This window comes from Pacificoceanicola onchidii (assembly GCF_004804335.1).
In the GTDB taxonomy this organism is placed as follows: domain Bacteria; phylum Pseudomonadota; class Alphaproteobacteria; order Rhodobacterales; family Rhodobacteraceae; genus Pacificoceanicola; species Pacificoceanicola onchidii.
Map to the genome: position 1 here is coordinate 56948 of NZ_SRXY01000006.1, position 56915 is coordinate 113862.

Below are 56915 nucleotides of genomic sequence, written 5' to 3' on the forward strand. Positions count from 1 at the left end.
CCGGATCGCCAGCAATTGCCGCTGGTAATTCCACTCGTAAATCGCCTGCGCCGCGTCCAAACCCTCATAACATTGAAGCCGAATAAGACGCGTATCCTGCGCCGCCGCCAAAACCCGCGCCACTTCCGTCTTGCCAACGCCCGCCGCCCCTTCGAGCAACAAAGGCCGCTGCAATGTGAGCGCCAGATGCAACGCCACGGCCAGATCGTCCGAGGCCACATACCCCTCGGCCCGCAGCCTGTCCTGCAAGGATTGAAAGCCGTCCACACGCGCCTCCTGTTTCTTTGGGCCAAAAATACCTCGGGGGTGCGGGGGCAGCGCCCCCGCCCGGTCGGGTCACAACGTGACCCGAAACCCCTCAGCCATGCAGACCAAGCTGGTTCGCCGTCTTCCAGATCCGCCAGTGGTCATGCGGCATATGCGTGTGCCGCAGCCCAAAGGCCCGGAAGGCGTCGTTCACCGCATTGGAGAAACACGGCACGCCGCCAACATGCGGGCTCTCGCCCACACCCTTTGCGCCAATGGGGTGGTGCGGTGAGGGCGTGACCGTGTGGTCCGTCTCATAGTTCGGCACCTCCCAGGCGGTGGGCAGGAAGAAGTCCATGAGCGTCCCCGTCTTCACGTTCCCCATGTCGTCGTAGGCAATCTCCTGCCCCAGCGCGACGGCCAGCGCCTCGGTCAGACCGCCATGCACCTGCCCTTCGATGATCATCGGGTTGATGCGGGTGCCGCAGTCATCGAGCGCATAGAACCGCCGGATGTCGACCTCGCCGGTGTCCACGTCGATGTCCATGACACAGACATAGGCCCCAAACGGATAGGTCATGTTGGGCGGGTCATAGTAGCTCACCGCCTCAAGCCCCGGTTCGATCCCCGGAATGGCCTGATTATAGGCCGCAAAGGCGATCTCCTTCATGGTCTTGAACTTCTCCGGCGCGCCTTTGACCACAAAGCGGTCCACGTCGAACTCCACGTCATCATCATGCACTTCGAGCAGGTACGCCGCGATCATCTGCGCCTTGGCGCGGATTTTCCGCCCCGCCATGGCCGTCGCCGCCCCCGCCACCGGGGTTGAGCGCGAGCCATAGGTGCCCAGCCCATAAGGCGCGGTGTCCGTGTCGCCTTCTTCGATGGTGATGCTATCCGCCGGCAGACCGATCTCGGTGGCAAGGATTTGCGCAAAGGTTGTCGCGTGTCCCTGACCTTGTGAAATTGTGCCAAGCCGCGCGATCGCTGAGCCTGTCGGATGGATGCGAATTTCGCAGCTGTCAAACATGCCAAGGCCAAGAATATCGCAATTCTTCACCGGCCCGGCCCCCACGATCTCCGTGAAATGCGTCAGGCCAATGCCCATCAGCTTGCGCGTCTTGCCCGCCTTGAAATCCTCGACCCGCTGCGCCTGTTCCGCACGCAGCCCGTCATAGTCCACGGCCTTCAGCGCTTTGTCCCAGGCGGTGTGGTAATCGCCAGAGTCATATTCCCAGCCCAGCGCCGCCTTGTAGGGGAACTGATCCTTGCGGATGAAGTTGATCCGGCGCAGCTCGGCTGCATCCATATCCAGCTCAATCGCCAGAACCTCGATCATCCGCTCGATAAAGTAGACAGCCTCCGTCACCCGGAACGAGCAACGATACGAAACACCGCCCGGAGCCTTGTTGGTATAGACCCCATCCACCGCCAGATACGCCGTTGGAATATCATAGGAGCCGGTGCAGATGTTCATGAACCCCGCCGGGAATTTCGTCGGATCGGCGCAGGCGTCAAACCCGCCGTGATCAGCGGTCACATGGCAATCAAGTCCAGTGATTTTGCCGTCTTTGGTGGCGCTGATCTTGCCGGTCATCCAGTAATCGCGGGCAAAGGCCGTGGTCATCAGGTTTTCCATCCGGTCCTCGACCCATTTCACCGGAACACCAGTGACGATGGAGGCGACAACCGAGCAGACATAGCCCGGATAGGCCCCGACCTTGTTGCCAAACCCGCCGCCAATGTCGGGCGAGATCACCCGGATGTTGTGCTCCTCAATCCCTGAAATCAGGGACACCACGGTGCGGATCGCGTGGGGTGCCTGAAAGGTGCCCCAAAGCGTCAGCTTGCCATTGACCTTGTCCATCGACGCCACACAGCCGCAGGTCTCAAGCGGACAGGGGTGCGTGCGGTGGTAATACATGGTCTCCGTGGCCACCACGTCGGCGTTGTCGATCACCTGTTTGGTGGCCTCCTTTTCGCCCGCTTCCCACGTGAAGATGTGGTTGTGATGTTTGCGCGGCCCGTGTGCGCCGTCCGGCAGGCTGCCGTCTTCGCCCACGAGGTCTTCGCGCAGGACAACATCCGATTTCATCGCCTCAAACGGGTCCACAAGCACCGGCAGGTCTTCGTACTCGACCTCGACCAGTTCCACCGCATCGGCGGCGATATAGCGGTCCTTGGCGACCACATAGGCCACCTCCTGCCCTTGAAACAGCACCTTGCCATCGGCCAGAACCATCTGCTTGTCCCCGGCCAACGTCGGCATCCAGTGCAGACCAAGCGGGCGCAGATCGTCGGCGGTCAGAACCGCGATCACCCCGTCCAAAGCCAAGGCCGCAGAGGCGTCGATGGACTTGATCCGGGCGTGGGCATAAGGCGAGCGGACAAAATCGCCAAAGAGCATCCCCGGCAGTTTGATGTCGTCCACATAGTTGCCCTTGCCTTGGGTAAAGCGGGCGTCTTCCACGCGTTTGCGCTTGCAGCCCATGCCGCCCAGCGCGTCGACGCGTTCCTCGCGGGTTACTTCGTCCTTCATTGTGCCGCCTCCATTCTGATTTGGCCTACCACTTCGTTACTTGAGGCCGGTCGGCCGCTCCACGATCTGACGGTCATTGCGCAGCCTCCTTCGCAGAGTTCAGCTCCTCAGCCGCAGCGAGAATGGATTTCACGATGTTCTGATACCCGGTGCAGCGGCAGATGTTGCCCGCCATGCCAAAGCGCACCTCTTCCTCTGAAGGCGTCGGGTTCTCTTCGAGCAGCTTCGACGCGCGGGTGATCATCCCCGGCGTGCAGAAGCCGCATTGCAGCCCGTGGTGTTCCTTGAACGCCTCCTGCAGGACATGCAGGCTGTCCGGGTTGCCGAGGCCTTCGATGGTGGTCACCTCCGCGCCATTAGCCTGCGCGACGAACATGGTGCAGGATTTCACCGACTTGCCGTTGATCGTCACGGTGCAGGCGCCGCAGTGGGACGTCTCGCAACCAATGTGCGGGCCGGTGATGTTCAGCCGCTCGCGCAGCGTATGGATAAGCAACTCGCGCGGCTCGGCCAGGAATTCCTGCTCTTCGCCATTCACGGTCATCTGGATGTGCATTTTCTTGGACATCGGTTTCCTCCCCTTATGCCCGGTCCCAGGCGCGCGCGATGGCGCGGCTCAGGATCACGCCCGCTGCGTGGCGTTTGAATTCAATCGGGCCGCGGTTGTCTTCAGCCGGGTCAATGTCGCCCAGCATCGCCGCCACCGCCGCCTTGATCGCCGCCGCGTCAACGGCCGTGCCAATCAGCGCCGCCCCTGCCGCTTCGGACCAGATCGGCGTGTCGCTGAGATTGGTCATGGCGATGGAGGCCGCCGAACAGGTGCCACCCGATTTCTCAAGGATCACCGCCGCCGCCGCCGTGGCATAATCGCCAATCTTGCGTTTTTGCTTTTCGTAGGCCGAGCCGCCTTTGGGCGCGGCAAAGCTGACAGAGGTCAGAACCTCCTCATCATCGCGCGCGGTCATATAGGCCGCCTCGTAGAACTCCCGCGCCTTGACCGTGCGCTCGCCCTCTTCGCCCACAAGCGTGAAGGTGGCGTCAAGGCACTGCATCAGCCCCGGCATGTCGTTGCCCGGATCCCCGTTTGCGACGTTGCCGCCCACGGTGCCCATGTAACGCACCTGCGGGTCCGCGATCTGCAAAGAGGCCTCGCGCATGATCGGCGCGGCCTGCGCAAGCTGGTCGTTGGCGATGATCTCCGCTTGAGTGACCATGGCGCCGATGTGAACAGTGCCTGCGTCCATGCAAATGCCGCGCAGGGTCTCCACATCCTGAAGGTCGATCAGGTGCGGCACGTCGGCCATGCGCAGTTTCATCATGGGGATCAGGCTGTGCCCCCCGGCAAGGACGCGGGCGTCGTCTCCGTGCTCTTTCAGCACCGCAAGAACGCCCTCCATGTCCTTTGGCCGGTGGTATTCAAAGGCCGCTGGAATCATTGCTACTCCTCCCTGAGCAAGTTTTCTGGCTGGCCTCAGGGGGGCATGCGGTGGTGCACAAGGCACCCCAAAAGCATTTGTTTACGAGGGTTTTGCACGAGTTGCGCCGCTGGACGCACGAGTTGCGCTGCTATGCCTTTTTGAGCAACAGAGGTTTGCACCCGGCCTCGAGGGCGGGCCCCGGCATTGTCGCCGTCAACTCTTCAAAGCATCCACGTCGAAGCCCCTCCAAACGTTCCGCCACTTCGCACCCGCCGTCGAACCAGAGGTTCGCCAATCAGCAATGGTTCGCCTTCGGCGAAACGGGGGCGAGGTCAGGTGCGAACCGGATCGCAAGCGATCCGGGGGAAAGAATTGGCTAACCCGGATCCCGTTTGATCCACCTCGAAATCAGGAAGCCGTTACTCTCAAACGAAAGCCTCTTCGGCCTCCTTGAGGTGCGAGCGGCTCACCGGCACCGGCGGCAGGGTTTCTGTCCCGAAGGTGCAGCGCCCCTTGTCCTTGCTGCGCTCGAACCGGGTGACCTTGACCGGGTTGACCAGATAGCTGCGGTGCACCTTCACAAAGCCAAGAGGCGTGAGCCGCTTGGTCGCTTCGGTGATCGGCCATGCGCAGAAGTGCCGGTCTTCGGAGGTATAAACCTGGGTGTAATGGCCGTCGGCGCGCAGGAAGACCACCTCGCCCGCCGGCACAAACACCTTGCCGCCGTCGCGCTCGCAGGGAATGCGCAGCACGGGCTGTTCCGGCTCGGGGGTCGGCTCACGTGTCGGCTCGGCGGCTGGCGCAGGCGCGGCAGCCTGAGCCGTCCCCTCTTCGGGGATCAGCAAGGTCGCCCCGACCCAGAGAAACGCACCAAAGATCACGAAACTCGACAGGATCACCCCCATGGCCATGATCTCGTTGCTGATCAGCGGCCCGAACTCGCGCGCTTCGGGCAGCGCGATGAAATTCGTGCCCGCCATGGCGAGAAAATGCACCGCAAAGACCGCCGCCCCGAAACACAGCGTGCCCAGTGCGATGTTGCGGTTGGTGCGCCGCCCGTAGGCCACGCCAAAGGCCACGATGCACAGCCCGATGGCCAGCACCGACGAGCCGATCACGCCGCCCGGCGTATAGACCGGCTGGCACAGCTCCATCCCGGCCATGCCGACGTAATGCATGGCGAGGATTCCCGCCCCGACGATGCTGCCCGCCGCCACGATCACCCCGCGCGTGCGGTGGGTGAAATGCAGCAGGATCAGCGCAAGGCCGACCATCAGGATGGCGATCAGCGCCGAGACGAGCGTGATCGCCGCGTCATAATAGAACAGGATCGGCAGGCGCAGACCAAGCATGGCAATGAAATGCATCGACCAGATGCCACCGCCCAGCGCCACGGCGGCAATCGCCACGGCGAGCTTGCGCCGCGCGGGCGGGATCTGCGACAGGTCCTTGGTCAGGGTCAGCCCCGTCGCCCCGGCGACAAGCGCCACCACCAGCGAAATGGCGACCAGCCAGGGGTCATGTCCGAAGTCGAGAAATTGCATGGGGCGAAACATGCAACAGCGGACCTTTCATTGCAATTGTTCTCAAATCCGCCGCGTCAGCCGGGCTTGCTGAGCCGCGCGTGGATCGGTGTGTCCTTCCAGCTGAGCGCCGGATCGGAGACGCGGATGTCCAGCGACAGGGCAAAATGCGGCGCAGCAAGCCGCTCTGCCAGCACCGCCTGTGCGGCGGCAAAGATCAGGTCCCCGGCGGCGCGCAACGCTTCCTGCGAGCGCCCGGCCCCCACCGCCAACGTCATGGCGGCAAAGTCATTTTCCGGCAGGCCGTCCGCAACAACGGCATAATCGGCGCAATGCGCCCGCACCCGGATGCCCGCAAGCGGGAAAATCCCGGCCTGCACCATGGCCCCGTGCAGGGCGCGGCACAGATCCGGGATGGATACGTCCCGCTCCAGTCCGGCGGAGTATTCAATCGACAGATGTGGCATGGGACGTCCTCCTCATTTATTAACATGTTAATCAACGCTGCGATTGTCAACGATTAACCTGTAAAGTAGCGTCAGGTCAGAACCGGAGACCTTAGTCATGCCGCAGAACCGGAGCCGATCCGCTGCCCCCCTCGCCCATACACGGCGCGCCCTGCCGATTGCGCTTTTGCGTGCGCGCGAGACGTTGATGGAACGGTTTCGCCCGATGCTGCACCGGCTGGACGTGACCGAACAGCAATGGCGGGTGCTGCGGGTTCTGGACGAGAACGAGGCCGTGGACGCAACGGAACTGGCCGAAAGCGCCGCGATCCTTGCGCCGTCGCTGTCGCGCATTCTCAAGGCGATGGACGCGCGCGGCTTCATTCATCTGCGCAAGGCCCCCGATGACGGGCGCAAGACGCTGATCAGCCTGTCCAAGGCGGGCCGCGATTTTCTCGCCAAGGCCGCGCCGGAAAGCGCGGCGATCTCCGAAGAGATCGAAGCGCGGCTGGGGCGAGACAAGATTGACAGGCTGCTCGACGAAATTGACGACCTGATCTTTCAACTCTCCGAGAAGCGGTAGGCGACCGTTGGTCTTTGCGAAACAACGGTTCGCACCCGGCCTCGAGGGCGGCTTCTGAGTTTGGCGCAGCTGAGCGATCAAGCATCTACGTTACGACCACTCGAACCGTCCCGCAACTTCGCACCCGCCCTGGGGGGCGAGGTCGGGTGCGAACCGGATCGCAAGGCGATCCGGGAAAGGCCTCAACACGCACTACATTCTTTCCCCAGCCATCTCCCGCGCGTGCACACCCAACATCAGGAGCGCGGGCCAGAGCAGGTAGGCTTCGATCTCGATATTCTCGCCAAAGGACAACAGCACTAGCACCATGCAGATCCCCAAGGGGAGCCGTCCCCGGGGGCTGCGGGCGGCATCCTGCAAGGTCAGGGTGATCTGCCACAGAAGTGGGACAAGGAAGGCGAAGAAGCCGACCAACCCTTTGACAAACAAGAGACCATACCAGGTGTGATGAGAGCCGATGGGCATGTATTCCACCAGATGCGGGCCGGGCGCGACGCGGCCATGGCCAAACCAGACCGCCTCTTCGCGCCAGCGTTCTTCGGCGATGCGTTGCAGCGTGGCGCGCACCCGGGTGCTGTCGGCGCGGGCGGATTTGAAAGCCTGAATGCCCGCGCCAAGACTGCGGAACAGCCAGTCTCCGATCACCGCCATGGAGGCCGCAACTGCCGCCAGCCCGGCCCAGGCCCAACTGCGCAGGACCAGCGGCATCAGGCGCGGGCCCAACGTGCAGGCCACCAGCCCGACCAGCCCCATGCGCGATTTCGAGGCGAGGATCATCAAAACCCCCGCAGCCACGCCGGCCACCATCCAGCGCCGCTCGCGCTCTTCCAGCGCGAAGAGCACGGTGACGACGCCCAGCAGCGCGGCAAAGGGGGACCAGGGCGCAAAGAACTGCCAGCGCGGGGTCCAGGAAGACGGATCATAGGTGAAGAAATAGACCGAGAAGTATTCCGGCCCCGGACCGCCGACGGCCTTGAGCGGCGAGGTGAAGATGCGCTCCGGCAGGCCGGCAAACGGCGCGGCGAGCAGCACCGGCGCGAGGATCAGCGTCCAGAGCGCGAGGCGGCATTGTGCGCGGATCAGAATCTCGCGCCGGATCGGCAGCACCGCCCCCGCCAGCGGGAAGAGGGCCAGCAAGGCCCAGCCCTTGGCCCAGCCGATCGAGGATTTGATGGTCTGTTTCAGCCCCATGTCCCAATGCAGATGCCCGCCCCAGAGCGCGATCAGCATCACGCACATGCCCATCAGCCAGAGCCAGATCACGGCGGGCACCGGCCCGGTGGCCCGCAGGTCCGACCGGATGGCGGGCCCGAGGTAGAGCGAGAGCGCGGCGAGCGCTGCCAGCATCCAGCCCAGCACCGGCCCGACCACGTAGAGCGCGCCAACGGCGTAGAACGGCCATGTCCACAGGATTGCGCGCCAGACGATGCGTTCGGGCAGGGTCTGCGGGCTCATGACGTCTTCTTTTCCCGGGTCAGGGCCCCGATCAGCGCGCTGCGCATCCAGCCCAGCACGAGAGCGACGGTCAGCAGGACTGTCGCGGCCACCCCGGCGGCGAGCGCCAGTTTGCGGTTGGGCGACGAGGGCTTTTCCGGCAAGGTCGGATCTTCGAGCACCTGCACCAGCGGGTATGAGGCATAGACATCGGTGCGCTGCGACTGGGTGCGGGCGATGGCGGAAGCAAAGACCGCCTCGGCCACGTCAAAATCCCGTTGCAGGTCTTCGAGGCTGGCGGCCATGGGAGCGAGGCGCTCCAGCTCGGCAGACTGGCGCAGGCGCTGCGTCTCCAGCGTCTGCATCTGGGTATAGAGGCCCGCGCGTTCGGTTTCCTGCCGCACCAGTTCGGTGAGCAACGCGCCGCGCCCGGCCCCGCCCGCCCGTTCGGGCAGGCTGGCAGAGCCGGTGAGCGCCTCTGTGCGGGCAGCGGCGCGGGCGCGCGCGGTGGCGAGCGCGGCGGCGGCGGTCTCGACGTTGGGATGGCGGCGGCCATAGCGAGCCTCGGCCTCGGCCAGATCGGTGGCGGCGGCGGCTTCGGCCTCCATCAGCGACAGGTAGGTCTCATCACCGTTGAGCCGCAGGATCCGCGCCGCCGCCTGCGCGCTCACACCCAGCTTGCCTTCAAGCCGTTCCACAGCGCTGGCGGCGCGGGCATGGTCGGCGCGGGCCAGATCAATCCGCGCGCGCAGGGCGTCGGCCTCATCGAGAAGCCGCTCGTATTGCGCCGCCGAATGCAGGCCCGAGGTCTCGCGCAGGGCGGCGATGTCGGCACGGGTGCGGGTGACAGAGGCGCGGTAATCGGTGATTGCCTCCAGCCCGCCGGTCTGCCGCGTGTCCTGCTCATCGCCGCGCAGGCGGTCGATCTCGGCCATGAACTCGGCCAGCAAAGCGGCGTTGCGCGCGCGGGCGGCTTCGGCGTTTTCGCCGGTCATCTTGATATGGATAAAGGCGGTCTGATCAACCAGCTGCACCTGCGGCGCGCCAAACGCCTGCGGCGTCATGCCAAGGCGGGTGGCGGCGGCGCGTTTGATGCGGTCTGCGGAGAGCAGACGTTTGTAGGTCTCGGTCGGGCTGACCGCGCTGCTGGCAAAGGCGGAATTGGCGTGGGTCGAGGCCTGGCCGATGTTGGCAAGATTGACCGAGGAAGACGCCCCCGAACCGGGCAGGATCAGCGACATGTGGCTGGTAAAGCGCGGCGGGGCGGAGGCGAGATAGGTGCTGATCGGCCCCCAGATGCCGATCAGGCTGGCCAGTGTCAGCAGGAAATACCGGGGGAGCCGCCCCGCGTCCCGGAGCCGGCCGCCGCGCAAAACACGCGCCCATGAGGGGCGGGCGCGCCAGAGAGCAGGTTTGGAGAGAATAAGCGGCGGATCACTGGCAAGGGACATGGGACAACTCCTGTGTCCTTGCTTGTACCGCGGCGGGCGACACGGCGCTGCGGCGCGCCCGGCTGTGCGCGCGGGGCTTTTGGGGCGCGGCCTACCCAGTTGGATAGGTGAGCGCAGCCGCTCTGCCCGCCGCGGCGGGTTTGCCGGACGGGGTTTTGCCAGTTGGTGATGGTGAAAGCCTGAAAAAGGCGGCCGCCCAGTCACGGATCATCATGGCCGGGGCGTTTAATCCCGGCTTGCAAGTCTGATCAGATCGAACATCCCCCAGGTGGGGCTGCCCGCGTGGCAGGTGAGGGCCGCGCGGATCAATCCGAGTTTTCAGTTGGTACCGGGGAGAAGGGTGCCCTTGGTTTGTGAACAAGGGGTTAGGGCAGCGCGCGGTGGGCTGGAGGCCCCGGATCAAGTCCGGGGCGGGCAGGCTCAGTTTCGGGACGGGTGCGCTTCGGGTCCTTCAGAACATCCCCGCATCGCGGGCGATGATCGCGGCCTGGGTGCGGTTGTTGACCTCGAGCTTGCGGAACAGCGTTTTCATGTGCAGCTTCACCGTCGGCTCCGTCAGACCGATGTCGCGGGCGATTTCCTTGTTGGATTTGCCCGCTGTCAGCCCTTCGAGCACCTGCAACTCGCGCTCTGTCAGCTTTTCGGCAATCGGATGCGGCGCGGTCTCATCAGGGGCGGTCATGAAATCGATGGGGGCGTATTGCTCGCCCATGGCCATGAATTTCACCGCGTTCACAAGGGACTTCGCAGGCAAGGTCTTGGGCACGAAACCGGCCGCGCCCAGCGCGAGCGCCTGCTCGGCAATGTCCTTGGTCGCCATGCCGGAAATCAGCGCCACGCGCTGTCCGCCCTTCATGGCAAGCGCGGCCTCCAGCCCTTCGAGCCCGTTCATGCCGGGCATCTTGTAGTCCAGCAGCACCAGATTGTAGGGCTCGTCCTCTTCGATGCGCTGTGCCGCCTCGTCAAAGCTGGCGGCGCTGCCGAGCTCGATCCCTTCCTCTGCGCCAAGAAAGGCAATGAGGGTGTCTCGGAGCAAATCATGATCATCGGCAATCAGTACACGCATGGGGCAACATCTCGTATCAGGACAGTCGGCGCGAGGGCCGGTGGAGTATTGTATTCCCTGATCTGAGGAAATCACGGGGAATAGCGTTTAGAAGTCCTACCCGTCCGGATAGGCCGTGCCAACTCGGGATTGGTTAAAATGACCGTCAGTCCGCAATCTGGTCCGACTGGCCCGGTCCCATCGCCAATGCGCCCGAGGCCCATCCGGGCGCGGAATTGATCGGAGGGCGGGGGGCGTCGCAGGAATAAGGGCATGTTTTTGCTGCCTGAAAGGTTCCTTGCCATGATCCCCCATGCTCTCGAAGACTTCCGCTCTGCCCGCCCTGTGTCCGCCATGCCGCTGCGCCCGGTGCTGGCCCTGCCGCTGGTGGATACCAACACCGGATCCGCGATCCGGGACATTCTGAACGGCGCGCGGCGCACGGTGTATTTCCTCAACGCCCACTGCGCCAACCTCAGGGCGCGGGATCGGGCCTATGCCGCAGCTTTGGCGCGGGCGAGCCATGTTCTGCCCGACGGAATCGGCGTCGAACTGGCCGCGCGGATGACCGGGGGCGGGTTGACGGAGAACCTCAACGGCACCGATTTCACCCCGGCATTGCTGCGCGAAGCGGCGGCGGCGGGTCAGACGGTCTACCTGTTTGGCGCAACACCCGGCACGGCCGAAGACGCGGCAGAAAAGCTTATGCGCGACATACCGGGGCTGCGCATCGTCGGCACGCGCGATGGCTACCAAGGCGCGCAGGATGAAGCGGCGGCGGTCGAGGCGATTAACCGCTCCGGTGCGGATATCGTGATTGTCGCCATGGGCGTGCCGCTGCAGGAAATGTGGATTGACCGCAACCGCGCGGCGCTGAATGCGCCGGTGGTCCTTGGGGTTGGCGCGCTGTTCGACTTCCTCGCAGGCAAGGTGAGCCGCGCGCCGGAATGGGTGCGCAAGATGAACCTCGAATGGCTGTGGCGGCTGCTGCAGGAGCCGCGCCGGCTCGCCAAACGCTACCTGATCGGCAATGCCACCTTCCTTGCGCGCGCCGGGGCTTTTGCGCTGCGGCAGGTGCAGCCCGAAGCGGCGGCGAAGCGCGCGTTTGACATGGTCGGCAGCGCGCTGCTGACGATCCTGCTGGCCCCGCTTTTGCTGCTGATCGCCGGGTTGATCCGGCTGGAAAGCCCGGGCGCCGCCTTGTTCCGGCAGGAGCGCGTGGGCCAGGATGGCAAGCCGTTCACCATTTTCAAGTTCCGCAGCATGTATCAGGACGCCGAGGCGCGGCTGGAGGCGGTGCGGGGCAGTTCTGACCGGGATGGCCTGTGTTTCAAGGCGCGGCGGGATCCGCGGGTGACGCGTCTGGGGCGTATCCTGCGGCGGACCTCGCTTGATGAGCTGCCGCAGATCCTGAACGTTCTGCGCGGCGAGATGTCCCTTGTCGGGCCGCGCCCGGCGCTGCCGTCCGAAGTGGCGCAATACCCCGCCGCCGCGCGCGAGCGGCTGAAGGCCCGCCCCGGCATCACCGGACTGTGGCAGGTGGCGGGCCGGGCGGATATTGGCTTTGACAAGATGATCGACATGGATCTGGCCTACGTGCGCTCACGCAGCCTGATCATGGACCTGCTCATCCTGTCCATGACCGCCCGCGCGGTGATCGGCGGGCGCGGCGCATACTGATTAAGGTTGTGCAATTTAGGCTAGCCTATCCTTATGGGTAGGCGCGCAATCCCGATGTCCGATACCCTGTATTCAGTCTTTCATGTCAGGTTATGATCCATGTTCACAGGAGATCTGCGTATGTTCCGCCTCGTCCAATCCGCCGCTGCCCTGGGTTTGCTTGCCGTTTGCCTGATCGCAGTCAGCCCTGCCCGTGCAGAGCCTCTGACCGCGCCAACAGGGCCCGTGCTGCTCACCGTCTCGGGTGCCATCGCGCACACCAACACCGAAGACGGACAGGCCGCCTTCGATCTGGAGATGCTGCGCGCGCTGGGAGCGGCTGACATCGTGACGGAGACAATCTGGACCCCGGATGAGAACCGCTTTACCGGGGTGCCGCTGGCGGCGCTGCTTGACCATGTGGGGGCCACCGGGACGTTGATCCAGGCCACGGCAATCAATGATTACAGCGTCGAAATCCCTGTGAGCGATGCGGACGGGGACGTCCCGATCATCGCCTACGCGATGGACGGCAACCCGATGTCGCGCCGGGGAAAAGGGCCGCTTTGGGTGATCTATCCGTTTTCCTCCGGTCCCGACTTTCAGACCGAGGTGATCTATTCGCGCAGCATCTGGCAGCTGGACAGGCTCACCATCACCGAATGAAACAACCCACCTTCATACGCGGGACCACCCGCGCCACACGCATCACGCTTGCCGGGATCGCCCTCGCCTTTCTTCTGGCGGTGGCGTTTCTCGTTTCAGAAGTGGTGCGCGAGTTCCGCTCGCTGCGCAGCGCCAACTCCGACAACACCCATTGGACGCTGAGCCAGGCGGAGGTGGAGTTCCTCGAATATCGCGCGGCGCTTGTGGCGGCGGGACTGCCCGGCGCGGATGCGGCGGCGCTGGATCATGCGGTGATCGAGTTCGATCTGTTCTACAGCCGCATCATCACCCTGTCGCAGGGCCAACTCTATGACGCGTTACGCGCCGAACCGGATTTCGGCGGCTCCGTTGCCGCGATCCTTGAAAAGCTCGACGCGGTCATCCCGGTGATTGACGGGCCGCGCGACGCCCTGCGCACGGCCCTGCCGGAGCTGGTCCGGGACGCGGAAGAGATCCGCCCGCTCCTGCGGCTGACCGCGACAACCGGGCTGGGCTATTTCGCAAAGCGGTCTGACGTGAGCCGGGAGTCCGTGGCCGAAACGCTGCTGCGGCTGGCGGCGCTGACCATCGTGATGCTGCTGGCACTGCTCTTTGCCATTGCGCGGCTGCGGCGCATCAGCCTGCAGGCGGCACGGCGCGGAGAAGAGCTTGCGGATGCCTATGCGCGGCTCAACACGATCCTCGACACCTCGCTTGATGCGGTGATCGTCTCGGACATGGGCGGGCGCATCCAGAGCTTCAATCCGGCGGCGGAGAAGATCTTTGGCCACCGGTTCTCCGATGTCTACGGGCGCAAGCTGGGCGATGTGATCATCCCCGATCACCTGCGCGCCGCCCACGACGCAGGCATGGAACGGATGCGCACCACGCAGGAGGCCAAGGTTGTCGGCCATGGCCGGGTGCGGCTCGAAGGCAAGCGGAGCAATGGCGAGGTTTTCCCGGTGGAACTGGCGCTGCAACAGGCCCGCGCTGGGGATCAGGATCTGGTGATCGGCTTTCTGCGCGACATCTCGCACCGGGTGGCCTCCGAGAACGAATTGATGGAAGCGCGCGACAAGGCGCTGGCCGGGGAGAAGGCAAAGTCCGAGTTCCTCGCCATGATGACCCATGAAATCCGCACGCCGCTCAATGGTCTGCTGGGCAATCTGGCCCTGCTCAAGAAAACGCAGCTGGATTCGGCGCAGTCGCACAACGTGCGCAGCATGGACATTTCCGGTGCGCTCTTGATGCATCACGTGGATGCGGTTCTGGACGTGGCGCGCTTTGAGGCCGGGGCGTCCGAGACGACCGAGGAGGTCGTGCATCTTGGCCGGGTGCTGCAGGATATCGTGGACTCGCAGGCGGGCGCGGCGGAGAAACGGGGCAACTCCATTCACTGGAGCTGGAGCGGCCCGGCGCTGGCCTGGGTAGCGATTGACGCCTCGCGGCTGGAACAGATCCTGCTCAACCTCGTGGGCAATGCGATCAAGTTCACCGGCGATGGCCGAATCCTGATCGAGCTGGAACAGATCGGGGAAGGCGTCGAGGAGGACGCGGCGGCGCGGCTGGTCGAAATCCGGGTGATCGACACCGGGATCGGCATTTCCGAAGACGAACAGCCCCGCATCTTCGACGATTTTCACACCGGCGCGCATCCGGCGAGCGGCACGGTCGACGGCCCCGGCGGGACCGGGCTGGGCCTTGGCATCGCAAGGCGTTTCGTACAGGCGATGGGCGGCGAAATGGGGGTGGAAAGCACGCCCGGCGAAGGCAGCGTCTTCTGGCTGCGGGTGCCGATGCGCCCGACGGAGGCACCGGCGGAGGCCGATCAGGGGCACACCGACGCGGATGATGTCGCGGATCAGCCGCCACGGGATGTGCTTCTGGTGGAGGACAATGAGATCAACCGCGATCTGGCCCGGCACATGCTGCGCGATCTGGGCCACCGGGTGACGGAGGCGCGCGACGGCGTGGAGGCGGTGCAGGCCGCGGGCAGCCAACGCTTTGATCTGATCCTGATGGACATTCGCATGCCGCGGATGGACGGGCTGGAGGCGACGCGGCACATTCGCAGCGGGCAAGGCCCCAACAGCGCCGTGCCGATTGTGGCGGTGTCGGCCAATGTTCTGCCCGAAGCGCGGGACAGGTTCCTTGCCGAAGGCATGTCCGGCTTTCTGCCCAAACCGCTGGAGCAGGACGATCTTGCCCGTGTCATTGCCCGGTTCACCGGCGATGCCCCCGTAGAGGACGCCCCGGCTGCCCCGCCGCCACCCGCAAAGCCGCCCCATCGAACAGGCAGCCCGACAGAGGTGCTGACAGCGCGCTATGTCGCGGAAGTGGAAACCTTTTTCGAGGCGGCAGAGACCGGGCATCTGCCCCTGCGCGAAATGGCCGAAGAGGCGCACAGGATTGCCGGGAGCGCAGCGGTGTTTGGCCAGAGCGTTCTGCGTACCGCCCTTGTCGAGGTAGAGGAGGCGGCGGAGCAGGGCGATCCGGAGGCGCTGGCCACCGCCATGGGCCGCGCCCGCGCCGCCTGGCGGGCGGCGCCGGCACCGACTCTGGACTGATCACCGCAGCAGCAGCCCTGCCCCCACAACGGTGCCAACCATGCGGCCAATCTCGGTCAGGTTGGTCATGCGGCTGTCGTAGCAGGCGATGGAATCGCCGGGCAGCACGTAGGGGTCATAGTCGTCGCGGTCCGGGCGGCGCAGCTGGTCTTCGATCTTGCGCTCGATCACAATCGACACGCCGGTCATCGGATCGCGGGTGAACAGGACGGCAGAGCGATGGGCGCTGCTGGCGCGGGCGCCGCCAACGCAGTTGGTGTCGACCACCGCCTGCATGAAGCGCGTGCCATAGGGCACCTCGCGCACCTCGCGCCCGATGGCTGACAGTGCGTTGCCCGTGGCCGGTTGCGTCAGGTTCGACATGTAGAGCGATACGCCCGGCGGGCTGATCGGGCCGGGGCGCATCAGGTCGTCCTGGAAGCACATGCGCGTGGGCACGACAATCTCGTCGCCCGCAAGCAGAACGATATCAACCGCGTGACGCCCTTCGAAGACGCCGCGCACGTCGAGCACATGGCGGTGGCCCGCGCGGTGCAACTCGATGCGCGTCAGATCCGCGTCCGGGCGCACGCCGCCCGCAGCACGCAGGGCGGTCGACAGGTTGCGGCCTTCGGTGGATGCCCCGAGCGCGCCCTGACGGGCCCGGTCGATGTCACTTCCCGAACGCAGGCCCACCTCCACCGCGTGCGGCTCGAACACCGCGCCGGAGACGGCGACATTGACGCTGGCCATGTCCACAAGCCGGACGGAGATGCGCGGCTCGGCATCATAAAACCCCCCGTCCCGCAGCAGCCGCGAGAGATCCCGTTCGATATCGGCAGTGCGGCGGCCCTGCGCCTTGATCGGCGGCAGGAAAGGCAGTTTCAGAAAGCCATCGCGGGAAATGACATATTCGGCGTTGAAGGTCTCGTCCTGCCCGACGCGCACATCCAGAAGATCGTCGCGTGTGAGGCGCTCGCCCTGCAGCGCGGAAGGGATCAGCCCGCCGCCCTTGCCATCCTCGGCGCGCAAGCCCCCGCCACCCTGGCAGGCTTCGGCGTTGATGCGCGGGGCGACCAGGTGCGCGGTGTCGGCGCGGCGGGGCGGATCGCGGTACTGCGCCTGATAGCCGCCGCCGGTGGCCACCGGTGCGATGTTTTTCGGATTGGGCGCGTGGCCGCATCCGGCCATGAGCGACAGACAAAGCACGGCAGGCAGGGCGCGGGCGGGTTTGGATCGGGACATACAGACACCTTTCATGAACATAGATCCTTGATAACGCAGCGCGATTTGCGGGGCATCTGCGGGGGCGGATGGGTGACCTACCCGGTCGGATAGGCGATGGGACAAAGGCGGCGCGGGCCGCTCCGGCCGCGTGCATGACAGGCCGGGGCGGCGGAGATTAGCAATGAAGGCACACAACAAGGACTGTTTTACCCGTGCCCCAATCGCCGCAAAGATCCCCCTCTTTCCTGAGCCACCTGCTCGCCTATGGCGCGTCCGAGGCCGCGACCAAGCTGTCGCGTCTCGGCGTTGTGCTGGTGGTGGCCCGGACTCTGGATCTTGCGGAAATCGGCCTCGCTGCAGCGGCGCTGGCCACCGGGGACCTCTTGAAATCACTCACGGAAAACGGCGTTGGCCAGCGCCTTGTTGCGGCCCCGAAGGCCAGCCTCCCCCAAGCCTGCAACCGCGCGCATCGCATCAATTGGATCTGGTGCCTTGGACTTTTCGCGGTGCAGGCCGCGCTGGCCTTCGGGATTTTCCTGACAACCGGGAAGAGCACGCTGGCGCTGCTGATCCTCGTGCTGGCGGGGGAATACCTGTTTATGCCCGGCGGGCTGGTCTCCTGCGGGCTGGCGCTTCGGGCGGGCAAGCTGAAACAGACCGCCGCCATCGCAGGCACACAGGCAGTTTCGGCTAATATGCTGTCGATTGCGCTGGCCTTTGTCTGGCCCTCTGCCCTTGTGCTGGTGCTGCCGCGCCTGCTGACCGCGCCGATCTGGCTCATTGCCATGCGCCGCCTGCATCCGTGGCGGCCCGATCCGGCAGCGGGTCATGCGCCTGTGCAGGATTTCACCCGGTTTGGCGGGCCTGTTCTGGGCACCGAGGTGGTCAAGACCGCGCGGCTGCACGGCGACAAGCTGATTGTTGGCGCGCTGCTCGGGCCGGAGATGCTCGGCGCGTATTTCATGGCCTTCAATGCCGGGCTGAGCCTTGCCACGTCGTTTTCCATGGCCTTTGCCGCCGTGCTTTTCCCGCATCTGTGCACGGCTGAGAGCCGCTCGGATGCGCTGCGCCAGAGCATGACGCTCTCGCTCGCCATCATCACGCCGGTTGTTGTGCTGCAGGCGCTGCTCGCGCCGTGGTATGTGCCGCTGCTTCTGGGCGCGGATCATGCGGGGCTGGCAGAGCCGGTGGCGATCCTGTGCCTCGTGGCGATCCCGACGATGCTCTGGACGGCCACGGCGGGCTGGCTCCGGGCCGAGGGGCGCACCGGGCGCGAGCTGATCAGCACGGTCTGGCTGACCGCCGCTCTGATGCTTTCGACCACGCTGGCCGCACCGCTGGGGCTGACCGCGCTGGCCTGGGCCTATCTTGCCACGGCCTGCGTGATGATGCCCGTCCTGTCGCGCCCAGCCCTGCGCCTGTCCTTTCCCAATGTGTTCAAGGGAGCCTGACCCATGGCCCTGATTTCCGTCGTCATCCCGGTTTATAACGCGGGCAAGACCCTGCCCGACACGATCCGCGCGCTGCAGGCGCAGAGCTGGACGCGGTGGGAGGCGTTTCTGGTCGATGATGGCTCCATTGATGCCAGCGTCTCTACCGCGATTGCCTTCGCCGCGCAGGACAACCGGATCAAGGCGGTGGCCAATCCCGGCAAAGGCCCGAGCGCGGCGCGCAATCATGGCGCGATGGCGCTGGCGCGCGGCGATGTGGTCAGCTTTTGCGATGCGGATGACCTGTGGTGCCCGGACAAGCTCAAGGAGGTGGCCGAGGCCATCCTCGGCGGCGACGCAGATGCGGTGTTCGGGCGCGTCGGTTTCTTTTCCGGCGATCCGCGCCAGATCACCAGCCGATCCAGCGTGCCGGACGGGCCGGTGACAATCCCGATGCTGCTGGCGGAAAACCCGGTGTGCACCATGTCGAACCTGTCCTTGCGGCGCGATGTGTTTGCCGGACTTGGCGGGCTGCGGGCGGATATGGTTCACAACGAAGACCTTGATTTCCTAGTCACTCTCGTGGGGTCCGGCGCGCGGCTCGAAGGCTTGCAAAGCGATCACGTGCTCTACCGGCAAAGCCCGGAAGGGCTGTCCTCGGATCTGGGCGCGATGCGTCAAAGCCGGGCCGAGGTGATCCGCACCGCGCAGCGCTTTGCCCACGATCCGACCTCGGAAGCGGAGGCGCGCTATCTGCGCTATCTCGCCCGCCGCGCCATGCGGTTGAACCACGACACGCAGGAAGTGCAGGCGCTGGTGCGCGAAGGGCTGCGCGAGGATGCGCAGAGCTTTCTCACGCCGGTCCGGCGCGGCGTGCCCACGGCTCTCGGCGGGCTGGCCTATCCCTTTTTGCCGCGCGCGCTGCGCCGGTTCTTCTTCAAACGGTAAAGGAGTGTTCCCATGCCCTATGCATCCATCGTTGTCCCGGCCTTCAATGCCAGCGCCACCCTGCCCGACACGCTGCTGTCGCTGCGCTCGCAGACGTTCCGGGACATGGAGATCGTTGTGGTTGATGACGGCTCCACCGATGAAACCGCCGCTTTGGTTACACAGCTGGCCCGCGAGGACGGGCGGATCCGACTGGTCTCTCAGGGCAATCGCGGGCTTGCGGGCGCGCGCAACTCCGGCATTCACGCGGCCCTCGGCGAGATCGTCGGGTTTTGCGACGCGGATGATCTGTGGATGCCGGAAAAGCTGGCCGCGCATGTGGAGCACCTCGCCCGTGCGCCGCATGTCGGGCTGAGCTATTCGGGCTCGGCACTGATCAATGACGCGGGCGACCGCATCGGCCACGCGCAGCGCCCGCGCCTGCGCCGGGTGCGCGCGCGGCATGTGCTCACACGCAATCCGGTGGGCAACGGGTCGGCCCCGGTGCTGCGGCGGGCGGCGCTGGAGGCGCTGCGCTACCGGCCGCATTACGAGACGGAGCGGGACTGGGTATTCGACGAAACCTTTCGCCAGTCCGAGGACATCGAGTGCTGGCTGCGGCTCTGCGTGACCACCGATTGGAGCCTTGAGGGCGTGCCGGGGCTGCTGACCGAATACCGGCTGAGCGCGGGCGGGCTGTCGGCGCGCACCGAGGCGCAGCTGGCATCCTGGGAGCGTATGGTCGAGAAACTTCGGCCCGAGGCCCCGGCGCTTTTCGCGGCTCATGAAGAGGCCGCGCGCGCCTATCAGCTGCGCTACCTCGCCCGCCGGGCCATCACCGGCGGCGACGGCGCGGCGGCGCAGGATTATCTGCGGCGGGCCTTTGCCTGCTCGTCCCGGCCCCTGTTCGAAGAACCGCTGCGCACCGGTGTGACCGCCGCCGCAGCCCTGCTCATTGCCCGCTTTGGCACCGCCCCACTCGACATGGCGCGCAGCCTGCGCCGTCTGTGATTTGTTTCTGAGGAGACCTGTTATGCCCCTTCCCCTTGTTCTGCACCTGATTGACGACACCACGCCCGGCGGCGTGATGCGGGTGATCGACTTTCTGACCACCAGCCCCGCCATGAGCGCCTTTGCCCGCCATCAGGTGATGCGGGTGAGCCGAGGCGCGGCCCTGCCCGCCTGCCGTGCCGATGTGATCGTCTCGCATCTGACGGTGAACTGGCGCGCGCTGCCCCGGCTGATCGCCTTTCGCGCGCGCCACGCGCATCTGCCGCTGGTCCATGTGGAGCACAGCTATACCGAAAGCTTCACGGCGCAGAATGTTCCGGGCAAAGGGCGGTTCTTTGCCCTGCTGCGCACGGCTTATGCGCTGTTTGACCGGGTGGTCGCGGTGAGCGACGCGCAGGGCGACTGGCTGCGGAGCCGGGGGCTGGTGCGCGCATCCGCGCTGCGGGTCATCTCTTCGACGGTGGATTTGTCAGGGTTCCATGCACTGCCTGCGCCGCGTGGCCGGGCGCGGGTGATCGGCGGGATCGGACGGCTGCACCGGCAGAAAGGCTTTGACGTGCTGATCAACGCCTTCCGGGCGCTGCCCGGCGCGGAACTGGAGCTGCATCTCTATGGCGAAGGACCGGAAAAGGCTGCCTTGCAAGCGCTCGCCGGGGACGATCCGCGCATCTTCTTTGCCGGGCATACCGACGATCCCGAAACCGCGATGCGGGCGGTGGATGTGGTGGCCATGCCCTCGCGTTGGGAAGCTTTCGGGCTGGTCGCCCTGGAGACACGGGCCGCCGGGCGCAGGCTGATTTGCGCACAGGTGGACGGGCTGCGGGACAGCGGCGATGGCGGGCTTTTTGTGCGCGGGCACCGGACAGAGGACTGGACGGCGGCGCTTCTGGCCACGCTGGCCTCTGCCCCGCCTCCGCGTCTTGCCCCCGGTGCGGACAGCGCCGCAGCGGACTGGCAGGCCATGATCGCCGAGCTAAACTGCGCTGAGGCCGCGGCGGCCTGAAATCAAGGTTTGCGGGCTACAGGCTCAGGCGAATGGCGCAGACAAAAGCCAGTTGGTCGAGATAAGAGCCCGCCACCCAGATCGTGTTTTTATGCGCCATTTCAAGACCTTTCATGGACCGGACGGGGAAGATACCCCCGCCCGGGAAACCCGTTACGCCGCACCGAGGCCAAGCTGGGCCTTGAGACCGCCGATGAAGGTGGCGTCGTCCAGCGCCTTGCGGTTGCTCAGCAACTCCTCCGCATCGGCCCCCGCGCGGTAGCGCAGCGTGTCGGTGCCATCGGTCACGGCGGACCAGATCACTTCCCCCACCACGATCGGCTCGGAGGCCTGCACGTTCTGACCCCACGCGCCAAAGAGCGCCTGAACCACCGGCTGGTATTCGGTCATGCTTTCGTCATTGGTGAAATCGAACGAGCGCCCGCCAAAGTCCGTTGCGATCATGCCCGGCTCGACAATCTTGGTCCTGATGCCGGCGGCGGCCAGTTCGAAGTGCATCGATTCCGAAATGCCTTCGACGGCAAATTTGGTGCCATGATAGAGCGCGCCGAGCGGGAAGGTCATCTGCCCGCCAATGGACGAGATATTGACGATTGTCCCCGTTCCGTTGCCGCGCATATGCGGCAGCACGGCCTTGGTTGTGGCGATCAGGCCAATCACATTGGTCTCGAACTGACGGCGGATCTTGTCCATCGGGAAGGCTTCAAGCGGGCCATAGGCGCCATAGCCTGCGTTGTTGAGCAGCGCGTCGATGCGGCCAAACCGGTCGAGCCCGGCGGCAACGGCGGCAGCGATGGACGCCTCGTCCGTGACGTCGAGCCGGGTGACAAGCACGTTGTCCAGCGCGGTCAGTTCGGTCTCTTTTTCCGGGCTGCGCATGGTGGCGATGACGTTCCAGCCGCGCTCCTGAAAGAGTTTGGCGGTGACTTTGCCGATGCCCGAAGAGGCGCCGGTGATGAGGATGGTCTGTGCCATGAAATGTCCTTTCTCGGTTACCTTTGAAAGTTAAGGAAGCGGTCCGGCGCGCTCAATTTCGAGACGCGCCAAACGTGTCGCGGATCGTGCCAAAACGGCGATCAGAAGTCCTTGCCGCGCAGCCCGTCGAGCACCATCTGCCCCGCCAGCTTTGCAAACTTGCCCCAGCTTTGATCAACCGAGAAGCGCGAGGCGGCGCAGGCCCATCCACGTGGTGCCCATGGCGTTGACCGTGGTTGCGATGCCCTCGGCCCGGGAGACGGCCTCGGCCCCGGCGAGCCCGTTCTTCATCGCCGCATCGGTGCGGCCCAGCTCTTCGGCGTGGGTCAGCAGATTGTCCTGCAGCGTCTTGATCAGGGCGAGCCGCTCTGCCGCGCCGGTTGCGGCCCAGGCTTGCGGGTCAAGGGAGTCGTATGCTGTCTGCGCATCCATCGCGGTATCCTCTCGTGCATCTGTGTTGCTTTGAGAGGTGTGCGCTTTGCCCCGCGCGGTTAATCGCGAGGCGCGCCAATGGAGTTGCAAAGCGCGCCAATCCCCATGGCGGCGTCAGTTGAGGCGCGGCGGCGTGGCGTCCGAGCCTGTGGCGCGGTACTCGCCCGGCGTTGTGCCGGTCCAGCCCTGAAAGGCGCGGAAGAAAGACGACGTTTCGCGAAACCCGAGCAGGTAGGAGATTTCCGGCAGGCTCAGGCCGCTGTCCTTGAGGTAACGGTCCGACATCTCGAAGCGGGTTTCGTTCAGAAGCTCCTGAAAACTCGTGCCTTCTTCGCTCAGTCGCCGTTGCAGGCTGCGTTTGGAGACGTTGAGCCGCCGGGCCATGTCATCCACGGAGGTTGCCCCGCCGGGCAGAGCCTCTGTCAGCACCCGCTTGATGCGGCCTGCCATGGTGGCGGTGCCGGTGCGCTCTTCGAGTTGCTGGGCGAACCCCGGCTCCAGCGTCTCCCAAAGCGAGGGGCTGCGGGTGATCAGCGGCCGGTCCGCATCCTCCGGCGCAATGGTCAGGCTGACCACACCGGCGGTTTTTGGGGGCCGGCCAAGATAGGCGAGGCTCTGAGCATCCAGCGCAAGCGGCGCGGCCAGCGTGGTGGCGATGGGCGTGACGCTTGAGCCGGTAAAGGTGCGCGCGCATTCGGTGATGTAGAGCAGTTCGAACAACCCCATGCTGGGCGCCATGGACAGGCCCGGCTCCGATGGGCGCATCGAGAGCGTCAGCCCCGCTTCGCCGCGCGTGACCTCCATTTTCAAAGGGCCAATCAACGGCTTGAAGTCAGCCAGACGCGCCAGCCCCAGCGCCAGCGTCTCGGCGCAGGAAAAGGCAAAGATCGGCGGGATGAACGGCCCGTGTGCATAGGCCATGGCCAGTGTCATCGCGATGTCCGGGCGGTCCGCCTCGGCGCACATGGCGTCCCAGAAGCGGAAGAACTGCTCGGCCCCGACGGTGATCTCGGGCTCGGACAGCAAGGCCGGGGACAGACCAACCCGGCGCAGAACCTTCTCCGGGTCCACCCCAAGCAAGGCGCCCATCTGTTTGAGATAGTCGCCGACCGGATACCGCGTTGCCATGCTGTGTCTCCTGTGTGTTGCGCCCCTCTGATATGCGCCGGACCGCGCCGGGCTTTCCAGACAAAGGCGCGGCATTGGCACGATTTGCCAGCAGATTGGCACGCCCCGACAATATCGCGGCCCGCCGGTTTTGATAGCCTGTTCCGACAGCGAACAGAGAGGCAGCGGAATGCGACTGACTGTGAATGGAACCGAACATGAGGTGGATGTCGAGCCGGACATGCCCTTGCTCTGGGTTCTTCGGGACGAGTTGAACATCACCGGTCCGAAATACGGCTGCGGCATCGCGCAATGCGGGGCCTGCACGGTGCATGTGGACGGGCTTGCGGTGCGCGCCTGCCAATTGGCCGTGGGCGATCTGGCGGACGGCGCGGTCACGACGATCGAAGGGCTTGCGCAGCCGGACAGCCTGCATGTGGTGCAGCAGGCCTGGATAGACCATCAGGTGGCGCAATGCGGCTACTGCCAGTCCGGTCAGATCATGCAGGCGGCGGCCTTTCTGGATCTGAACCCGGAGCCGACGGACGAAGAGATTGACGCGGCCATGTCCGCCATCCTGTGCCGCTGTGGCACCTATCCCCGCATTCGCGCGGCTGTTCATGCCGCCGCCGCCAAGCTGCAGGAGGGCTGATCCATGGCCAGTGTTGGAAAAATTGCGCGCCGGACGTTCCTGATCGGCTCTGCGGCCATTGCAGGCGGCGTGGCCTTTGGGGCCTATATGGTGAACCGCCCGATTGCGAACCCGCTGCTGGAGGATCTGGCCGAAGGTGAGGCGGCGATCACGCCTTTCGTCAAGATCACGCGGGACGGCGTGACCCTGATCACCCCGCGCGCGGACAAGGGGCAAGGGTCTTATTCAATTCAGGCTTACCTGATTGCCGAAGAGCTGGACATGGATCCCAAGGATACGATCCGCGACCCCGGCCTGCCCGGCCCGGCCTACTACAACGCCGAGGTCATGGCCGAGGGCTCGCCCCTGCCCGCCTATGACGACAGCGCCACGGCGGAAACCATCCGCTCGGTTCTGCGCGTGGTGCCAAAGCTCTTTGCGCTGCAGATGACCGGCGGCTCCTCCACCGTACCGGACATGTACGAAAAGCTGCGCCATGCGGGCGCGGTGGCGCGCGAGACGCTCAAACAGGCCGCGGCGAACCGGACCGGCACGCCGCGCAGCGCGCTCCGGACCGAAGACGGCCACGTGATCACAGCGGACGGCACGGCGATTGCCTATACCGAACTGGCGGCAGAGGCGGCGGCGCTGGAGCCGATCACCGACGTCACCCTGCGCGATCCGAAGGACTGGCGTTATCTGGGCAAGCCGGGGCTGACGCGCATCGACATGGAGCCGAAGTGCACCGGAGCGGAGAAATACGGCATTGATCTTGCCTTTGACGGGATGCTCTTTGCCTCGATCTGCGCCAATCCCGGCATTGGCGGCGCGCTGGAGCGCTATGATGCCTCTGCCGCCGAGACCATGCCCGGTGTGCGCAAGATCATGGCGGTCAAGGCCGGGAACGCCGGAGTGGCGGTCATTGCGACCAACACATGGTACGCCATACAGGCGGTCAATGCGATTGACTGCACATGGGTCGCACCGGCCTATCCGGCCAGCAGCGCTGAGATCTTTGACGCGCTGGAAGCGGCGGTGGACGATCCCGAAACGCTTGACCACCGGCAGCGCGACGAGGGTGACGTGGAGGCGGCGCTGGCCGAAGGCGCGGTCTTTGAGGCGCAATACCGCATTCCCTATCTGGCCCATGCGCCGATGGAGCCGATGAACGCCATCGTGCGCGTCACGGACGCGCGCGTGGACATCTGGACCGGCACGCAGATCCCGCTGTTCATCAAGACCCGCGCGGCGGCAATGTCGGGGATGGAAGCCGAGCGCGTCTTTGTGCACGTCCAGCCCATGGGCGGCAGCTTTGGCCACAAGCTGGAGATGACCCATGTCGAACAGGCGGTGGAGATTGCACTGTCGATGAAAGGCACGCCGATCAAGCTGACCTGGAGCCGCGAAGAGGACATGACCCACGACTACCCCCGCCCGGCCTCGGTGATGCATGGGCGCGGCAAGGTGAAGGACGGCAAGGTCGACACTTTTGACATATCGGTCTCGCAATCGGCCATGGCGCCGGGATGGTTTGGCCGCCTGTCGGGGCTGACGATCCCCGGCCCGGATGCGACGATCACAACCGGGTCGTGGGACCAGCCTTTTGCGATCCCGAACTACCGGGTGACGGGCTACCGCGCGCCGGACATGGTGCCGGTGTCGTCGTGGCGCTCCGTCGGGGCGTCGGGGAACGGGTTCTACCATGACACCTTCCTTGATGAGCTGATCCATCAGGCCGGGGCCGATCCGCTCGAAGAGCGTCTGCGCCTGTGCATGCACGCGCCATCGCGCAAGGTGCTCGAAACGGTCGGGGCGCTCTCGAACTGGGACGGCCCGTCCATGGGCGAGAACCGGGGCCGCGGCGTGGCTTTCTGCATGTCCTTCGGCGTGCCGACCGCGCAGGTGATCGAGGTGACAAACACGGAGCTCGGCATAAGGCTCGACAAGGCCTATATCGTGGCGGACATCGGCCGGGTGCTGGACCCCAGAAACGTCGAGGCGCAGCTGTTTGGCGGGCTGATCTACGCGCTCAGCCACGCGATCAACTCCGAGCTGACCTACGAGGATTACGGCCCGGTTCAGACCAACTACCACGCCTACGAGGGGCTGCGGCTCTACCAGACCCCGCAGATCGAGGTGCAGGTTCTGGAGGAGATGCCCGGCATTCGCGGTGTCGGGGAGCCGGGCGTGCCGCCTGCGGCACCGGCGCTTGGCAATGCGATCTTTGCCGCCACCGGACAGCGCATCCGCGAGATGCCGTTCAACAAGCATATCGATTTCGTGTGAGGGCTTTTCACCATGAAACTCAAGGTTTTGGCGGCCTGTCTTCTTGCCGCATCCAGCCCGGTCCTTGCCGAGGTTGACATCACCCCGCCGACCTCGGCCACGCCAGCCGAAGGGCTGGAGGCCTGGTCGCGGATTTATGAAGTTGCCAGCCACCCGCGCTGCGCCAACTGCCACACCGGCGCGAGCGACCGGCCCATGTGGTCGGGGCCGTCCTACGGCAAGACGCGCCCGCACGGCATGAACATCCGCGCCGGGGAGAGCCGGATCGGGGCGGAGCATGTGCTCTGCTCGACCTGCCACACCACCAAGAGCGACGATTGGGCCAAGGCCAACACCACGTCCCATGCCGCACCGCGCGTCGCCATGGACTGGCAGCTGGCCCCGGTCGAGGCCGATTGGTTCGGACGCACATCGGTGGAAATCTGCGAGCAGCTCCGCGATCCGGAGCGCAACGGCGACCGGGACATGCTGGCGCTGGCCGAACATCTCGATCACGACCTGATCCTGCATTGGGCGTGGAAACCCGGCGGCGGGCGCGAACCGGCGCCCTATAGCCTGCAGGCGCATGTAAACGACATTCTGATCTGGGGCACCGCCGGGTTCCCCTGTCCCGAAAACTGAGGAGCGCGCCATGTACACAGGATTGGCAGGGGCTTTGCTCGTCTTCACCGGGGTCTGGCACGCCACCGAATGGCTCATGGACGGGCGCCGAAGAGACACGATGGCGCTGGTGCCAGTGGGGTTGGTCTACCTTGTGCAGGGCTATCTTCTGGTCACCGCAACGGGCGGCGTGCTCACGCAAGGGCTTACCTTGATGGCCGTGGCAACCGGGGGCAGCGTGGCCTTTTTGCGGCGGGACCAGTTCGACATCCGCAGATGGGTGACATGGACTTTCATCGTGATTGATGGGGTCATTGTTCTGGCGCTTCTGGCGGGCTTGCTTGGGTAACGCGCACAGGCCCGGGCTTTGTCAGCCGAGCTCAAGGCTCGCGACGGCAAAGACCGGAGGCTGCGGCGCGTCAAACGGGCCGCGATACATGCGCGCGGTCCGAAAACCTGCGCCAAGGCCAAGGGTTTGGCACAGGGCATCGAGGGCCTGCGCCGATTGCGGCACATCGAGGATGATCGGCCCGGAGTAAAGGCAAGCGGCGTGTCCGATCAGACGCTCCGCATCCGCAGCATTTGCCGCAATCAGAGGGCCGATCTTGGCCCCCGTGCGGCAGGCGCGGACGGTGCAGAACCCGGTGACCCTGCCCGTTTGGCTCAAGGCCAATGTGCGCCGGTTCGGCGACGCCGTGAGCCAGACGCGCAGATAGTCCGGTTTCTCGGAGCCGGAGGCCGCCGCCTCCATCGCGATCAGGGCCGGGATGTCCTCTGCATTTATCTCGCAAATCTCCGTATCGGACCGCGCGGCAATCTCCCCCGAATAGCGCGTTGTTCCGCCCGCATGGGCAAAGCCGGAGGCGCGGTAATTGTCCTGCTGCGCCTCCACCCCGTCCAGACCGACGGTGCGCGGCCCCGCGTGTTTCAGCGCATGGGTCCAGAGCGCCAGCCCGATACCCTGCCCGCGATACGCGGGACGGACAATGTACAGCCCGAGGAAGGCAAAATCGGCACTGTGGTTGACCACGGATATGGCCGCCACAGGCTGATCATCCGGCCCCACGGCCACAAAGAACCCCTCAGGATCCGCGGCAAAAAACGCAGGCGCGTCGTCAAGGCCGGGGTTCCAGCCCTCTTCGGCGGCCCAGTCCAGAATCTGCTCCAGCTCTGGCAGGGTGGCGGTGCGGCAGTGAAAACTCATCGTTTGAGCGCATCCTTGAGCGACGTGGTGCCTTCGTCCCGGTCCCGCAGGTCCAGCTGGGAGAAAATATCCATGAGATGGCCTTTCATCAATTCTTCGGCGCTGTCCCCGTCGCCGCCCCGAAGCGCGTCCACCAGCGCGTGATGCGCGTTGCTCTCGCACAGCGCGTTGCGCCGCCGCCAGTACAGCGCGATGACCAGCGAGGAGCGTGCCACCAACTGGCGTAAGAACTGCTCGATTGTGTGCTGATCCGCGATGCGGGCGATCTCCAGATGGAAATCCCCGGAAAGCTTCAGCGCCCTGCCCGCTTCATCGCGGTGCAGCGCCGCGTGCTCCTCTTCGATATGCTGTTCGAGCAGTGCAATGTCCGCGTCCGTCGTGCGCTCCGCCGCGGCCCGCGCCGTTGTGGGCTCCAGCAAGGCGCGGGCCTGAAACACCTCGCGCGCTTCCTTGAGAGTCGGTTTGGCGACAAAGGCGCCGCGGTTCTTTTCGATGGTCAGTAGGCCCTCATAGGCCATGGCGCGCAGCGCCTGCCGGACAAGGGTGCGGCTGACACCAAAGATCTCGCCTACCTCGTCCTCGCGCAGCTTGGCACCCGGTTGCAGACGGTGTTCGAGCACCGCTTCGGTCAGTTGCGCCGCGATGTCTTCGACCGCTGGCGGCTTTGCGCTGGTTACACTTGCCATGCCTGTACTCCTGTCCCGAGACTGCACGGGTTCGCCGCCAGCCTCAACAGTTCACACAAAGCCACAGTGGATCGTATACAATTTGCGCTCATTTTCTGAACAATGCTCAATTCAATTGATCGTTTTGACCCCGCTTTGCGGTCTCGCCCCGTCAAAAATCTGGAATCAGCTTGGGAAAGTGCCGCCCCTTCAGCCAGCGTTGAGGCAACACGATGGGGGTGTCATGAGCCAGAAACTGGACCTTGAGCTGATCAACCTGACGAAACGCTACGGCGAAACCGTTGCGGTGGACGAGATCAACTATCACTTCAGCAGCGGCACCTATGCCTGCCTTCTGGGGCCTTCGGGCTGCGGGAAGTCTTCGACCCTGCGGATGATTGCCGGGCATGAAAGCATTTCGGATGGGGCCATCACGCTGGCGGGGCGCGATATTTCCCACCTGCCCCCGGCCCGGCGCGGCACGGCGATGATGTTCCAGAACTACGCGCTGTTCCCGCATCTGAGCATTCTCGACAATGTGGCATTCAGCCTGAAAATGCAGGGCATCGAGACAGCGGCGCGTCATGCGCAGGCGGGCGAGATGCTGGAACTGGTGGACATGTCGGCCCTGGCGGACCGTCTGCCCGCACAGCTCTCTGGCGGGCAGCAGCAGCGCGCGGCGCTGGCGCGCGCCTTGATCACCAAGCCGGAGGTGCTGCTCCTGGACGAGCCGCTGTCGGCGCTGGATCCGTTCCTGCGCATCCGGATGCGGGCGGAGCTTAAGAAGCTGCAGCGCGAGCTGGGCATCACCTTTGTGCATGTGACCCACGGGCAGGACGAGGCGCTGGCACTGGCCGATGAGATCGTGGTGATGAATGACGCGCGGATCGAACAGGCGGGCAAGACACGCGCAGTGTTCGATGCGCCGAAAACGGCTTTTGTGGCGCGGTTCCTTGGCTCGCACAACGTTGTGTCAATGCCAGAAGGCATGATCGCGGTGCGCTCGGATGCGCTTGAGATCAAACCGCCCGAGGGCGCGAGACTGCCCGGCACCATCACCAATATCGAATATCAGGGCACGCATGTGGCGCTGACCGCCACCGTGCCCGGCGCGCAGGAGGTCACGGCCCTGCTTTCGGACAAGGATTTCTGCGGCAACCCGAAGAATGTGGGAGAGGCAATCGGCCTCGACTGGGAGGCCGGGGCAGCACAGGCCCTGGCCGGATAAGACCATTTTCATCAGAAGAGGACACAGACCATGACAACGATTTCGAAGGTGCGCTACACGCGCCGGTCGCTGTTGAAGACGGGTGGCGCGGCGGTGGCGGCCGCCGCGCTTCCGGCTCCAATGGTATGGGGACAAGAGACGAAAAACATCACCTTGCGCCAGTTTGGCACCGGGGTGTCCAACCTCAATGAAGTGGCGCAGAAGGTCAAGGAAGACCTTGGCTTCACGCTGGAAATGACCGCGCTGGATTCCGACAGCGTGACCCAGCGCGCGGCGACGCAGCCGGACAGTTTCGACATTGCCGATATCGAGTACTGGATCTGCAAGAAGGTCTGGCCGACGGGCAACCTGCAGGCGATGGATACGTCCAAGATTGCCAATTACGACAAGATCGTCGGCATCTTCCGCAATGGCAAGCTGACGCCGGAGTCGATCATCGCGCAGGGCACGGCGCCGCATACGGTCGGCTTTACCTCTGGCGTGAATGGCACGGATTTCGTCGATGAGGAATCCGGGTTCATGACGCTGATCCCGACGATCTACAACGCCGATACGCTGGGCATCCGCCCGGATCTGATTGGCCGTCCGATCAGCAACTGGTCCGAGCTTCTGAACCCGGAGTTCAAGGGCAAGGCTTCGATCCTCGACATCTCGTCGATTGGCATCATGGACATGGCGATGGTTGTGGAATCCATGGGGGAATACACTTACCCCGACAAGGGCAACATGACCCGCGAAGAGATCGACCTGACGCTTGGCATCTTTACCGAAGCCAAGAAGAACGGCCAGTTCCGCGCCTTCTGGAAATCGTTTGACGAGAGCGTGAACCTGATGGCCTCCGGTGAGGTGGTGATCCAGTCCATGTGGTCGCCCGCGATCACCGCGGTGCGCAGTCAGGGCATCCCTTGCGTCTATCAGCCGCTCGAAGAAGGCTATCGCTCCTGGGGTGGCGGCATCGGCCTGTCGGCTTCGCTTTCGGGCATGGAGCTGGATGCGGCTTATGAATACATCAACTGGTATCTGTCCGGCTGGGTTGGCGGCTTCCTGATGCGTCAGGGCTATTATTCGGCGGTGCCGGAAACCTCCAAGAATTTCATGTCCGCAGACGAATGGGGCTTCTGGTTCGAAGGCAAACCGGCGCAAGGCGATATCGCCAACCCGTTTGGCCAGGTCATGGAAAAAGCCGGCGCGGTGCGCGATGGCGGCTCGTTCTACGACCGTATGGGCGCGGTGGCCTGCTGGAACGCGGTGATGGACGAGAACCAGTACATGGTCCGCAAGTGGAACGAGTTCATCGCGGCCTGAGCGCCTTGGTAAAGCAGCGGTTTCGCCGCCTTTCGGCGGCGACCGGCTGGGGGAGGATTCCCCTCCCCCAGCCTGATTTGGATATTTGGACAGAGAAGAAGGTGCGCGGTGGTGCTTCGGAAGAATGATGTCACGGGGTGGGCCCTGGCCACGCCTCTCAGCGCGGTGCTGGCTGTCTTTCTGGTGGCCCCGATCGTGATGATCGTTGTGGTCAGCTTCTGGGGGGCGACGGAATGGTCGATCTACCCGGCGTTCCAGTTTGACAACTATGCGTTCCTGCTGTCCTCGGACGTGACGTACCGGGTGTTTCTGAACACACTGAAATACGCCTTTGTCACATGGGTGTTCACCCTGCTGATCGGTTTTACCGTGGCCTATTACCTGGCCTTTCACATTCGCAGCCTGACATGGCAGATCGCGCTGTTCCTGCTCTGCACCATTCCATTTCTGACCAGCAACATCATTCGGATGATTTCCTGGATCCCGTTTCTGGGGCGCAATGGCATTGCCAATTCGACGTTGATTTCCATGGGGGTGATCGACGAGCCGGTTGAGTGGCTTTTGTTCAGCGATTTCAGCGTGATCCTTGCTTTCGTGCATCTCTATACGCTGTTCATGGTAGTCCCCATTTTCAACACGATGATGCGGATCGACACATCGCTGATCGAAGCGGCGGCGGACGCGGGCGCGAGCGGGTGGCAGACGCTGTGGCATGTGATTGTGCCGCTGACCAAGCCCGGCATCATGATCGGCACGATCTTTGTGGTGGCGCTGGTGATGGGGGATTTCATCACCGTGCGCTTCATGAGCGGCTCGCAGTCGGCCAACGTGGGGCGCATGATCCAGAATGACATCGGGCTCTTGCAATACCCATCGGCGTCGGCCACCGCCGTGATCCTGCTGATCACTGTATTGCTGCTGATCGGAACGCTGCTGCGCTTCGTCGACATTCGCAAGGAGCTTTGATCATGGAGCCGCGTCCCAAGTCCTTCTACGCGCTCAGCGCCTTTTTCATCCTGTTCCTGATTTTCCTTTACGGGCCGACCCTGACCATCGGCATCCTGTCCTTCCAGGGCCCCGGCGGCGGGTTGACCTTTCCCATGCGCGGGGTGTCGCTGCATTGGTTCCGCGATCTGTTCGAGCAACAGGCGGTGGGCGATATCTGGGGTTCGTTCTCACGCTCGCTGGTGCTGGGGCTGATGGTTATGGTGACAACGGTGGTTGTCTCGGTGATGGGCGGGCTGGCGTTTCGCAAGCGGTTTGCCGGATCGACGCTGCTGTTCTACCTGATCATTACATCGCTGGTGATCCCGTCGATCCTTGTCTCGCTGGGCGTTGGGCTGATCTGGTCGCAGTCGGGCCTGCCGGTGCATTGGGCGACGTCCGGGTTTGGCGCGCAGCTGACCTGGACGCTGCCCTTTGGCCTGCTGATCATGTTCGCGGTGTTCAACCGCTTTGACCGCTCGTTTGAGGAGGCGGCGCGCGATCTGGGGGCCAGCCCGTGGCAGGTGATCCGGCACGTGGTTCTGCCGATCATCGCGCCGTCGCTGATCGGGGTTGCGCTCTTTGGCTTTACACTCAGCTATGACGAATTTGCCCGGACCTTGCTGACCTCCGGCAGCTACAACACATTGCCACTGGAGATTTTCGGGATGACCACCAATGTCACCACGCCGGTGCTGTTTGCGCTTGGTACGCTGACCACGGTGTTTTCGCTGCTGGTGATCGGGGTGTTCCTGCTGGTGGTCTGGATGATGAACCGCCGCCGCGCTCGGCATGGATCCGACGCGGGCAAAGGGATGGTCTGATGACCGTGATCATCATCAACCCCAACAGCACCGCATCCATGACACAGGCCATGGTGCAGCAGGCGCAACGAGCTGTGCCGGGGCTGGCCTTCGAAGGCTGGACCTCCGAAGAGGGTCCGGCGGCCATTCAAGGCCCAACGGACGGCGATGCGGCAAGCGGGCCGTTGCTGCGGCTGGTCGAACAGGCATCAAAGGCCGGGGCCGAGGGGATCATCATCGGCTGCTTTGATGACACGGCGCTGGACGAAGCGGCGCGGCGGGCCCCCTGCCCGGTGATCGGCCTTGGGCAGGCCACGTATCATTACGCGGCGCTGCGCGGATGGCGGTTCAGCGTGGTCACGACGCTGCCCGTTTCGGTGCCGATCCTTGAGGCCAATATCGCACGACAAGGTCTGACAGGGTTTGCCGCGCGCGTGCGGGCTTCGGACGTGCCGGTTCTGGCCCTGGAAGAAGATGCGGCCGCGGCCGGGGCGGCGGTGGTGGCGGAAGCGCTCAGGGCCGAACAGGAAGATGACATCTCGGCGGTGATCCTTGGCTGCGCCGGGATGGTACAGGTGCTCCAGCAGGTGGACCGGGCGCTGACGCTTCCGGTGATTGATCCCGTGACCTGCGCTGCGCGCAGCATGACGTGGCTGCTGTGAGGCGGCAGCCCTTTTCCCCAGACATTTTCCATCGGATTCGCGGGAAAAAGATTATCCCGAAAATCCGAAAACTGAACTCTCCTTTCCGCCATTTCGCTCATTTCTGCAGGTGCTAAATCGGCAGCAGAAATCACATGAGTGACATGGAGAGTCTCATGACCGTACAAACCCCGATCCAGGGCGATATCCAGACCCAGATCATCGACGCCTTCAAATTCCGCCACGCCACCAAGGTGTTCGACCCTGAGCGCAAGCTGAGCGACGCGGAGATTGAAACGATCCTTGAAGCAGGCAACCTGTCGCCGACCTCCTTTGGCCACGATCCTTTCCGCATCCTGATGATCCAGAGCCCGGAAAAGCGCGAATTGTTCCGCGAATTTTCCTGGGGCGCGAACGGCATGATGAGCGGCACCACCGGCCAGCTTGGGACCGCCAGCCACTTCGGTATCATCCTTGCCAGCACGGGCGCGCTGATGACCGCCGGGTCGGAGTATCTGCAGAACCACTATCGCACGGTCAAGCAGCTGCCCGACGAGGTGATCGAGATGTTTAACGGGGCCTACGGCCAGTTCCAGTCCAAAGACCACCACATCACCAGCGATCGCGAAATCACCGACTGGTCCGGCAAGCAGGCCTATATCGTTCTGGCCAACATGATGACTGCGGCGGCGCTGATGGGGATCGATTCCTGCCCGATGGAAGGGTTCGACATGGATCTGACCACGAAGACGCTGGCCGATCATTTCGACATCGACACCACCAAGTGGAAGCCTGCGGTCATGTTTGCCTTTGGCCACCGCGCCGCGGAACCGGCCTTTGCCAAGACCCGCCGCTCTGTCGAAGACACTGTTACCTGGTACTAGGGTGTGTGGCGGAGGCCGGGACCCCTGTCCCGGCCTTTGTTTTTAACCGGCAGCGGCGCGGGCGTCTGCGGCGGTGCCGTATTTCGGCAGGTCCGCAAGAGACTTGCCATGCGCCGCCATCACCGTGTCCCGCACAAAGGCGATATGGGCGGTTTCCTCGATGATCTCTGCCAGATATTGCGCTTTCATCAGATCCTTGCCGACCCCGATGGTGCCGTGATTGGCGAGCACCGCCGCGACAACCTTGGGATCGCGGAACACCGGGCTGATTTCCTTGTCCGTCTGCGGGCCGCCCAGAGGTGAGAGCGGAATATGCGGCATACGGCCAATTTTTTCAATGGTTTGCACGGTCAGGCAGGGGATCTCGATCCCGGCGCTGGCGTAACCTGTGGCCCATGGGCTGTGGCAGTGCACAACCGCGCGGATGTCATCGCGGATGCGGTAGAGATCGAGATGAAAGTCGAGATCCTTGGAAGGTTTGTGCCCGGACGGCTCGATGGTGCCATCAAGGTGCACCACCTGCAGATTGTCGCGTGTGCATTCGTTGAAACCGATGCCGGACGGCTTGATGACAATGGCATCCCGGCTGTCCAGCCGCACCGACAGGTTGCCGCCCGCGTTGGTCTGCAGGCGCAGATCAAAACAGCGTTTGGCGGTGGCAATCAGCGCGTCTTTCTTTTCGGTGAGATCGTCCATGACGGGTCCTTTCAGGTCTGCGGCGCGGCAAGATGCGCGAGGATTTCGCGCGTCACGGCACCGTCGAAAATATGAGCCTCAAGCGGCGTGACCGGGATGTCCGGGCGCAGATCGCGCTTCAGGGTCTCAAGGCAAACTTCGCGCAGCGCGCGGTCCTCGATCACGCCGCCGGGGCGATCGTGGTGGGAAAAGCCTCCCAGAGGCACAATCGCAGAGACCGGCCCGGCAAGGGCATTGAGGTGCGTTGCCAGTTTCCCGGCCACAAGCGCCATCTCGTCTTCGGTCAGTTTGACATGGGTAAACAGTCCGCTGTGCGCGTAATGCGGGCGAGCGCGGTAGGCTTCGGAGATCTGGTCAATCGGCCCAAGCCCCATGAAGTTCATCGCACCGGGCAGAACCACGCGGCGCAGATCGCCGCCTGCGCTGAAGCGGTCCGGCATTTCCACATGGGCCCCGGCCACGTGCTGGCGGGTGATCTCGTGCGGGGTCAGATCAACGATTTCGCTGAAGGCGTTGTTGCTGGCAAAGCGGGCAAAGGCCGCACCGCCGTAACCGTTGGAATGAAACACCGTGGATTCGCGCCCCTCAGCCGCCAGAGCATCGACCAGCGGTTTGACCGCGCTTTCGGTTGCGCCAAGCCCGGTGATGCCCACCGAAGGTGCGGCGGTCAGCGGCTTGCCCTTGCGCTGCTTGCGGCACAGGCCGGAGGCCATCAGAGCGGTGTTCTCCAGCACTTCGCGCAGGATCGCGTTGAGACCGGCAATATCGACCAGCGTCGGCACGAAGATGATCGCATTGTCGGCCACGGCCACACGCGGATCGAAAGGCAAGGTGGTGACGAGGATTTTCGGGAAGGTGATCGGCAGGCCGCGCAGCACGTTGAGGATGATCTCCCCGCCCGTGCCGCCGCCAAGACCGACAACCAACTCTGTCTCGCCCTGCGCCGCCTGTGCGGCGGTCTGCAGCGCCTTGTCCGCCGCGGCCACCATGGCCTGCCGCTTGGCATCGCCATCCAACACGCCCCGCGACGCATCCAGAGAGACATCGACCACCCGGACAGAGAGACCGAGGCCCTGCATCTGCTCGCAGAGAAAATCAACCTCTTCCGCCTTGGTGGCCAGCGTGGCCAGAACAAGTACCTGCGCCATGGATCAGCCTTTTACCGCGCCCGCTGTCATTCCGGTGATGATCTGCCGGCTGGCAAAGAGGGTAAAGATGATCGGCGGGATGGCAAGAAGCATCCCCGTGGCCATGATGACCCCCCATTCGACGTTGAATTCGCTCATGTTGTTCACGATCAGGATCGGAACGGTCTTGGTGTTGCGATCGCTGAGCGCGGAGGCGAGCAGGTATTCGTTCCAGGCAATGCGGAAGGTGAAGATCGCCGCCGCCGCGAGACCCGGCTTGATCAGCGGCAGCACCACCTTGAAGAAGACCTGAAACGGCCCTGCCCCATCGACACGGGCGGCCTCTTCGAGAGAGCGCGGCACCTGCACGATGAAGCTTTGCAGGATCCAGATCACAAACGGCAGGTTCATTGCGACGTAGATCACGATGATGCCTGTGTGCGTGCCCGCAAGGCAGACGTCGCCGCGCCCGCCGAACATGTCGCGGATCGCGCCGCCGATCAGCCCGTCGCGGTCGAGGCAGAACTCGTTGTTCCACAAACCAAAGACCGGCACCAGAAGCACCGCGGGCGGCACCATGCGCACCATGAGCGTTGTGGCCGAAACCGTATCGCGCCCCATGAAGCGAAAGCGCACCAGCGCATAGGCCGCCATGGAGCCGATCACCAGCGTCAGCGCGGTGGAAATCAGCGCGATGATCAGCGAGTTCTTGAATGCGCCACCAAACTTGAGCGCGCAGAAATCGAGGGGCTCGGGCTCGTACCACAGCACATCGCATAGCGCGGTTTCGTAGTTCTGGATCGTCGGCATGAAGATCAGGCCGGAGGTGCCGGAGATGATGTCCACGTCCAGTTTGAACGAGTTGACGAACATCAGGATCACCGGCCCCACGGACATGATCACCAGCAGCACGATCACTGCGAAGAAGGCGGGGCTGTTTTTCTGGGTGGGCGCGCTCATCAGCTGTCCTCCTCGTTGGCCATGCGCAGCTTTGCGGCGCGCGCCTCTTGCCATTTGGTAAATCCGATCATCGCGACGGTCAGCAGCATCAGCAGGATCAGAAGATAGTTCGACATGGCCGCCGCCACGCCCAGTTCGCGGAATTCCGTTGCGGTGCGCGAGATGCGCAGGGCAAGGATTTCGGTGCTGAGGCCCGGGCCCCCTTCGGTCAGGACCAGGATCACCTCCAGCACCTTGAAGGCGTCGATGAGGCGCAAGAGTGCCGTGACGATCAGAACCGGCATCATCAGGGGCAGCTTGATATAGAGGATCTGCTGCCAGGCCGTCGCCCCGTCGATGCGCGCCGCTTCCAGCGCCGAGCGCGGCAGCGATTGCAGCGCGGCCAGCGACAGGATGAAGATGAAGGGTGTCCATTGCCAGATGTCTGCGATGATCACCGACATCAGCGCGTGCTGGCCCAGCCAGTCCACATCCGGCAGACCCAGCCATTCCAGCGTGCGGTTAAACGTGCCCACGGTCGGGTGATACATGTAGCGCCACATCAGACCCACGACGACCGGCGCGATCATCATCGGCAGGATGAACATGGTGCGCAGCAGGGACATGCCGCGAATGTCACGGTCGAGCAGCAGAGCAAGCCCGACGCCGATGATCATTTCGACGATCACGCAGATGAAGGCGAACCGCAGGGTGACGCCAAGGCTTTCGTGGAAGTTCGGATCGCCCCAGAGGGTGATGTAATTCTTCAACCCGACAAACTCGGCCTCGCCAATGGTCTGGCTGGGATCCCAGTCGCGGAAAGACCCCCAGATCATGTAGCCAAGCGGATAGATCAGGGCGATGGCCATGATGACAGCGGCGGGCGCCATGAACATGTAAGGGGAGAGCCTGTTAAGGCGGGACGTGAGCATTGTGCCGGAACCCTTTGCGCATTGGATTGCAGGGCGAGACCTCTGTCCCGCCCCGCGCTGTCAGTGTGCTTATTGCCAGGTGTAGTAACCGGCCTCTTCCATCACGGCGCGGGTGCGCTCGGCCACGCCGTCAAGCGCTTCCTGGATGTCGAGATCTTCGGTCAGAACCTTGGACAGGGTGGTGCCCAGATCGGCGTTGATCTTGCCCCAGACGGGGATGATCGGACGCCAGTCGGGATCGGCGTGCTTCAGAGCTTCGCCAAAGGTCGCCATGTGCGGGAACTTCGCGTTTACCTCTGCGTCCTCGTGGGTCGAGAAGCGCGAAGGGTTGCCGCCCGCAAGCGCGACCAGCTTGTCCCCCTGCTTGGAGGTCAGCCATTGCATCAGCAGGAAAGCCGCTTCCTTGTTTTCCGCATTGGCCGGGATGCCGATGCCGAAACCGCCGGTCTGCGAGCCGCGGCGCGTGCCCATCGGGTGCAGCGCCCAGCCGACATTGCCCAGAACCTCGGGCGCGGCGCGCTTGGGGTCCAGCGTCTGGCCGGAGACCACGGTGGTGTCGAGGAACATGGCCGTGTCACCGGAAAGGAACGCGCCCAGAGCCTCACCAAAGCCGAAGTTTGTCGCGCCTTCCGGCCCGCAATCCACGATCTTCTTCAGCGCCTCTGCCGCCGCAACGCCTTCGGCGCTGTTCATGGTCGGGTTCCAGGCATCGTCAAAGATGCGCCCGCCCAGCGGCGCAAGATGCAGAAGGAACGCGTGTGAGGCGTGGTGGCCCGAAGCCGCGCGCGACGCCACGCCGCCCATGCCGGGCTCAAGCTCCGGGATCTGGCAGGCCAGTTCCAGCAGGTCGTCATAGGTTTCGGGCACGTCGAGACCGTGCTTTTCGAAGATGTCCTTGCGATAGCCCAGAACCGAGGTTTCAGAGCCGTAGGGAATGCCGAAAAGCGAGCCTGTCTTGCCTTCAAGATAGCCTTTGTTCCCGCCGGCAAAGCCGATGTTGTAGACGTAACCGTCGATCAGATCGTCCGAGTCATAAGCCGGATCAGACAGCTTGGGGTTCATGAAGTACTTGGCGAGGTTTTCCAGCTGGTCGGCATAGACGTAATCCGCCTTGGAAAACACGACATAGGCGATCAAGTCGTATTCGCCCTCGTCCTGCCCAAGCTCCAGCGTCTGGCGCTCGCGCATTTTCAGATAGGGCAATTGGTCCACCTCGACCTCGATGCCCGTCTCCTTGGTGAATTCCGGCAGGATCTGCATCACTGCGTTGTAATGCGGATGCGCCGGGAAATTCACGACAAGCGTCGTACCTTCGTAGTCGGCATAGGGGTTGGCCATGGCCGTCCCCGTCATCAGCAGGCTTGCCAATGCTGTCGTCTTGAGTTTGCTAAGCATATTGCTTCCTCCCTAAAGCAAGGTTCAGGCGTCAAATCGCCTGTTCACTGGTCTTGTCGAACAAATGGATGCGCGCGGCGTTTGCTTCGAACTGAAGCGTCTCGCCCAGCGCCATCGGCGTTTCGGAGTTCATTTCGACGGTGACGCTCTGCCCCCCGCATTGGCACATGAGCACCGATTGCGCGCCGATATATTCCGAAACCATCACTTTGAGGGTCAGCGCCGTTTCCGGCGCGGCCTCCGGGGCATAGCTGAGATCCGAGGGGCGGATGCCCAGGATCACATCTGGGTTTTGGGCCATGCGGGCAATCGCGGCCTTCTCCGGGCTGAGGCGCAGGGAAAACCCGTCGCCGGTGACAAACAGCGCGCCGCCCTTGTCCTCGATCCGCCCGTCGAGAAAGTTCATCGGCGGCATGCCAAGGAACCCGGCGACAAACTTGTTCACCGGGCGTTTGAACAGCTCTTCGGGGGTGCCCTGCTGCTGGATATAGCCGCCGTGCATGACGACGATGCGATCCGCGAGGGTCATCGCCTCGATCTGATCGTGGGTCACGTAGATCATGTTTTTCTCGACACGCTGGCTCATCAGGGCCAGCTCTGCGCGCATCTGGCCGCGTAGCTTGGCGTCGAGGTTGGACAGCGGTTCATCAAACAGGAAAATCCCGCTGTCCTTGGCCAGCGCCCGCGCCATGGCCACCCGTTGCCGCTGACCGCCCGACAGCGCGCCGGGTTTGCGACCCAGAAAATCGGTCAGCCCGACCATCCCGGCCACGTCGCGCACCTTGGCGTCAATCTCGGATTTCGGCCGTTTCTGCAGACGCAGGGCAAAGGAGATGTTCTGGGCGACGTTCATGTGCGGGTAGAGCGCGTAGTCCTGAAACACCATGGCTAGGTCACGATCTTTCGGCTCAAGGTGCTTCACCGGCTTTCCGTCGACATAGATCTCGCCGGACGAGACGTCCTCGAGCCCGGCAATCATGCGCAGCGTGGTGGATTTTCCGCAGCCCGACGGCCCCACAAGGACAGTGAATTCATTGTCCTGCATCTCAAGGTCAATACCGTGCAAGACCTCGACGGCACCGTAGCGCTTAACCATACGCTCCAAGCGAATTTGTGGCATTGATTCCCTTCCTCCCGTTGGGAACGTTATTTTGTATACAATAGGAAAAGTAAATATGCAAAATTGCATTTCATGAAATTTCCAGCTACGGTGACGCCTCCAAGGAGACCGAAAGAATGACAACGACGACAAAGCTGTCGACAAGCAGACGCATCGAAGCCGCCCTGACAGAAGAGATTGCAGCCGGGGAACTGGCGCCCGGAACACGGCTTGACGAGGTCTCGCTGGCCACGCGCTTCAACGCATCCCGCACCCCCGTGCGCGAAGCCCTGGGCCGCCTGACCGCGCAAGGCATCCTTGTTCAGGGCGAAAAGCGCGGAGCTTTTGTGGCGGAATACAGCCGCGAAGAACTGTCCCAGATCTTCGAGGCCATGCATGAAATCGAGGCCGCCTGCGCCCGAATTGCCGCGCAACGCCTTAATTTTCTTTCAAAAACTGATATCGAAATCGCCCAGGCGGCCTGCATCGCCGCCGCCGAAGCCGGGGATCGCGAGGCCTACCTGCGCGCAAACGAGGCATTCCACACGGCCATCTACAAGGCCACCGGCAACCCCTACATGGCCGAGATCGCCGCAGAATTCCGCCAGCGCACCGGCCCCTTCCGCGCCAAGAAATTCGCGACAAAAGAAGACCTGATCGAATCCGCCAAAAGCCACCAGGATCTGATCAACGACATTTTCAGCGAGGACTCGACACAAGCCTCCACCGGCATGCGCGACCATATGGCGACAAGCTTTCTGCAAGCTCTGAAGGCAAATTAATCACGAAAAGTGATTTGCACCCTTGCCAATGTGCGCAGGTTCGTATTTTTGTATACAAAATGGAATCGCCGCAGGAGGAGCACGCCATGGGCATCGCAGAAACCAAGATTTATCCCATCAACACCGGCTGGCTTGAGGCGGATCTGGGGACCTACATTTTCTGGAAAGGCCCGGCCGGCAAGAAATACTGGAACCCGGTCTACTGCCATTACGTGGACACCGGAGAGCACAAGATCCTGATCGACACCGGCCTGCCGGACGAAGAGCGGGCAACGAAGTATCACCACAAATGCGAAAAGCGCGGCTGCCTTCAGGTGCATGAGCATCTTGAGCAGAAGCTGGGGGTGCACCCGGACGAGATTGACGCCATCGTCTTCACCCACCTGCACTGGGACCACGTGCAGAACATGAAGCAGTTCAAGAACGCCCGCTACATCGCGCCCAAGGCCGAGATCGAAATGGCCTACAATCCCCTGCCCCTCTACTACCGGACCTATGAGGCCAACATCGGCGTCGAGCAAGCCTATGCGGGCTGTGTGTTCGAAGCGGTCGAGGACGAATGCGAAGTGCTGCCCGGCATCACCATGTTCCACACGCCGGGCCATTCGGTTGGCCATATGGCGGTGTCCGTGGCCACCAGCGCCGGGGACATCTGCGTGGTGGGCGATGCGATCTTTGTAGAGCGCAACCTGGACCCGAACCCGTCCGAGAAGTGGCGGCATTGGGTGCCCGCACGGTTCGTAAACTCCTACGAGGGTTGGAAATCTGTCGAAGAGATCGACAAGCGCGCGGATTACGTTCTGCCCTGCCACGACGAGGCCGCAAACGCGCGCTCCGACGTCTATCCCTATGAGGGCATGCCGATCCGCAAGCGGCGTCAGCCGATCCCGGGCTACAAGTTCTACTTTGGCGACATGCCCGCCGGCACCGCGCAGAAGGCCGCACCGGCCATGACGCAGGAAGAAGCGGACGCCTTCATCGCCGGCCTGAAGGATCCCAAGGACATGGCCGAGTACTAAGTCCTGTGGCGCAGCTTCTGCAATCGCTGGAACAGGTGGCGGCGCGCTATGACGCCATCGTGTTCGACCAATGGGGGGTTTTGCACAATGGTGCAGAGCCCTATCCCAAGGCGGTGGACTGCCTGAAGGCTTTGAGCCAGTCCGGGCACCGGCTGGCTGTGCTGTCGAACTCCGGCAAACGCGCCGCGCCCAACCGGGACCGCATTGCCGACATGGGATTTGCGCCGGAGCTGTTCGCCTCAGTCATGACCAGCGGCGAGGCGCTCTGGCAGGACTTTGCGCGAGGCCGGATGGACGCAGGCCCGTTTTACGCGATCGGGCGCAGCGCCGGGGATGCAGCAAGTTGGGCCGAGGGTTTGTCCGTCGCGTTTGCGCCTTTGAAAGACGCCAGGGCGGTGCTTCTGATGGGGCTGCCCGACGGCAGCACGCTGGAAGACTGGTCCGATGACATCCGCGAAATCGCCGCGCGCGGCCTGCCGGTCTATTGTTCGAACCCGGACCGCAAAAGCCCGCGCGCCGGGGACGTGACCGTCATCTCACCCGGAGCGCTGGCCTATGCGATCCGGGATGCGGGCGGGGCTGTGACCTTTTACGGCAAGCCACATCTGCCGGTCTTCACGGCCTTGCAGGCAGACTTGGGCGCATCGAAGCTTCTGATGGTCGGCGACAGTCTTGAGCATGACATTGCAGGAGGCTCTGCGGCGGGCTGGGACACGGCCCTTGTCAAAGGCGGGCTCTATGCGCAGGCCTTTTCCGGCGGCGAAGACGCGGCGGTTCTGCAAGACCTGACCCACGCGCACGCCGCCCCCCACCCCACTTTTCTGATCGAGGATGTGCGATGAGCTCTGTTCCTGACCTTCTGACCCCGGCTTTCCGCGCCCTGTCTGCCCGGCTTGGCCAAGACCCGCTGCAGGTTCAGGGCCCCGGCGGCAACACCTCCATCAAGGCCGGGTCCGTCATGTGGATCAAGGCCAGCGGCACGGAGCTTGCCGATGCCGAACGCAGCGACATCTTTGTCGCCGTGGATCGCGATGCGGCCAAGGCCGAGGCCGCAGGCGCGGGCGATGGAAGCTGCAAGGCGACGGCGCTTGACCCGGCGCTGACCTTGCGGCCCTCGATCGAGACCACCTTTCACGCCGCATTGGATCACGCGGTTGTGGCCCATTCGCATTCGGTTGCCACGCTGGTCCATGCCATCAGCCCCGAAGGCCGCATGGCGCTGGACGAGAAACTGACGGAATTGCCGTTCGTTCGGGTGCCCTATGCCAAGCCGGGCCTGCCTCTGACGCGGGAAATCCTGGCGCGGGTCACGCCGGAGACGCGGATCATCATTCTGCAAAATCATGGCCTTATCTGTTGTGGCGCCACGGTGGAAGAAGTCAGCGACTGGATCGCCAAGGTCGAAACACTGCTCGCCATGCCTGCGCGCGGCTATGCCTCCAAGACCGACAAACCCGCGCCGCCACGCGGGTTCAGCTGGGCCGAGGAAAGCTGGCTGGGCCGCGAAGGGTTTGCGCTGGCCACCGGCGGCTCTTACTACCCGGACCACGTGGTCTTTCTGGGCCCCGCCCTGCCCGCCGCCGATCACGACGGCACGCCCCCGGCCATCGCGGTTCAAGGCGAAGGCGTGCTGCTCCGCAATGATGCAACGCCGTCGCAACGGTCGATGCTGCGCTGTCTGGCGGATGTGCTGGCCCGCCTGCCAGAGGGCTGGCACGCCGAGGCCATTGGCGCGGCGGCGGAGGCGGAACTCCTGAACTGGGACGCGGAGAAATACCGGCAGGCTCTGGCGGCCAAACCATGACGCTGGCGCTGGGGATCGACATTGGCACCTCTGGCGTGCGCACGGCTGTATTGGATCAGGACGGCGCGCTGATCTCGGAGGCCCGCGCCGCGCATCTGCCGCAGGATCCGGACCGGATTGATGCCGAGAAATGGTGGCAGGCGGTGCGCGGCTGCATTGAGGCGCAGACCGCCAATCTGCGCGCTGCTGGCCATGATCCGAAAGACATCACCGATGTCGCCGTGGATGGCACGTCTGGCAGCATGGTTCTGACCGATGCGGAGTTGAAGCCGGTTTCGCGGGCTTTGATGTATAATTCCAAAGGGTTCGAACCCGAGGCCCAGCGCATCGCGCAGCACGCCCCCGAGGTGCACATCACGCGCGGCAGCAATTCTGCCTTGGGGCGGGCGATGCGTCTGCTTTCGGAAGCGGGCGGCACCGCCGCGCATCTGCTCCATCAGGCCGACTTCATCACCGCCAAACTCACCGGGCGCGGCGGGCACAGCGATCACAACAACGCATTGAAAACCGGGTTTGATCCGGAAGCCTCCGATTGGCCAGCGTGGGTTGCAGAGGTAGTTGAACCGGATCTTTTGCCCCAGGTGCACGCTGTTGGCGCGCCCATGGGAGCGCTGGATGCGGGCGTGGCAAAGGAGTTGGGTCTCTCCCCCGAGACAACCGTCCATGCGGGGACCACGGACAGCATAGCCGCGTTCCTTGCCTGCGCCCCGCTGGACGCGGGCGTTGCGGTGACCTCGCTGGGCTCGACCCTCGCCGTAAAGATGCTCAGCGCCCAGCGGATCGACGATCCGGCAATTGGTCTCTATTCGCACCGCCTTGGGGATGTGTGGCTGGTGGGGGGCGCGTCGAACACGGGCGGCGCGGTTCTGGCCCAGCATTTCGACGGGGAGGAGATTGCGCAGCTGAGCGCGATGATGAACCCGGACGTGCCAACCGGGCTGGACTACTACCCGCTCAAGGAGCCGGGCGAGCGGTTTCCGGTCAATGATCCGACCCTCGCGCCGCGCCTGAGCCCCAGACCGGAAAGCGACGTGCTGTTCCTGCAAGGGATGTTTGAAGGCATCGCCCGGATCGAAGCGGCGTGCTATGCGCACATGCAGGCCCGCGGCGCAGACGCGCCCAAGCGGATCTACAGCGCGGGCGGTGGAGCGCAGAACCCGGTGTTCACCGATATTCGGGCAAGCCATCTTGGGCAACGGCCATTGCAAGCGGCGCATTCCGAGGCAGCCGTCGGAGCGGCGCGCCTTGCACAATCTGCGCGCGCACCGGCCTGATCCGGGCGCAGGCCACAACAGATCCCTCGGAATCGCGCTGGAATCCGGCGCGGATTTGGGAAAGAGTTGTGAGATGCGCGCGCATTGCGTAAAGTAGGTCTAGACCTTTTACGCAAAATCAAGGTGCGACCTCTATGAATTTGCAGTCCATGCGCCGACAGGATGTTCCGCTTCACGCGGAGGTTGCGGCGGTCCTGCGCCATCAGATCAAATCCGGCGAGTTGCCCCATGGCACCAAGCTTCCGGCGCTGCGCGAGTTGACCGAAACGCTCGGTGTTGCACGGATGACGGTCATTCAGGCCATGAACACGCTTGAGGAAGAAGGGCTGATCGAGCGCTATTCCGGACGCGGCACCTTTGTCCGCGATATTCCGATCACCAGCCGCCACACGCTTCAGATGCAGGCCGACATCAGCCAGATCTATGCCATGGTCGCACAGCTTGAAGTGGATGTGCAGGACATGCAGTCGGAGGCCCGGATTGCCACCATTGATGGGCAGGAGTTCCGGGTCATGAACCGGACTCACCTCAAGGACGGCAAGCCGTTCTGCCATGTCGAGTTGCGCCTGAACAACGCGGTGTTTGCCCGCGCGCCCGACCGGTTTGCCCGTGAAATTGCGGTCTCGGTGCTCAAGGATCTTGGGGTTTCCGTCTCTTCGGCGAAGCAGAAGATCACCATGTCTTATGCCAACTTCGAACTGGCCGAAGCCCTCGGCGTTCGGGTCAATTCCGCCGTTTTCCGGGTCAGCCGCGAGTTTTTTGATCCCGAAGGCAATCTCGTTTATTCAGCGCTGCTGATCTATCCCGGCGACCTGCTCGAACTGGAGATTGACTTCACTCTGCCGGACGCACAGGGCTGAGAGGCCCCGGGCCAGCCATGGCCGCCCGAGACCCTGTGTCACGCGGTTTCGGTCAGGCGCTGCATGACCTGCGCAACCGTCTCAGTCGAGGCAATCGCGGCTGCGTTCAGCACCTTGGAGACCGTCGGCGCGGAGAGGCTGCCGGTGGCGCGCAGAACCTCGAAATCGAGATCATCGAAGAACCGCTCCTGAATGGCGCCAGCCCAGCGTCCGGCGAGCGCCATGCTGCTTGCGGTTTCCTCCGCGATCATCACCCGGCCCGTTTTGGCAATCGAGGCTCCGATCAGATCCCAATCGATGCCATGCATGTCCGTGTTGCGCACGTCGATCACCTCGGCATCAATCCCGGTGTCCTTGGCCGCTTTGACAGAGGCCTCAACCATGGTCGACGTGGCCAGAACCGTGCAGGCCTCCCCGGCGCGCGTGATGTGCGCCTTGCCGAACGGGATGCAGTAGTCGCGGTTGCCTTTGGGGACGAGGTGGGATTTTTGGTACAGGCCGGTGTGCTCGATGATCGCAACCGGATCATTGCAGCGCAGCGCCGCGTTCATCATGCCGATGTAGTCAAACGCATTGGTCGGCGAGAAGATCCGCCAGCCCGGAAAAAGATCGAACAGGGCCGACGGATCGCAGGAATGCTGAGAGCCATACCCGGTATTCGGTGAGACCCGCACGCGCAGCACCATCGGCACCGGGAAATCACCACCGAACATATGCCGGACCTTCCCTGCCCCGTGCGCGATCTGGTCCGCGGCGGTAAAGCAGAAGTCTCCGAACATGATTTCCGCCACGGGGCGCAGCCCGTTCAGAGCGGCCCCCACCGCGACCCCGGTAAAGCCGTTTTCGGCAATCGGCATGGGCATGATCCGGTCCGGGAACGTGTCAATCACCCCTTTGGTCATGCCGCTGACGCCGCCGCGCATCTTGTGCACGTCTTCGCCGTACAGAATGATCGTCGGATCGCGCTGCATGGCGCTGACCAGCACATCAGAGGCCGCAGCCACCAGTTTGACCTTTTCGGTCTCCATATCGGCCAGATCGGCGTGGTCGAGCGTCTGCGCATCGGTCAGCTCGCTCAGATCGCCCAGAATGCCGTAATCCACCGTCGCGGGATCGGGCCAGAGGCTTTCGCGGATCTGCATGGTGTTGCTGCCGGGTTTTGTCTCGGTCAGGTGTTCGGACGCTGTCAGCACGCTGCCGGAAACCATATCATTGATCCGGGCAAACTTTGCGTCGTCCAGCAGACCCATCTCCCGCAGACGCGCCTCGGTGCACAGCACGCCGTCCTTGGCCCACCATTCGGCCTCTTCCTCCTTGGTGCGATACCCCAGATCGCTACCCAGCTTGTCGCTGGACTGGTGGAAGTGGCGGAAGACAATCGCTTCGACCACCACCGGGCCGCCGTCCTTGCGGATGATGTCGCGGGCCTCCTGCATCGCCATGTTCACCGCAACGACGTCCATGCCGTCAACGCGGATGGACGGCACGCCGAGCATTGCCCCGCGCGAGGACAACCGGCTTTCGCGGGTGACTTCTTCCAACCGCGTGGACACGCCCATCATATTGTTTTCAATAAAGAAGATCGCGGGCACTTTATGCGCCCCGGCGATGTTGATCGCCTCATAGCTGGCACCGTTCTGCGTGGCGCCGTCCCCGAAGAACGCCACCGAGACAGTGTCGCGCCCGAGGATCTTGTCCGCCAGCGCATAGCCCGCCGCATGGGGCGGGTTGCCGCCGACGATCGCGGATGTGCCCATGACCCCGGCCTCGGCAAAGCGCATGTGCATGGAGCCGCCGCGCCCGCCGCAATACCCCGGCTCAAGCCCCATGATTTCGGCCATGAAGCGGGAGACCGTGTCATTCATCGCGTCGGTGAAGTCATCGGTCAGCGGATCAAACCCGTCCGGCGTGACTGCCGTGATCAGCTTGAGCAGGACCTGGTGGTGCGCCCTGTGGGTGCCGTTCATGCTGTCGCTTGCGGTCAGGACCGACATCGCCCCGACCGCGCCGACTTCCTGTCCGATGCTGGCATGGGCAGGCCCGTGGATCAGGCCAAGCTTGTCCAGTTCCAGCAGCTTTTCCTCGAACCGCCGCACGAGCATCATCTGGCAATACCATTGCACCAGCTTGCCCGGGTCCGCCGCCTTCCAGTCCTCCATGCCGGTTTCGATTTCGATCCAGAGGGTTTCGGGAGCCAGGTTTTTTCGCGTCGCCATGTGTCTGTCCTTCGTATCACGTATGTCTTTGAGGTCAGGCGCTGCGCCGGACTTCTTCGAGAATGCGCAGCGCGTCCCGGCGATGCTCGAAATGTGGCATGTGCCCGCAATTGTCCCACAGGTGCAGGGCTGCGTTGCCGGGCAGGTTTTGCGCGGCGCTGGCAGGCAGGATCCGGTCCTGACGCCCGTAGATGACCCGAAGCGGGCCGAGATAGCCCGCCAGATCGCGCGTCACGTTGAAACGCTGGGTTCCGTCGGGCAGGAAAGTCTGGGCAAAGCTTTGCAAAGCCGCCATTTTCTCTGCCGTCGCCCGCCCGGCCATCGACCGCTCCAGGAACGCCTCGGTGATCAGGCTAGGATCGACAACCAGTTGTTCGAGCCAGGGCCGCAGCGCCTCCCTGCTTTGGGAGCGCAGCATGGCGGCCACAAAGGCGTGGTTGATTTCCGGGGACAAACCGGCAGGCGCAAAGAGGCACAAGGCCCGGATGCGCAGCACGCCCCGGCTCGCCAGTCGTGCCGCCACGGCCCCACCAAACGAATGCGCCGCAAGGGTCACCTCGCGCACGCCTTCGGCGAGCAGCGTCGCCTCGACACGGGCCGCGATGGCGTCCAGATCGGCCGGTGTCTCGCCATCGGATGCGCCGTGGCACGGCAGGTCAAGCGCAATGGCCGGGAAGTCGTAGCGCGCCCCGGACAGCAACCCGCCCCAGATCGCCACATCCGCGCCAAAACCATGCAGGAAAGCCACCGGCTCGCCCGTGCCTTTCTGATACCAGACCGCGTTGAGACGGGCCGCGTCAGGCGCCATTGTAGGGGTGGTGGTCGGGGAACTGGCCGTCAGCGGAGCCGCCACCGGAGCCGCCAGTGCTGCCAGCACGTCGCGCTTTTGCACGCGCCCGTTCGGGCCGGTCCCCGCAAGCCCGGTCAGGGAAAGCCCGTTGTCCCGCGCGATGCGCCGCGCCAGAGGGGTCGATTTGATCTTGCCGGAAGGCGCAGGCTGAGGCGCGTTTTCTGCGGCCTTCGCAACGGGCGCCGCCGCTTCCTGAAGGTCCGCCACAGGGGCCGCTGCGGCCGGAGCCGAGGCCTCGGTCTCCATGTCTTCACGCGTCTCATAGATCGTTGCCACGACCCCACCGACATCAATTTCCTCTCCGGTTTCAAACAGCTGGCCGATGTACCCGTCCGCAGGACTGTCCACTTCGACCGTGGCCTTGTCGTCCTCCACTTCGAACAGGATGTCCCCGATGGAAACCTTGTCTCCCGCGGACACATTCCAGTTCGAGATTTCCCCGCTGGTCTTTTCCAGGCTGGCCTTGGGGAAGGTGACTGACGTTGGCATTACAAAGTTCTCCTCAAGAAAAGCTCATCCATTTATGACGCCGCCATCGATGTTCAGCACCTGACCGGTGATGTAGGAGGCGTCCTCGGACAGAAGGAAGGACACGGCTCCGGCCATTTCAGCGGGCTGCCCGAACCGGCCGAGCGGAATTGAGGCCAGCAGGGCCTCCTTGCCGCGCGCCTCGACCACCGGGGCGACCATCTTGCTGTCGATGATACCCGGCGCGATGGCATTGGCCCGGATCCCCTGTGGCCCGAGCCGCCGCGACAATGCGCGGGTCAGGCCGACAATGGCGCCTTTGGCCATCGAATACGAAACCTGATCCACGTTGCCGCGGTTGAATCCCAAAGAGGACGCAAAGACAAAGGCCGCCCCGCTTTGCATCCGGGGCAAGACCGCCGTGACCAGATCGTAGGCGTTTGTTGCGTTGTTCTGCAGCGTATCATCATAGGTGTCGCGGCTTTGCGCTGTCAGATCGTGACTGACAAAAATTCCGGCCATGTGCACAAGACCGTCAATCCCCGCCCCTGCCCCGTCGATTGCCGCCGCGCAATCCGCCGGACTGGTCAGGCGGCTTTCGCAGAAGGTAGTATCGGGGGGAAGCTGAGAGGCGCGCTCCGCAAGTCGGCCCGCATCGATATCAACAAGGTGCAGGCCCCAGCCGTCATGGGCAAGGCGATTTGCGATGCAGGTGCCGATCATGCCGGTTGCCCCGGTTATCACGACACGCTTTTTCCCTGTGCTCATAGCTCCCCCTGTTGCGCTGGCCTGCGCCGCAAACCCGACACTCGATGAAATCAGGTCGGATACTGTCCGCGTGTCTCGACCTTAAGCCGAGTCAAGATACTGCTAGACGTTTAGACGTATGGATCACGCCCTGTCAACTCCCATCGAAGACCCGCCCGTCCGCCCTGGACGCGCCCGCCTCTGAAGGGAATCACTTGACAGAGGCACTCAAATCCTAAAGGTTTAGACATCTAGCACTTTATACATGCACGCTAGAGACCGGGAGGATATGATGAACACACTGACCAAATACGCCCTTGCGGGGCTGACAGCGCTGGGACTCGGCGCCGGGGCCGCACTGGCGGATTACCCAGAAAAACCGATCAACGTGGTTGTGTCCTTTGCCGCTGGCGGCAATGCGGACATTGTGGCCCGGATCAACGCAGAAACCCTGAGCGCCGAGCTGGGCGTTCCGGTCAACGTGATCAACAAGCCCGGCGGAGCACATATTCCCGCCGTCATGAGCGTGCTCGAAGCCCCGGCAGACGGCTACACGATCTTCAACTGGTCACCGCCGAGCATGATGGTTGTGCCGTTGACGCGGAAGGTCCCCTACTCGCCGATGGACGATTTCACCCCGCTGTTCGCTGGGATTTCCGCCTCGAACGCGCTCTACGTCCGCGCGGACAGCCCTTACACCACCTTCGAAGAGTTCCTCGAAGGCGCAAAGGCCAACAAGCTGGCCATGGGGGTCAACAACCTCGGCGCGCCGCCGAACCTGAGCGCGGTGCAGCTGGCAACGGAATTTGGCCTTGAGTTCAAGACCATCGCCCTGAAAACCGTCCCGGCCACCCTGACCGGCCTGATCGGTGGTCAGGTAGACGTGGCCGTGGGCCAGGTGGCGTCGATCCACCAGTTCAAGGACGAAGTCCGCCCGCTGATTATTCTGGACAACAACCGCCAGCCGTTCTTTGAAAAAGACCTGCCGGGCATTCGCACCGTGGGTGAAGCGGTGCCGGGCAAGCAAGCCGGTGTCTGGGTTCATGGCGGATTCGCGGTCAAGGCCGGCACCCCGGATGAGGTTGTCGACGTGCTGCTCAAGGCAACCGAAGCGATCAACAGCGAAGAGACGCGCGCGAAACTGCCGGCCTCCGTGGGATGGAACTGGGTTCACGGTCCCGATGACGTCAAGGCGCTGTTCCAGACCGGGATTGATCTCTACTCGCCGATCCTCGACGGGCTGGGGCTTCTGAAGAAGTGACGCTCTCTCGCCGATGCTGCGGACAAACCGTTTGCGGCATCGGCCCACATTTCCCTTTTTCGAAACAAAGCGCGGAGAGATCAAATGCTGTCTCAGCGGTGGTCGAACATCGTCTTTGCCATTCTCATCCTGATCGGAGCGGCGTGGTTTGCCTGGGTTGCCCAGGGGTTTGAAGCTGCTGGCCTTCTGGCCTCATCCGGCCTGCCCTCCAAGTTTTTCCCGCAACTTCTGCTGGCCGGAATGGCGATCTGCGCGGTGATCGTGCTGGTTGTCTACCTTGTGAAAGGGGCCGCCGGTAAAAACGAGGACACCCACGTTTACGGATCCGGCGCTGCCGCTCTGCGCGGGCTCTCCACTCTGGTGGCAGTGGTCGCTGGCTATTTCATCTGGCGCACCTGGGGGTTCGAGGTGATGGCGGTTTTCATTGGCCCGGCCACCCTTCTGACCATGGGCGAGCGTAACCCGGTGATCTACGGCATCGTGCTTGCGCTCGCGGGCGGGGTCTACCTCGTCTTCACCCAGCTTTTGGGGACACAATTCTGATGTTTGATCTTGCTGCAATCGGGACGGCCTTTGTCAATCTGGCGGACCCATTCACCTTTCTGATGCTGGTGCTTGGCATCGTCCTTGGCCTTGTGATCGGGATCCTGCCGGGTCTTGGCCCGCCCATCGCCATTGCGCTGGCCCTGCCTTTCACGTTCTACATGGAACCCGTGCCATCGCTTGTCCTGCTACTGGCGATCTACAATGCGGCGATTTATGGCGGCTCGATCTCTGCCGTTGCCGTGGGGATCCCCGGCACTGGCGCGGCTATTGCGACGGTCATGGACGGCAACGCCATGTTCAAGAATGGCCGCGGCGGCGAAGCGCTTGGCCTGTCGCTGACCGGCTCGATCATCGGCGGTTTGATCAGCGTCCTTTGCCTGACCTTCATCGCGCCGGTTCTGGCCACGGTGGCAATCAAGTTCGGCCCGCGCGAGTTCCTGGCCATCTCGATCTTTGGCCTTGTGGTTGTGGTCCGCGTCGCCGGGGCAAGCCTGTCCAAGGGCCTCTTGATGGGCGGTCTGGGCATCTTCCTGACCACCTGGGGCCTCGATGAGCTGAACGGCGCGGAGCGCTACACCTTTGGCTCGTACCATCTCTATGAAGGCATCCCGCTTGTGCCTTTCCTTGTCGGTCTGTTTGCGGTGTCCGAAGTGCTGATCGGGGCGGAAAAGGCGCTGGACAAGGTTCGCTTTGATCAGACCAGCCTGCGGGTCAACCTGCCGGGCATGAAGACCCTGTCGCGGCTCAAGGGCAACCTGATGCGCTCGTCTCTGATCGGGACAATCATCGGCATCATTCCCGGCGAAGGGGCCGCAGTGGCTGCGTTCTTTGCCTATTCCGAGGAAAAGCGCCGTTCCAAGACGCCCGAGAAGTTCGGCACCGGCATTCCCGACGGCATCGTCGCGCCGGAGACCGCCAACAACGCCACCGTGGGCGGGGCGCTGATCCCGACGCTGACGCTTGGCGTGCCGGGCAGCCCGGCGGCGGCGGTTCTTCTGGGGGCCTTCCTGATCCAGGGGCTGGCACCGGGGCCGACGCTGTTTGACGAACGCCCGGACATCATGTTCTCGCTGTTCCTTGGCCTGTTCCTGATCAATATCCTGCTGCTCTTCATCGGCCTCGTCGCCATCCGCTTTGCGGCAAAGCTGATCCTTGTGCCGATGACGGTGATCGTGCCGACCGTGCTGCTGCTGTCTGTCACCGGGATCTACGCGGTCTCCAACAGCCTGTTCAACGTCGGCGTGCTGCTGGGCGCGGGCCTTCTGGGCTACGTGGTGCGCAAGCTGGGCTATTCCATCGCGCCGCTGTCGATCGGCTTTGTGCTGGGCCACATCCTTGAGAACTCCCTGCGCCAGTCGATCACCATCGCGGACGGCAGCGTGGCCGAGTTCTTCAATACGCCGATTGGCCTTGGCATCTATGCCGCGCTGATCCTGACAATCCTCTGGGGGCCGATTTCCGACTGGCTCAAGAGCCGCAACGCCGGAAAGGTGGAGGACGCATGAGCAAGCAACCGAACATCCTGCTGATCTATGCCGATCAGATGCGGTATGACGCCATGGGCTGCGCTGGCAACCCGGTGATCAAGACACCGCAGATTGACCGGCTGGCGGCGGAAGGCGTGCAGTTCACCGAGGCCTACACCTCCTATCCGATCTGCTGCCCGTTCCGGGCCTCGGTCATGACCGGCAAATATGCCCAAGGTCACGGCATGATCCAGAACCACTTCCCGCTGCGCGGCGATCAGGTGTTTCTGGGCGATCTGATGAAACAGGCGGGGTATCGCACCGGCTACATCGGCAAATGGCATCTCGAAGGCGGCCCGAAGCCCGGATTTGTCCCGCCGGAGCGGCGCTTTGGCTGGGATCATTTCATCGGCTTCAACCGTGGCCATGATTACCTGTCGTCGATCTACTACGATGATGCCGGACAGGCGTATCATTCCAAGCGGTATGAGCCGGACTACCAGACCGACCAGTTGATGGAGTTCATCGCCAGCGCCTCGAATGCGGAGGATGGCAAACCCTGGATCGGCTATGTCAGCTACGGCCCGCCGCATTTCCCGATGGACATGCCGGAGTATCTGAAAGGGATCTACAGCCCCGATGAGGTCCCCCTGCCCCCCGGCGTGCCGGACATGGCGCTTCAACGCCGGTTCCAGAGGGTGCGCAACGAGGTCTGGTGCGGCGGCGATCCGAGGTCCGGCCATACCAGCCACGCGCGCAATGACACCATCCCGAAAGGCGAGCCGGAAACCGAAGAGGACATCCGCCGCTTCATCGCCGAATACTACGGCATGATCCACAACATCGACTGGAACCTCGGGCGGATCCTGAACGAACTGGACCGGCAAGGTGTGGCGGACGACACCGTGGTGATGTTCTTCTCCGACCATGGCGACATGTGCGGCCAGCACGGCCATTATTGCGGGATCAAGAACCAGGCCTACCGTTCGGCCATGCATGTGCCCTTCATCGTGCGCTACCCGGCGCGGTTCAAACCGCAGAAAACCGGCGCGATGGTGGATGTCGGCCCCGACATGATGCCGACGCTTCTGGATCTGGTTGGCGCGGACATACCCGAAGACATCCATGGCGAAAGCTATCTGCCGGTGCTGGATGGCGCGGCGGAGGAGGCGCGGGATGCGATCTGGTATCAGGTCTTTACCCAGACCGGCGGCAACCCGCATGAGTTCGCCCCCTTTGGTGAGCGCGGCATCCGCACCAAGGACTGGCTTTACATGCGCCACAAAGACAAGCGGGTTCTGCTGTTTGACGAACGCGCCGACCGCGACGAGCAGAACAACCTTGTGGGTGATCCGGCCTATGCCGCTTTGATGGACGATTTCGACGCCCGGATCGACGCGCATATGCAGGCAACCGGCGACGATTGGGAGATGGCCGCGGAGTTTCCGCCGCCCGATTGGGTCACGCACGCCCAGGCAAAGGAAAACCTCGAAAAGGTGCTTTTGCCAAGTGCGATCGAGGTCCCCTGAAGGGAACCTCTTCGACAACACACAGGCTGTGACCCGGCGGCGCCCCTGTCGTCCGGGACCGGGGAAGATCTGTCTGCGCGACGGCGCGCAAGGAGAAAAGAATGCCAGACACGGGCACAAAAACACTGAACGGCGGCGAGGCCATCGTCGACATGCTGCGCCGCTATGACGTGGACATGATGTTCGGCCTGCCCGGCGAGCAGACCCATATTCATGACGCCATTTATCGCCGCAACGACATGCGGCATGTTCTGGTGCGCCATGAACAGGCCGCCTCCAAGATGGCCGACAGCTATGCGCGCAGCACCGGCAAGGTCGGGGTCTGTGATGCCACGGTCGGGCCCGGCGCAACCAACCTGATTGCCGGCATTGCAGAGAGTTTCCTGTCCGGCATCCCGGTTGTGGCGATTGTCTCGGATGTGCGGGCGGACTGGCGCGGGCGCGACAGTTTTCAGGAGATTGATCAGGTCACCCTGTTCCGCTCCATCACCAAGAAGACTTTCTCGGTCGACCACATCGAGCGCATCCCGGAGTTCATCAACCGCGCATTCCAGATCGCCACCACGGGCCGTCCCGGCCCGGTTCTGCTGAGCGTTCCGATGACAACCCTGCGCGCATCGCATGACTTCGCAGAGGACGCGCTGCGCGCTGACACGCGCTACGCCACATGGCCCGCCAACCGGTCCTTGCCGCCCGAAGCGGAGATCGACGCGGCCATCGAGCTGATGCTGGCAGCGGAGCGCCCGATGATCTTTGCGGGCGGCGGCGTGATTGCCTCCGGGGCGGAGGCCGAGGTGCAGGAACTGGCCGAGTTGCTCGATATGCCGGTGACGACCTCCTACATGGGCAAAGGCAGCCTTGCGGAAAACCATCCTCTGGCACTGGGGCCATACGGGGTTCTGGGGCGGCCTTCTTCGAATGAGCATATCCTGAAGGCCGACTTTGGCCTCGCGCTTGGCACGCGGTTCAACAACGTGGTGACCGCCGCGTGGCAGATCCCGTCCAAGGCCACCCAGCTGGTCCAGAT

General features: G+C 63.7%; 53 protein-coding genes (2 of these 53 running past the window's edge). 29 read left to right on the plus strand and 24 right to left on the minus strand.

The window, feature by feature from the left end; genetic code table 11:
- From E4662_RS15875 to E4662_RS15900, 6 genes are all read right to left on the minus strand, one after another.
- Positions 1–267: the 5' end (the start) of an AAA family ATPase gene (locus tag E4662_RS15875; RefSeq protein WP_136442591.1), read on the minus strand. Its footprint begins 612 nt before the window's first position; only the first 267 of its 879 coding nucleotides appear in the window; it begins with the start codon at positions 265–267; its stop codon lies beyond the left edge, outside the window.
- A gap of 91 nt (positions 268–358) precedes the next feature.
- Positions 359–2785, minus strand: a complete 2427-nt coding sequence (locus E4662_RS15880) for an aerobic carbon-monoxide dehydrogenase large subunit (protein WP_136442592.1) — start codon at positions 2783–2785, stop codon at positions 359–361.
- 73 nt (positions 2786–2858) lie between these two features.
- Positions 2859–3353: a (2Fe-2S)-binding protein gene (locus E4662_RS15885; RefSeq protein ID WP_136442593.1), complete on the minus strand. Its 495-nt coding sequence runs from the start codon at positions 3351–3353 to the stop codon at positions 2859–2861.
- 13 nt (positions 3354–3366) lie between these two features.
- Complete coding sequence (locus tag E4662_RS15890; RefSeq protein ID WP_136442594.1) at positions 3367–4221, minus strand: FAD binding domain-containing protein; 855 nt, start codon at positions 4219–4221, stop codon at positions 3367–3369.
- Between the two features lie 407 nt (positions 4222–4628).
- The gene (locus tag E4662_RS15895) at positions 4629–5747 is read right to left on the minus strand and encodes an MHYT domain-containing protein (RefSeq protein WP_136442595.1); all 1119 of its coding nucleotides are present in this window, start codon (positions 5745–5747) and stop codon (positions 4629–4631) included.
- A gap of 56 nt (positions 5748–5803) precedes the next feature.
- Entirely contained in the window at positions 5804–6193 is a 390-nt protein-coding gene (locus E4662_RS15900; protein WP_136442596.1) for a 5-carboxymethyl-2-hydroxymuconate Delta-isomerase, read from the minus strand.
- Between the two features lie 97 nt (positions 6194–6290).
- Here E4662_RS15900 and hpaR point away from each other — a divergent pair, with 97 nt between their 5' ends.
- The gene (gene hpaR, locus E4662_RS15905; RefSeq protein WP_136442597.1) at positions 6291–6755 is read left to right on the plus strand and encodes a homoprotocatechuate degradation operon regulator HpaR; all 465 of its coding nucleotides are present in this window, start codon (positions 6291–6293) and stop codon (positions 6753–6755) included.
- 192 nt (positions 6756–6947) lie between these two features.
- On the opposite strand, the gene E4662_RS15910 is transcribed toward hpaR, so the two are convergent.
- The 3 genes from E4662_RS15910 to E4662_RS15920 form a co-directional block, all read right to left on the minus strand.
- Entirely contained in the window at positions 6948–8210 is a 1263-nt protein-coding gene (locus tag E4662_RS15910) for an O-antigen ligase domain-containing protein (RefSeq protein WP_136442598.1), read from the minus strand.
- Positions 8207–9640: a GumC domain-containing protein gene (locus tag E4662_RS15915; protein WP_136442599.1), complete on the minus strand. Its 1434-nt coding sequence runs from the start codon at positions 9638–9640 to the stop codon at positions 8207–8209. Before E4662_RS15915 ends, E4662_RS15910 begins: the two co-directional genes overlap by 4 nt.
- Positions 9641–10091: 451 nt before the next feature.
- Complete coding sequence (locus E4662_RS15920) at positions 10092–10706, minus strand: response regulator transcription factor (RefSeq protein WP_136442600.1); 615 nt, start codon at positions 10704–10706, stop codon at positions 10092–10094.
- A 252-nt stretch (positions 10707–10958) separates the two neighbouring features.
- Here E4662_RS15920 and E4662_RS15925 point away from each other — a divergent pair, with 252 nt between their 5' ends.
- The 3 genes from E4662_RS15925 (at position 10959) to E4662_RS15935 (ending at position 15556) form a co-directional block, all read left to right on the plus strand.
- Entirely contained in the window at positions 10959–12365 is a 1407-nt protein-coding gene (locus E4662_RS15925; RefSeq protein WP_240705217.1) for a WecB/TagA/CpsF family glycosyltransferase, read from the plus strand.
- A 120-nt stretch (positions 12366–12485) separates the two neighbouring features.
- On the plus strand, positions 12486–13010 hold the full coding sequence (locus E4662_RS15930) for a putative pterin-binding protein (protein WP_136442601.1): 525 nt from the start codon (positions 12486–12488) through the stop codon (positions 13008–13010).
- Positions 13007–15556, plus strand: coding sequence for an ATP-binding protein (locus E4662_RS15935; RefSeq protein ID WP_136442602.1), 2550 nt, complete (start codon positions 13007–13009; stop codon positions 15554–15556). Before E4662_RS15930 ends, E4662_RS15935 begins: the two co-directional genes overlap by 4 nt.
- Here E4662_RS15935 and E4662_RS15940 read toward each other — a convergent pair whose 3' ends face one another.
- Positions 15557–16795, minus strand: coding sequence for a polysaccharide biosynthesis/export family protein (locus tag E4662_RS15940; RefSeq protein WP_420819270.1), 1239 nt, complete (start codon positions 16793–16795; stop codon positions 15557–15559).
- A gap of 179 nt (positions 16796–16974) precedes the next feature.
- Between E4662_RS15940 and E4662_RS15945 the strand changes: the two genes are divergently transcribed.
- Genes E4662_RS15945 through E4662_RS15960 form a run of 4 tightly spaced genes read left to right on the plus strand, consistent with a single transcriptional unit; the run spans position 16975 to position 21133 of the window.
- Positions 16975–18213 carry an oligosaccharide flippase family protein gene (locus tag E4662_RS15945; protein WP_240705218.1) on the plus strand — a complete coding sequence of 413 codons (1239 nt, stop codon included), beginning with the start codon at positions 16975–16977 and terminating at the stop codon, positions 18211–18213.
- A gap of 3 nt (positions 18214–18216) precedes the next feature.
- On the plus strand, positions 18217–19140 hold the full coding sequence (locus E4662_RS15950) for a glycosyltransferase family 2 protein (protein WP_136442603.1): 924 nt from the start codon (positions 18217–18219) through the stop codon (positions 19138–19140).
- Between the two features lie 12 nt (positions 19141–19152).
- Complete coding sequence (locus E4662_RS15955; RefSeq protein WP_136442604.1) at positions 19153–20130, plus strand: glycosyltransferase family 2 protein; 978 nt, start codon at positions 19153–19155, stop codon at positions 20128–20130.
- A 22-nt stretch (positions 20131–20152) separates the two neighbouring features.
- Complete coding sequence (locus tag E4662_RS15960; protein ID WP_136442605.1) at positions 20153–21133, plus strand: glycosyltransferase; 981 nt, start codon at positions 20153–20155, stop codon at positions 21131–21133.
- Between the two features lie 153 nt (positions 21134–21286).
- On the opposite strand, the gene E4662_RS15965 is transcribed toward E4662_RS15960, so the two are convergent.
- From E4662_RS15965 to E4662_RS15975, 3 genes are all read right to left on the minus strand, one after another.
- Complete coding sequence (locus E4662_RS15965) at positions 21287–22108, minus strand: SDR family oxidoreductase (RefSeq protein WP_136442606.1); 822 nt, start codon at positions 22106–22108, stop codon at positions 21287–21289.
- A gap of 174 nt (positions 22109–22282) precedes the next feature.
- Positions 22283–22540: a hypothetical protein gene (locus E4662_RS15970; RefSeq protein ID WP_136442607.1), complete on the minus strand. Its 258-nt coding sequence runs from the start codon at positions 22538–22540 to the stop codon at positions 22283–22285.
- 114 nt (positions 22541–22654) lie between these two features.
- The gene (locus E4662_RS15975; RefSeq protein ID WP_168798001.1) at positions 22655–23668 is read right to left on the minus strand and encodes an AraC family transcriptional regulator; all 1014 of its coding nucleotides are present in this window, start codon (positions 23666–23668) and stop codon (positions 22655–22657) included.
- A 169-nt stretch (positions 23669–23837) separates the two neighbouring features.
- On the opposite strand from E4662_RS15975, the gene E4662_RS15980 reads away from it, so the two are divergent.
- From E4662_RS15980 to E4662_RS15995, 4 genes are read left to right on the plus strand one after another with little or no spacing between them, the layout of a single operon-like run.
- Complete coding sequence (locus tag E4662_RS15980) at positions 23838–24299, plus strand: (2Fe-2S)-binding protein (protein WP_136442609.1); 462 nt, start codon at positions 23838–23840, stop codon at positions 24297–24299.
- A gap of 3 nt (positions 24300–24302) precedes the next feature.
- The gene (locus E4662_RS15985) at positions 24303–26564 is read left to right on the plus strand and encodes a xanthine dehydrogenase family protein molybdopterin-binding subunit (protein ID WP_136442610.1); all 2262 of its coding nucleotides are present in this window, start codon (positions 24303–24305) and stop codon (positions 26562–26564) included.
- 12 nt (positions 26565–26576) lie between these two features.
- Complete coding sequence (locus tag E4662_RS15990; protein ID WP_136442611.1) at positions 26577–27185, plus strand: hypothetical protein; 609 nt, start codon at positions 26577–26579, stop codon at positions 27183–27185.
- A 10-nt stretch (positions 27186–27195) separates the two neighbouring features.
- Positions 27196–27513 (plus strand): hypothetical protein, encoded by a 318-nt coding sequence (locus E4662_RS15995; protein ID WP_136442612.1) that lies wholly within the window; start codon positions 27196–27198, stop codon positions 27511–27513.
- Between the two features lie 21 nt (positions 27514–27534).
- On the opposite strand, the gene E4662_RS16000 is transcribed toward E4662_RS15995, so the two are convergent.
- Positions 27535–28368, minus strand: a complete 834-nt coding sequence (locus E4662_RS16000; RefSeq protein WP_136442613.1) for a GNAT family N-acetyltransferase — start codon at positions 28366–28368, stop codon at positions 27535–27537.
- The gene (locus tag E4662_RS16005) at positions 28365–29054 is read right to left on the minus strand and encodes a GntR family transcriptional regulator (protein WP_136442614.1); all 690 of its coding nucleotides are present in this window, start codon (positions 29052–29054) and stop codon (positions 28365–28367) included. The genes E4662_RS16000 and E4662_RS16005 overlap by 4 nt, the downstream gene beginning before the upstream one ends.
- A gap of 223 nt (positions 29055–29277) precedes the next feature.
- Between E4662_RS16005 and E4662_RS16010 the strand changes: the two genes are divergently transcribed.
- The 6 genes from E4662_RS16010 (at position 29278) to E4662_RS16035 (ending at position 34878) form a co-directional block, all read left to right on the plus strand.
- Complete coding sequence (locus tag E4662_RS16010) at positions 29278–30261, plus strand: ABC transporter ATP-binding protein (RefSeq protein WP_136442615.1); 984 nt, start codon at positions 29278–29280, stop codon at positions 30259–30261.
- A 30-nt stretch (positions 30262–30291) separates the two neighbouring features.
- Positions 30292–31566 (plus strand): ABC transporter substrate-binding protein, encoded by a 1275-nt coding sequence (locus E4662_RS16015; RefSeq protein ID WP_136442616.1) that lies wholly within the window; start codon positions 30292–30294, stop codon positions 31564–31566.
- A gap of 111 nt (positions 31567–31677) precedes the next feature.
- Positions 31678–32532: an ABC transporter permease gene (locus tag E4662_RS16020; RefSeq protein ID WP_240705219.1), complete on the plus strand. Its 855-nt coding sequence runs from the start codon at positions 31678–31680 to the stop codon at positions 32530–32532.
- A 2-nt stretch (positions 32533–32534) separates the two neighbouring features.
- Positions 32535–33374, plus strand: a complete 840-nt coding sequence (locus E4662_RS16025; protein ID WP_136442618.1) for an ABC transporter permease — start codon at positions 32535–32537, stop codon at positions 33372–33374.
- A complete protein-coding gene (locus E4662_RS16030; protein ID WP_136442619.1) occupies positions 33374–34015 on the plus strand; it encodes an aspartate/glutamate racemase family protein in 642 nt (213 codons plus the stop codon). Before E4662_RS16025 ends, E4662_RS16030 begins: the two co-directional genes overlap by 1 nt.
- Before the next feature lie 155 nt (positions 34016–34170).
- Entirely contained in the window at positions 34171–34878 is a 708-nt protein-coding gene (locus E4662_RS16035) for an NAD(P)H-dependent oxidoreductase (protein WP_136442620.1), read from the plus strand.
- Between the two features lie 42 nt (positions 34879–34920).
- On the opposite strand, the gene E4662_RS16040 is transcribed toward E4662_RS16035, so the two are convergent.
- The 6 genes from E4662_RS16040 to E4662_RS16065 form a co-directional block, all read right to left on the minus strand.
- On the minus strand, positions 34921–35574 hold the full coding sequence (locus tag E4662_RS16040) for a class II aldolase/adducin family protein (RefSeq protein ID WP_136442621.1): 654 nt from the start codon (positions 35572–35574) through the stop codon (positions 34921–34923).
- A gap of 11 nt (positions 35575–35585) precedes the next feature.
- On the minus strand, positions 35586–36722 hold the full coding sequence (locus E4662_RS16045) for a Tm-1-like ATP-binding domain-containing protein (protein WP_136442622.1): 1137 nt from the start codon (positions 36720–36722) through the stop codon (positions 35586–35588).
- Between the two features lie 3 nt (positions 36723–36725).
- On the minus strand, positions 36726–37661 hold the full coding sequence (locus E4662_RS16050) for a carbohydrate ABC transporter permease (RefSeq protein WP_136442623.1): 936 nt from the start codon (positions 37659–37661) through the stop codon (positions 36726–36728).
- Entirely contained in the window at positions 37661–38572 is a 912-nt protein-coding gene (locus E4662_RS16055; protein WP_136442624.1) for a carbohydrate ABC transporter permease, read from the minus strand. Before E4662_RS16055 ends, E4662_RS16050 begins: the two co-directional genes overlap by 1 nt.
- Positions 38573–38641: 69 nt before the next feature.
- The gene (locus tag E4662_RS16060) at positions 38642–39967 is read right to left on the minus strand and encodes an extracellular solute-binding protein (protein ID WP_136442625.1); all 1326 of its coding nucleotides are present in this window, start codon (positions 39965–39967) and stop codon (positions 38642–38644) included.
- A 31-nt stretch (positions 39968–39998) separates the two neighbouring features.
- Positions 39999–41087, minus strand: a complete 1089-nt coding sequence (locus tag E4662_RS16065) for an ABC transporter ATP-binding protein (protein ID WP_136442626.1) — start codon at positions 41085–41087, stop codon at positions 39999–40001.
- A 116-nt stretch (positions 41088–41203) separates the two neighbouring features.
- On the opposite strand from E4662_RS16065, the gene E4662_RS16070 reads away from it, so the two are divergent.
- The 6 genes from E4662_RS16070 (at position 41204) to E4662_RS16095 (ending at position 46805) form a co-directional block, all read left to right on the plus strand.
- Positions 41204–41848: a GntR family transcriptional regulator gene (locus E4662_RS16070; RefSeq protein WP_136442627.1), complete on the plus strand. Its 645-nt coding sequence runs from the start codon at positions 41204–41206 to the stop codon at positions 41846–41848.
- A gap of 86 nt (positions 41849–41934) precedes the next feature.
- Complete coding sequence (locus E4662_RS16075) at positions 41935–42867, plus strand: N-acyl homoserine lactonase family protein (protein WP_136442628.1); 933 nt, start codon at positions 41935–41937, stop codon at positions 42865–42867.
- Positions 42868–42872: 5 nt separating this feature from the next.
- Positions 42873–43709, plus strand: coding sequence for a TIGR01459 family HAD-type hydrolase (locus tag E4662_RS16080; protein WP_136442629.1), 837 nt, complete (start codon positions 42873–42875; stop codon positions 43707–43709).
- Positions 43706–44671 carry a class II aldolase/adducin family protein gene (locus tag E4662_RS16085; protein WP_136442630.1) on the plus strand — a complete coding sequence of 322 codons (966 nt, stop codon included), beginning with the start codon at positions 43706–43708 and terminating at the stop codon, positions 44669–44671. Before E4662_RS16080 ends, E4662_RS16085 begins: the two co-directional genes overlap by 4 nt.
- Complete coding sequence (locus E4662_RS16090) at positions 44668–45945, plus strand: FGGY-family carbohydrate kinase (RefSeq protein WP_136442631.1); 1278 nt, start codon at positions 44668–44670, stop codon at positions 45943–45945. The genes E4662_RS16085 and E4662_RS16090 overlap by 4 nt, the downstream gene beginning before the upstream one ends.
- Positions 45946–46079: 134 nt before the next feature.
- Positions 46080–46805, plus strand: a complete 726-nt coding sequence (locus E4662_RS16095; protein ID WP_136442632.1) for a GntR family transcriptional regulator — start codon at positions 46080–46082, stop codon at positions 46803–46805.
- Positions 46806–46843: 38 nt separating this feature from the next.
- On the opposite strand, the gene E4662_RS16100 is transcribed toward E4662_RS16095, so the two are convergent.
- From E4662_RS16100 to E4662_RS16110, 3 genes are read right to left on the minus strand one after another with little or no spacing between them, the layout of a single operon-like run.
- On the minus strand, positions 46844–49021 hold the full coding sequence (locus tag E4662_RS16100) for an alpha-ketoacid dehydrogenase subunit alpha/beta (RefSeq protein WP_136442633.1): 2178 nt from the start codon (positions 49019–49021) through the stop codon (positions 46844–46846).
- Positions 49022–49055: 34 nt separating this feature from the next.
- Entirely contained in the window at positions 49056–50360 is a 1305-nt protein-coding gene (locus E4662_RS16105; protein WP_136442634.1) for an acetoin dehydrogenase dihydrolipoyllysine-residue acetyltransferase subunit, read from the minus strand.
- A 24-nt stretch (positions 50361–50384) separates the two neighbouring features.
- Positions 50385–51107, minus strand: a complete 723-nt coding sequence (locus E4662_RS16110; RefSeq protein WP_136442635.1) for an SDR family NAD(P)-dependent oxidoreductase — start codon at positions 51105–51107, stop codon at positions 50385–50387.
- Positions 51108–51378: 271 nt separating this feature from the next.
- Between E4662_RS16110 and E4662_RS16115 the strand changes: the two genes are divergently transcribed.
- The 5 genes from E4662_RS16115 to E4662_RS16135 form a co-directional block, all read left to right on the plus strand.
- The gene (locus tag E4662_RS16115) at positions 51379–52347 is read left to right on the plus strand and encodes a tripartite tricarboxylate transporter substrate binding protein (protein ID WP_168798002.1); all 969 of its coding nucleotides are present in this window, start codon (positions 51379–51381) and stop codon (positions 52345–52347) included.
- 84 nt (positions 52348–52431) lie between these two features.
- Positions 52432–52890, plus strand: a complete 459-nt coding sequence (locus E4662_RS16120; protein WP_136442637.1) for a tripartite tricarboxylate transporter TctB family protein — start codon at positions 52432–52434, stop codon at positions 52888–52890.
- Positions 52890–54398, plus strand: a complete 1509-nt coding sequence (locus E4662_RS16125; RefSeq protein WP_136442638.1) for a tripartite tricarboxylate transporter permease — start codon at positions 52890–52892, stop codon at positions 54396–54398. Before E4662_RS16120 ends, E4662_RS16125 begins: the two co-directional genes overlap by 1 nt.
- Positions 54395–55888, plus strand: coding sequence for a sulfatase family protein (locus E4662_RS16130; RefSeq protein ID WP_136442639.1), 1494 nt, complete (start codon positions 54395–54397; stop codon positions 55886–55888). Before E4662_RS16125 ends, E4662_RS16130 begins: the two co-directional genes overlap by 4 nt.
- 101 nt (positions 55889–55989) lie before the next feature.
- Positions 55990–56915, plus strand: the 5' portion of a protein-coding gene (locus tag E4662_RS16135) for a thiamine pyrophosphate-binding protein (RefSeq protein WP_136442640.1). 787 nt of this gene lie beyond the right edge of the window; only the first 926 of its 1713 coding nucleotides appear in the window; its start codon is at positions 55990–55992; its stop codon lies beyond the right edge, outside the window.

Coding starts and splice junctions, on each gene's coding strand:
- E4662_RS15950 (WP_136442603.1), top strand. CDS start 18,217: ATGGCCCTGATTTCCGTCGTCATCCCGGTTTATAACGCGGGCAAGACC.
- E4662_RS16010 (WP_136442615.1), top strand. CDS start 29,278: ATGAGCCAGAAACTGGACCTTGAGCTGATCAACCTGACGAAACGCTAC.
- E4662_RS16075 (WP_136442628.1), top strand. CDS start 41,935: ATGGGCATCGCAGAAACCAAGATTTATCCCATCAACACCGGCTGGCTT.
- E4662_RS16130 (WP_136442639.1), top strand. CDS start 54,395: ATGAGCAAGCAACCGAACATCCTGCTGATCTATGCCGATCAGATGCGG.
- E4662_RS15980 (WP_136442609.1), top strand. CDS start 23,838: ATGCGACTGACTGTGAATGGAACCGAACATGAGGTGGATGTCGAGCCG.
- E4662_RS16065 (WP_136442626.1), bottom strand. CDS start 41,087: ATGCCACAAATTCGCTTGGAGCGTATGGTTAAGCGCTACGGTGCCGTC.
- E4662_RS15970 (WP_136442607.1), bottom strand. CDS start 22,540: ATGGATGCGCAGACAGCATACGACTCCCTTGACCCGCAAGCCTGGGCC.
- E4662_RS15910 (WP_136442598.1), bottom strand. CDS start 8,210: ATGAGCCCGCAGACCCTGCCCGAACGCATCGTCTGGCGCGCAATCCTG.
- E4662_RS16070 (WP_136442627.1), top strand. CDS start 41,204: ATGACAACGACGACAAAGCTGTCGACAAGCAGACGCATCGAAGCCGCC.
- E4662_RS15880 (WP_136442592.1), bottom strand. CDS start 2,785: ATGAAGGACGAAGTAACCCGCGAGGAACGCGTCGACGCGCTGGGCGGC.
- E4662_RS16095 (WP_136442632.1), top strand. CDS start 46,080: ATGAATTTGCAGTCCATGCGCCGACAGGATGTTCCGCTTCACGCGGAG.
- E4662_RS15915 (WP_136442599.1), bottom strand. CDS start 9,640: ATGTCCCTTGCCAGTGATCCGCCGCTTATTCTCTCCAAACCTGCTCTC.
- E4662_RS16055 (WP_136442624.1), bottom strand. CDS start 38,572: ATGCTCACGTCCCGCCTTAACAGGCTCTCCCCTTACATGTTCATGGCG.
- E4662_RS16115 (WP_168798002.1), top strand. CDS start 51,379: ATGAACACACTGACCAAATACGCCCTTGCGGGGCTGACAGCGCTGGGA.
- E4662_RS16105 (WP_136442634.1), bottom strand. CDS start 50,360: ATGCCAACGTCAGTCACCTTCCCCAAGGCCAGCCTGGAAAAGACCAGC.
- E4662_RS16030 (WP_136442619.1), top strand. CDS start 33,374: ATGACCGTGATCATCATCAACCCCAACAGCACCGCATCCATGACACAG.
- E4662_RS15965 (WP_136442606.1), bottom strand. CDS start 22,108: ATGGCACAGACCATCCTCATCACCGGCGCCTCTTCGGGCATCGGCAAA.
- E4662_RS16110 (WP_136442635.1), bottom strand. CDS start 51,107: ATGAGCACAGGGAAAAAGCGTGTCGTGATAACCGGGGCAACCGGCATG.
- E4662_RS15985 (WP_136442610.1), top strand. CDS start 24,303: ATGGCCAGTGTTGGAAAAATTGCGCGCCGGACGTTCCTGATCGGCTCT.
- E4662_RS15955 (WP_136442604.1), top strand. CDS start 19,153: ATGCCCTATGCATCCATCGTTGTCCCGGCCTTCAATGCCAGCGCCACC.
- E4662_RS16125 (WP_136442638.1), top strand. CDS start 52,890: ATGTTTGATCTTGCTGCAATCGGGACGGCCTTTGTCAATCTGGCGGAC.
- E4662_RS16060 (WP_136442625.1), bottom strand. CDS start 39,967: ATGCTTAGCAAACTCAAGACGACAGCATTGGCAAGCCTGCTGATGACG.
- E4662_RS15990 (WP_136442611.1), top strand. CDS start 26,577: ATGAAACTCAAGGTTTTGGCGGCCTGTCTTCTTGCCGCATCCAGCCCG.
- E4662_RS15895 (WP_136442595.1), bottom strand. CDS start 5,747: ATGCAATTTCTCGACTTCGGACATGACCCCTGGCTGGTCGCCATTTCG.
- E4662_RS15960 (WP_136442605.1), top strand. CDS start 20,153: ATGCCCCTTCCCCTTGTTCTGCACCTGATTGACGACACCACGCCCGGC.
- E4662_RS15890 (WP_136442594.1), bottom strand. CDS start 4,221: ATGATTCCAGCGGCCTTTGAATACCACCGGCCAAAGGACATGGAGGGC.
- E4662_RS16085 (WP_136442630.1), top strand. CDS start 43,706: ATGAGCTCTGTTCCTGACCTTCTGACCCCGGCTTTCCGCGCCCTGTCT.
- E4662_RS16015 (WP_136442616.1), top strand. CDS start 30,292: ATGACAACGATTTCGAAGGTGCGCTACACGCGCCGGTCGCTGTTGAAG.
- E4662_RS15925 (WP_240705217.1), top strand. CDS start 10,959: ATGTTTTTGCTGCCTGAAAGGTTCCTTGCCATGATCCCCCATGCTCTC.
- E4662_RS16000 (WP_136442613.1), bottom strand. CDS start 28,368: ATGAGTTTTCACTGCCGCACCGCCACCCTGCCAGAGCTGGAGCAGATT.
- E4662_RS15885 (WP_136442593.1), bottom strand. CDS start 3,353: ATGTCCAAGAAAATGCACATCCAGATGACCGTGAATGGCGAAGAGCAG.
- E4662_RS16045 (WP_136442622.1), bottom strand. CDS start 36,722: ATGGCGCAGGTACTTGTTCTGGCCACGCTGGCCACCAAGGCGGAAGAG.
- E4662_RS16120 (WP_136442637.1), top strand. CDS start 52,432: ATGCTGTCTCAGCGGTGGTCGAACATCGTCTTTGCCATTCTCATCCTG.
- E4662_RS16090 (WP_136442631.1), top strand. CDS start 44,668: ATGACGCTGGCGCTGGGGATCGACATTGGCACCTCTGGCGTGCGCACG.
- E4662_RS16040 (WP_136442621.1), bottom strand. CDS start 35,574: ATGGACGATCTCACCGAAAAGAAAGACGCGCTGATTGCCACCGCCAAA.
- E4662_RS16005 (WP_136442614.1), bottom strand. CDS start 29,054: ATGGCAAGTGTAACCAGCGCAAAGCCGCCAGCGGTCGAAGACATCGCG.
- E4662_RS16100 (WP_136442633.1), bottom strand. CDS start 49,021: ATGGCGACGCGAAAAAACCTGGCTCCCGAAACCCTCTGGATCGAAATC.
- E4662_RS15995 (WP_136442612.1), top strand. CDS start 27,196: ATGTACACAGGATTGGCAGGGGCTTTGCTCGTCTTCACCGGGGTCTGG.
- E4662_RS15930 (WP_136442601.1), top strand. CDS start 12,486: ATGTTCCGCCTCGTCCAATCCGCCGCTGCCCTGGGTTTGCTTGCCGTT.
- E4662_RS16050 (WP_136442623.1), bottom strand. CDS start 37,661: ATGAGCGCGCCCACCCAGAAAAACAGCCCCGCCTTCTTCGCAGTGATC.
- E4662_RS15975 (WP_168798001.1), bottom strand. CDS start 23,668: ATGGCAACGCGGTATCCGGTCGGCGACTATCTCAAACAGATGGGCGCC.
- E4662_RS16025 (WP_136442618.1), top strand. CDS start 32,535: ATGGAGCCGCGTCCCAAGTCCTTCTACGCGCTCAGCGCCTTTTTCATC.
- E4662_RS15900 (WP_136442596.1), bottom strand. CDS start 6,193: ATGCCACATCTGTCGATTGAATACTCCGCCGGACTGGAGCGGGACGTA.
- E4662_RS15935 (WP_136442602.1), top strand. CDS start 13,007: ATGAAACAACCCACCTTCATACGCGGGACCACCCGCGCCACACGCATC.
- E4662_RS16035 (WP_136442620.1), top strand. CDS start 34,171: ATGACCGTACAAACCCCGATCCAGGGCGATATCCAGACCCAGATCATC.
- hpaR (WP_136442597.1), top strand. CDS start 6,291: ATGCCGCAGAACCGGAGCCGATCCGCTGCCCCCCTCGCCCATACACGG.
- E4662_RS15940 (WP_420819270.1), bottom strand. CDS start 16,795: ATGAAAGGTGTCTGTATGTCCCGATCCAAACCCGCCCGCGCCCTGCCT.
- E4662_RS15920 (WP_136442600.1), bottom strand. CDS start 10,706: ATGCGTGTACTGATTGCCGATGATCATGATTTGCTCCGAGACACCCTC.